The following is a 56,146-nucleotide window of genomic DNA, read 5'->3' on the forward strand; positions in this document are numbered from 1 at the left end:
AACGTCGTCTTCCCATGATCCACATGCCCTATTGTCCCTACATTCACATGTGGCTTCCCAAATGCTTCTACTATTTGTGCTGTAGCTTCCACTGCTGTTGTCATAATCGTTACCTTTAATTATACTTTAACTCATTAACCACATACTGCGGTACTTGTTCATAACAAGAAAAATGCATGCTATATTGAGCTCTTCCTTGAGATATAGAACGCAAAACATTTATATAACCAAACATATTTGCAAGAGGCACTAAAGCAAGGATTATAGCACTATTATTATGCATTTCCACACTTGAAACTTGCCCTCTTCTACTATTTATATCACCCATAATATCACCCATATACTCTTCAGGCGTAATAATTTCAACTTTCATTATAGGTTCTAACATCTTCGGGCCAGCTTTATTTGCCATTTCCTTAAAAGCACTTTTGGCAGCCAGCTCAAAAGCTAAAGGACTTGAATCAACTTCATGAAAGGCACCATCAACAAGAGTAGCCTTAAAATCAATAACTGGAAAACCAGAAATCACACCCCCTTCCTTTATTAACTCTAAACCATTTTGTACACCAGGAATATATTCTTTTGGAATTGCACCACCTACAATTTTACTTTCAAATTGAAACCCAGAACCAGGCTCAAGAGGTTCAAACAAGATCTTTACTCTAGCAAATTGACCAGCACCACCTGATTGTTTTTTGTGAGTATAATCAATTTCAACAGATTTAGTAATAGTCTCACGATATGCAACCTGAGGCGCACCAACATTGACATCAACATTAAACTCACGCCTTATCCTATCTGTAATAATTTCAAGATGTAATTCACCCATGCCTTTCAATATAGTCTGACCACTTTCCGTATTCACCGACATTCTTAAAGAAGGATCCTCCGCAACTAATCTATTTAAAGCAATGCCTAACTTTTCCTGATCTGAAGTAATCTTAGGTTCCACAGCAATTTCAATAACAGGCTCAGGAAATTCCATACGCTCTAATAATATAGGAAAATCATATGAACACAAAGTATCACCAGTAATTGTTTTTTTCAAACCAACTAAAGCAACTATATCACCAACTTTAGCTTCGTTAATATCTTCTCTATTGTTTGCATGCATAAGCAGCATCCTGCCAACTCCTTCAGTTTCATTTCTTGCCGCATTCAGCACAGCAGATTTAGACTTCAACTTCCCAGAATAAATACGAATAAATGTTAAGCTACCAACGAATTTATCTGTCATTACTTTAAATGCAAGAGCAACAAACCTTTCTTGCTCTGAAGGTTTAACCGCTATTTTTTTTTCTGAATCTTTAGGATCAGTTCCAATAATTTCATCAACATCAATAGGAGAAGGTAGAAAATTTACTATACTATCTAAAAGTGGCTGTACTCCTTTATTTTTAAAAGCTGATCCACATAATATAGGAACGAATGCTCTTTTAATAGTTCCTCTTCTTACGCATTTTTTCAGTAAATCTACTGGCAGGTCATTAGATTCAAAGTAAATATCCATTGCTTCATCATACATCCCAGCCGCAGCGTCTAATAAAAGACTTCTATACTCTTGAGCACGATCAAGTAAGTCAACAGGAATATCTTCATAGAAAAATTTAGCACCTAACGTCTCTTCCTTCCATATAATAGCTCTCATAGAGATAAGATCTACTATGCCCTTAAAATCTTTTTCACTCCCTATTGGTAGCTGAATGACTAAAGGCATTGCTCCAAGCTTACTTTTAATCATATCAACACATCGATAAAAGTTTGCCCCCATTCTATCCATTTTGTTGATAAAACAGATGCGAGGAACATTATATTTATCAGCTTGACGCCAAACAGTCTCAGATTGGGGCTCAACTCCTGCAACTCCATCAAATACAGCAACTGCACCATCTAAAACCCTTAAAGATCTCTCAACTTCAATAGTAAAGTCAACATGCCCAGGAGTGTCTATTATATTAACTCTATGACCATTCCAAAAACAAGTAGTCGCAGCAGATGTGATTGTAATACCACGCTCCTTTTCCTGCTCCATCCAATCCATAGAAGCTGCACCATCATGGACTTCACCAATTCTATTCTGTTTACCAGTATAAAATAAAACACGCTCTGTTGTGGTAGTCTTACCAGCATCTATGTGAGCCATTATACCTATATTCCTGTATTTAGATATATCAAATTCCATACCACCATTAATTAGCCAACATCAAAAACGAAGATGAGAAAAGGCCTTATTAGCTTCAGCCATTTTATATTTTTCTTCATACATCTTAAATGCACCACCGCGTTTATTATAAGCATCTATTATTTCAGATTGCAGACAATCAGCAGAAGTTTTTCCACCCTTCTTTCGAGCAGCAGAAGCAGCCTTAGCAATCCACCTTAATGCTAAAGAAGTCGCTCTATCTTTTCTAACTTCAACAGGTACTTGATAAGTTGCACCACCAATACGACGAGAACGCACTTCTATTGAAGGTGTAACATTTTCTACTGCTGCTTCAAAAATTGATACCCCGCTTTCGTCCATTTTCTTTTCAGCCGAAGATAAAGCATCATAGACAATTTTTTCTGCAATAGATTTTTTACCACATTTCATGATTACATTAATGAAACGCATCAATAAAACACTACCATAACGCGAATCAGGGTTTATTTCCCTCTTCCTTGCTTTATTTCGACGAGCCATAAACTTTAACCAGATTTCTTTACACCATATTTTGAACGAGCTTTCTTTCGATTTTGTACACCACGCAGATCAAGGGCACCTCTTATTATGTGATAACGTACACCAGGCAAATCTTTAACTCGTCCACCACGTATCAAAATAACAGAGTGCTCTTGTAAATTATGGCCTTCACCAGGTATATAAGCCGTCACTTCACCATACCCACTAATTCTCACCCTAGCCACCTTACGTAGTGCTGAATTAGGCTTTCTAGGAGTTGTAGTATACACTTTAGTACAAACACCTCTCCTCTGAGGGTTGCCTCTTCCCAAAGCTGGCACCTTTTTCTTACAGGGCAATTTTGATCTACCCTTACGCACTAACTGATTTATTGTAGGCACGTGTTAAAAATTCAAACTCACAAAATAACTTAAGCTCCAGTTATAAAATAATAAACCTCAATAGTCAATATAAAAATAAACATTATTATTCTAATAATTTTAGCTCAACTCTTACGATTATTGTCCAATAAAAGACTCAAATTTTGTGAAATCTTTTAAAACCTAGATTGCATTTGCTTGGTGGAAGTACAAGAAGATCTCAGTTTCATAATCTAAGCAACCCTTGATAGCATTACCATTTTCCTGAGCTTGGAAACACAATTTTTTGCTGCAACGATTTTACCACCATATAATATTATACGATTAATATAATTAATTGCTCTAAATGAGATGGAAGGACGAAGGTATCATTATAGCTACCAAAAAGTACGGTGATAAAAACCTAATTCTTTCTCTGTTTACGAAAAATCATGGAAAGCGCAGGGGATTAACCAGGTTAACAAACGATAGCAATTATAAGTTTCAAACAAGTAACCTATTACATGCAGAGTGGAGTGCTAAGTTCCCTGAAAGTCTGGGGTTTTTTAAGTGTGAATTGATCAAATCCCCATCACATCATTTCTTCCAGGAAAGATTAAAAAGCATCACTATTGTTTCTTTTTCTTCTATTTTAGAAAAAGTGCTTCCAGAGAGTGAGCCTTGTGTTGTACTATATGATAATTTTCTATACTTCATCGACGTAATTAAGCACAACAATCAATCCTGGCAAGGCCATTACCTCAACTTAGAGCTTCTACTTCTTACACAACTCGGGTTTAAGTTAGACCTATCCAAATGCGCCGTAACAGGTGCTAAGGAAAACTTACAATTTATTTCTCCAAAAACCGGCAGAGCGGTATCAAAAAAAGCAGGAGACCGTTACGCAGATAAACTACTACCTTTCCCACAAATGCTGCACGATGTATATAATAATAACCTACAAAACAGCTACTCATATCAAGAATTTCAATCAGGACTGAAAGTCACAGGGTATTTTTTAAATAAGTATCTATTTTCGCAATTAAACACAAGATTTCCAGAGTCAAGAAACCTCATGTTATCGCTTTAATCTTAGTTATCATTTCTTTGAGGAATACAACATATCCTTTAATCAATAAAAACCTAAAACTACTTGATAAACCTTACCGGTCACCTCATCATGGTATTGAAGCTATTATTTAACTCCCCAATCTGAGCAGATTAAAAAAACAAGAAAACTTGTATTTGGCGTACTATTGTTTAATTTTTTGCACTATGTGCGTCGTATGTCTTTATAAAATTCTAGGTTTTTACCTACATAAGCTGAAACGCGCTTATAAAGCGTTCAAGACATCGCTCAACGTCAAATTCTAAAATAAAGAAGAGTAGAATAACCAGTTACCACGGGGTTTTTTGTCTTTTTTTCTGCCTGGTAAATTTCACAAGCATTAAAGCTAAGGTTAGTTGCAGTTTAAAAACAATTAGATTGCAGTTTTAAGACTTAAAAAACGTCAACACTGAAAATAGATATTAACTGGGGTTTCTTTTGCTTTTTTTTCGATTTAGTAAATTTCTTAAGTATTTATAGCTAAAAACCCTAAACCCAGGTGATCTCTGACAGTCGTTTTCTTCTTTAATATACCCAAAGTTAAAAAAAATAAGATTTATTATATACAATTAAAAAGATTAAATATTTTTACAGAACAGTGTACAATTGTTAATGTCTCCTAATAATATCAATATGGCTCTTTCAAAGAGCCTCGACCCCAAAAATGATATATCGTTCCAGCGTATCTTTGGTACTGAGAAAAATAAAGATATTCTCATTCATTTCCTCAATGATATCCTAGGCTTCTCTGGCAAAAGAGCAATAAAGGATATAGAGTTTTTAAATACTATTCAAGGCCATGATATTGCAACTAAAAAGCAAAGTATTGTTGATGTTCTTTGTAAAGATGAGAATGGAGTGCAGGTGATAGTCGCAATGCAGGTCGCTAAAACTAAAGGCTTTGAAAAACGCGCTCAGTACTATGCTGCCAAAGCTTATTCAAGACAAGCTGATAAGGGTGATCAATACTACGACCTTAAAGAGATTATCTTTATTGATATAGCAGATTGTGCCCTATTCCCCAGTAAGTCTGAGTATAAATGATGAACATACTAATGAACATGATTTAAAAGATTTTTATTTCATCTTTATTGAATTGCCAAAATTTCGAAGACTAAGGAAGACCAGCTGGAAAATATAGTTGAAAAGTGGGTTTATTTCTTTAGGTATGCAGATGAGGCTTAGTGAAGAGGAGCTGGAAAAAATAATAGGTAGTGATGTAATAATTAAAAAGGCATATAAAGAGCTAAATAGATTTAACTATTCAGAGAAAGAATTTATAGCCCACAATCAAGAGATAAAGCGTATTCTTGATGAACAGGCTACCTTCGTTCAAAAACTTGATGATGCTAATGAAAAAGGTAGACAAATTGGTCATCAAAAAGGCAAACAAGAAGGCATCCAAATCGGCGAAGAAAAAGGTGAAATGAAAGCTAAAATCACTGTGGCTAAAAATTCACTTAAAGCCGGCGTCTCTATAGATGTTATTGCTGAAGTCACCGTCCTCTCAGAAGATGAAATAAAACAACTACAAAAAGAAATTGTTCAATGCCCTAGCAATCTATTCAGATGCTCGCCCATGATTACGCCACTCAAATGAGATTCAGGTCCACCAAATTCTTGTTTCTGACCGACTAACTCTAGTAAGAGCAACAGTAGTAAGTACGTGATTAATCACTCCTTTAGCCAACTCTGATAAAGATTGTTTTAGTCTGCGTATTTTCTCTGCTTCTTCAATTTCATGTCTTGAGCTTATAAAAGGAATTACTTTGGTTGCTTGTACTACTTCCTTCATATTCTGACCATCCTTTAAACTATCAAGATAACCCCTAACTGTCATACCCACTTCTTTTCTATCTAGGCGCTCTTGAAATTTTTTACTACTTAAATTCTTATCAGCATTGACAAGTAATAGTACACCGCCTCCTATGTTAATCTTAGTGCCAAAGTCATATAACTGTACTCTGGATATCTCTTGACCATTAATCTTAATAAGGCCAAATTTCTTACCTTGCTCTGCTAGAAGTTGACGTTCTGTTTTTATTTCTTTTGCTAAAATTTGCTCATCTTCATTGTATAACTGACTGTCAACTTTAGCAATGTCAAAGTGTTCAACAAGAAAATCTTTTTCTTCCATATTATGGCTAGCAGACTTTACTCCCTATTTCTACAGCTTCTATAAGCTGGTCAACATTTATCTCAGAAACAAACGCTGCATTGCTATCAAAACAAGCATAGCTGTCACCAGCTATATAAATTGCAACAACATGATTATTTATTACTCAATGAATAGCAAAGTCACCTTTAATTCCGGCTATATAACTCGAAAGCTCACTAAATGACTTATAACCTGAGTATGAATTAAGCTTGAAAGTAGACTGTTCGTAGCAGAATCTTGTTGTCTTTCAAAATTATTATGTAACTTAATAAAAGCTAAAGCTCCTCTTTCTCCTCTTTTAGATACCTACTTACCTTGTGCTATGCACTCATAAATTTTAGCTGAAGTTGCCAAATTACTTAGAAAAGATTTCTTACTATATAAGAACAAGGCCTGAGATACCCCACAGCAACAGCAACACACTCACCATCAATTTTAAAATTGCTTGCTTCAAAAGAAGACAAATCGTGACTTGTTTCACTGACTCAATTGATGCGTTTTGTATATTACGCGATACAAATTGTGATAAATGTAAATACGCTTCCTGCTGTTTTTGATAGAACTATATTATACAGCCATTGTTGTTTCTATTTCTTTTTTTGCACACTCTAGGTCCGTACACAAGTACGTACTTCCATATCATATCCCTTTGCATCTCTCATTCTTCAGTAATCTGCCTTCCTCTTTCAAGAGCATCGTCTATAAATTGGTTTGTCCCTCCTAGCACATTTCCCACAAATTGGAAAAGTCGGTCTACACCGTCTGGTTCTCTTTCACGTTCTTTTTGTCTTTCCCGTTCCCTGCTTTGTGATTACTTTTTCTCTACCTCTTCCATTCTTTTAAGGAGTAATTTCTCAATACTTGAATGAAAACTCCTATAGGCAGTCTCAACTAGCCTTTCACCACTCTTAGCTCTAGCATGAAATTAGCCTCTCTATCAATTAGAAACTCCACAACCTCTAACTTACCCCAATAAGCAGCGTAGTGTAGTGTCCAACCACCCATATATTCCTCTGTCAATCAATATTAGCATCTCTATCCACTAGAAATTTACAATCTCCAAGTAACCACCCATGCAGCATAATATAGTGGTGTACAATTGCTTCAATCAGTATCGTTCACACTTACACCTCTGCTTAGGAAAAACTCTACAACATTTTTATGAACAGAGTGAGCAGTAACATGTATAGGCTTTATATTAAGAACAGTATATTCAGCGTGAATATTAGCCCCTCAATCAATACATCTTTTAACCCTACTAAGATTACCTTGCTTTACAGCATAAAATAATTCCTGATCAATTTTTCTCATAAACCCTCTAAATAATACTAGTCTCTACTTTACTCTATAAAGTTGTTACTAAATTATGTAAATTCATTACTTGTGCCACGAATATTTTTGATTGCAACAAGTTTTTTTGGAATCGTTATATCAACCACTAACGCAAATTCTGGATTAAAATAGGAATAGAAAAGGCAGAAAAGATAACAGAAAAAAATTTATTTAGTTAGCTTAAACTAGTTTGTACCCCTTTCTCTTTTGAAGAAAAGCATTCACTAACTTTTTCAACTATTGATCAATAACGTAACCTGTTGTAGAAACTCCCCTATAATAAATGCTAAGACTCCTATCATTGCACCTGTTAAAGGTGTAGGCCCAGCTCCAATCATTGCAACAAGAAAAATAGCAGTTGTAGCTGCAGCAAGACCAATTCCGATTGCAACATTCGCAAGTGCTATAGTAGCAACACAAATAGGTTTAAGATTTTCTTCTTTTTCACTAAGATCTTTTCCGCAAATAAGATAAACTGCAAGCAGTGCTGGAGCTATAGAGCCAAAATTCCTCCTATTACTTCAAGTGATAAAGCTTAAAACTCAACCCTAAACCTGTAAGTGCTCCTATTACTGACGCTATACCATAAAATGGTAAAAGTGCTTTAGTGTTTTCATCCATACAACCTACTGAAATTTAATTTCAACTTTTTTGAAGATAGGAATTTCTTCTATTGTTATAGAATACAAATTAATAGATAATCAAGTTAGGCATATGATTCCAGAGTGTGATGATGAAAGCTATGTCTAAAAAATATTCTAAGCTTCCTTTCTACTATCTTTAGTAAGTTTACACTCTGGATTAGCCAGTAATCACTCTATTTCTACCACTGTTTTTTGCTTTGTATAGGTATCTGTCAGCACGTACTATAAATTTTTTAATATTATCAAGGTCAGATTTTTGCATCTCTGCAATTCCAATGCTCACAGTTACATTATGAGTTGTGTTCTTGTCTGAGAGTATCAAAGGTTCTGTAGCAATAATTTCACGTATCCTCTCTGCAACAGCGTATGCATCTGACATATTAGTATCAGGCATTACAACAACAAACTCCTCACCACCAAACCTAGCCAATAAATCTGTCACTCTGATATTTTCAGAAATTCTCTTCTGTACTTGTTTTAAAAGTTCATCTCCAGCACTATGTCCAAAATCATCATTCACCACTTTAAAGTAGTCTATATCAAGTATCATAAGAGATAATCTCCTATCCTTCTCTACAGAATCCTTAACAATATTTTTCAAGTGTGCATCAAAATATCTTCTGTTATAACAGTTAGTGAGTGGATCCTTGATAGACATTTCCGCATTATTGAACAAGTTCATTCTTAAGGCATCTTGATACCTCTTGCGTTTCACTTGTAAATTAACCCTCGCTATTAACTCACTCTCATCCAATGGCACTGTTAAGTAATCGTTAGCACCCACGTTAAGTGCTTTTACTAAATTGTTTTTATCATAATCTTCAGAAAGAATCAGAATTGGTGTATAACGTGTTTCTACTTTACTACGAAATTCAGAACACAAGCGCAGGCCGTCGGTTTTTGAAAATTGCATGTCAGAAATAATCAGGTCATAATTATCCTCAATACCAACCCTCAATGCCTCGGTTGGATCATTTAGTATTTTAATCGACTTAAAGCGTTGCTTTAGTACATTATATATCTGCTCTGCTTGAAAGACATCCTCATCTACAACAAGTATGCTAGCACCAAAAATCTGGTTGGAATAATCCATAATACTGCTTCCCGTTACCCCACCAATCTCAGCATTAGTTTCTCCTCTTAAACGCAATTCATCTATTACCATCTTTAAGCGTGTAAGAGACTTAATTCTCGCAGACAAAGCAGTTTCGTCTATTGGTTTAGTTAGAAAGTCATCTGCACCAGCATTAATGCCTTGCACTCTATCGTGAGTATCATGCAACGCAGTCACCATAATTATTGGAATATGGGTTGTTAAGGGATCACTCTTGAGGTTCTTACAAACTTCAAAACCATTTATTTTTGGCATCATGATATCGAGTAATATGATATCAGGCTGTTGCCTTGCCACTAAATCTATAGCCTCTTTACCATCATGAGCCACGATAACCGTATAGTACTCCGCTTTCAGTCGAGCCTCTAAAAGCTTAACATTAGATAGTACATCATCTACTACCAGAATCTTTGCCGTCATTACCTTCAGATGCACTATCTACATTGTAACTAGGATAAAACTTACCATCTTCACCAACTATATAATTTACTTTTTCGGTGTCGCACTCTTTATATAAGCCATCAACACTAGCATCTTTCAATAAATTCCTAGTTTCCGATCTCACAATCATAAAATACCTATACACACTCTTAATAAGATTAATAAATACAGGCACATCATTTTTATCAAGAACCATTATACTCACTAGAGCCACAACTAAAATTTCTGAAAGACCTATACCAAACACTTTTTCTATGAAGCAAGTACTTTAATTCTTTTGATTATAAATATTAATTTGCTTAAATCAAGCTTAGAAGCAACCATCTCATCTAAAAAACTATTGTAACGTTCTATGTAATCCTTACCATTACAAGCCCAGGTTTGAACTTTATCTTTGTGTTTATCAGTGGCTTTTATAACTTTAACAGCTAGCTTATAATGACAATTGCTTAAATTATCCAATAAATCATTAATTAAGCTGCGGTCCCAATAAGAAGAACGACCTTTCATCTTGATGGCAATTGTTCTAATCAGATCGAATCTTAGTAGCGATTTTAACTCAAAGTATATTTTACCAGCGTCAAGAATAGGTAAAGACGTTTGCTCAGCAATGGATATAACGTCAAGTGCATAGGCCAAAATGCATAGGTCAGCAACTCTCTTTGCTAGATCTTTACTTATATTAAGTGCCACTAAAGAAGCAGAGCAATGGTGATAGACCTTTAATAGGTGTTCATCCAAAACATCAGTTAAGTTTTGGCCTAAAGTTTCAATTGCATCCTTAACCCTTGTAACATCATCCAGCTTTACAAAGCTAAGTTTATCAAGGTTTCTTACTAACCAAAATGATACTCTGCCAATAAATTTTTGCACATTTCTCACTATCTGCAAGTATGAGTTAACATCAATCTTTCCATCCAATTCATCAATTTTCTGCCATAGGTTATTTAAACTATATAGGTGTTTAACAACAATATACACATTCACTGCTTCGTACACTTTAATTCCAGTACTCTCAACTAGATTATTGATAAATATACATCCCATCCTATTCACTACATCATTTGCAATGCAAGTAGAGACAATTTCTCTGCGCAGTTGGTGTTTCAATATGGAATCCTCGAATTCTTTCACCATCTTTTGTGGAAAGTAATTTAGTAAGTAATCATGACACAAAAAATCTTTTTCAGGCAGCTCAGAATGTACAATTTCATTTTTTATTGCTGTCCTAGCATAAGATATTAAAACAGCAAGCTGAGGAGAACTAAAGCCCTCTGCCCCTGTCAACATTCTCGCTATTTCCTCGTCAGCTGGAAGAAATTCTACACTTCGATTTAACAGTCCAGATTTCTCCAAACTGAGTAATAACCTGTGGTGCTGCTCCAATCTTTCTTTAGCTTGTAAGCATTCAAGGAGTAATGCTTTTGTTTCAATTTTATTATGCTCTTCAAGAACCTTAGACGCAACTTCATCTACCATGCTAGCCAGTATTTTATTCCTTTTTTCTAAAGAAATACCACCTCCTTTCATAACTGAAACAAATGCAATCTTGATGTTAACTTCAAGGTCAGAACATATTACTCCTGCCGAATTATCAATAAAATCTGCATTGATATATCCATCTTTTTCAGCATATTCTATTCTTCCAAGTTGCGTGCAGCCAAGATTACCACCCTCTATGAACATAGAAGCTCTAATATCCTTACCATTCACTCTTAACTCATCGTTTGCTTTGTCACCGACCATGCTATGACTTTCACTCTTTGCCTTAACAAACGTGCCGATTCCTCCATTCCATATAAAATCCACTTTTGCTTTCAACAGATATCGAATCAAGTCATTTGAAGATAATATATCCTCTGTTATATCAAAGCATTTTTTCATTTCTTGAGAAATATTTATTTGCTTGCTGTTACGCTCAAATACTCCGCCACCTTGAGAAATCAAATCTTTGTCATAATCCATCCAAGTCGAAAATGGTAACTTAAAAAGGCGCTTACGCTCCGTAAAACTTTTTTCTGCATCAGGATTTGGATCGACAAAAATATGCATATGGTTAAATGCGCCGATTAAACGCAAATTTCTTGAAAGCAGCATACCGTTTCCAAACAAATCACCAGCCATATCTCCAATCCCAACTACAGTCACATCTTGGTAAATATCTTTATTTATTTTCCAAAAATGCCTTTGTGCTGCAATCCACGCCCCCCTGGCTGTGATACCCATCTTTTTGTGGTCATAACCTGCCGATCCACCAGATGCAAATGCATCACTAAGCCAAAAATTATACTCAGAGGCTATTTTATTAGCATAATCAGAGAATGAAGCAGTGCCTTTATCTGCTGCAACTACCAAGTATGGGTCATCTTCGTCATACCTAATTACGTTCTTTGGTGGAACTATTTTACCATCAACTACATTATCAGTAATATCAAGCATTCCTCTGATAAAATCCTTATAGCACTCAACACTCTTCTCTCTTAAGATATTCTTGTCTCTATAAATTTTCTTTATTATAAATCCACCCTTCGCACCAACAGGAACGATAACAGCGTTTTTCGTCATTTGAGCTTTCATGAGTCCCAAAACTTCAGTGCGAAAATCTTCTGTCCTATCCGACCATCTTAAACCGCCACGCGCTAATTTTCCTCCTCTTAAATGTATTCCCTCAAAAAGGGTTGAATAAACATACAATTCACGATATGGGCGCGGGTTAGGCAAATCATTGATTTTACTTGAGTCAAATTTTATAGATAAGTAGGGTTTGTCATCCTGATAATAACTGGTTCTCAAAATGGCCATTATCAAGTTAAATATCGAACGTAAAACGTAATCATGTGAAACATTACTCACTTCCTTCAGGAGTTCCTCAATTTTTTCTCTGAAAATGTCAGTAGTTTCTGCTCTATCAATACCTATTTTAGGATCAAATCTTACATGAAATAGCTGTATCAAATACTTTACTATCTTTGGATACTCTGAGATCACTTTTTGGATATATTCTGGGTTATATTTAAATGATGTTTGCTTTAAGTAAGCACTTAGCGCTCTCATTAGAAGCACTTCTTTCCACTCTAGCCCAGCAATAATGATCAAACTGTTGAAATAGTCATTTTTAATTTCCTTGCTGAACACTTTTGCAAGCGTTATCTCAAACTGCTCTTTTAGAGTAATGTTGTTTATTAATTCATCGACCCTTGACAACACAAAATGGTGTATCCATATTCCACCGTTGATTTCTATGTAATAACCATTATGAGATAGAATCCTCGCTCCCAAATTTTTAGTAATTTTCAATATTTTCGATAATTCAAGCCCCCCATTGCTTGGAGTGTAAACCTTTAATTGATAATTAAGATTGTCACGAGTAAGCCTTAAATCAACCTCGCTAATTCCTTTCTTCCTCACTATCTCCAATTTTTTCATATCGTAATATGCATCGTGAGGTTCAAAGCTCTCCTGATAGCTTATTGGAAATGCTTTACAATAACGGATGAACACATCTTCAACAGTACTGAAAGTATTATACAGGTTATCTATAAAACGATCTTCCCACCTTTCTGTAATGTTTCTTAATTTGTCTTCGATACGCAAAACTTTATTATCAGAAACGCTAGCGTTTTTAGTCTTTAGCACCACATGCAATTTCATTAAGTCATATTCATTGATAATGTGGTGGTTATAAATATCTGAACTTTCTGCATTCATTTCATCCTTCAATACATCGCGTATCTTGAACATTAGCCTAGAGCTAGCATAACGCATCGGTATCAGCACTATACAACTAGTAAACGCTCCCACATTTCTCAAACACAACTTGACTCTTGGCCTTATTGCAAGAGACATGATAGAGGTACAAATTTGAAATAATTCTTCCTCATTATACTGGAATAACTCATCACATGAGAATGTTTGTAAAATATAAATTAGAGCTTTGTTATTGTGGCCACCAAGCACAAATCCTGCTCTTTTCTCTATTGTTTTAACTTTATCCTTTATTACTGGAATAGTGCGAATACTTTGGACTTCCGCCACAGAAGTAAATAACCCAAAAAAATGTCGCTCCCTTACCACATTACCCTGACCATTAAACTCTTTCACTCCTATACAATTCATGTATGTACGCCGATGAACTATTGAGAGCAGATCTGACCTCAATATGTATAAATGATTAAGGTCCACATAAGGAATCAATACATTTTGATACTCTTCACTTGCTCTGATCAACCCAAGACTTTCCTTGCTAACAGCAACGAATTTTCCATCCTGGTTTGCAGTGCATTCTTGATAACCTAAAAATACAAAATTATTATTTTGCAACCAATTTAGAAAATCTATAACTTGATCAGCAGCGTGTGACACTGGACCAACGTCTGCTGCCTGGATAACAGAACAAAGTTCATTTTTCGCTTCATCCAGCTTCTTAAGCATTAAGTGCCAATCTTTCACAACGCAATTAACTGCTTTCAGCGTTTTTTGTAGGGATTCTTTTAACCTATTAACAAAACTGTCACTTATACCTTTGATAATTACATATATAACTGACTCTTTGATTCCATTACTTTCTTCCAAAGGGTAAATCTCATCTATTAGGCTGTCTTTTCTTTGGATATTAATTATGCTATTGCTGTAATAGCATATGGTTAAGTCATGAGATTTAATAGTTGCAATAACAGAATCAACCAAAAATGGCATATCGTCATTTGTTATCTTAATCGTGGTAAAATAGCCTTCTATTCCTGGTATATCATCTACATTGCTTACCACTAACTTACTTTCACCTTTCCCTCTTTGAGAAACAAAATTATAAGCATCGTTTACAATATATAGCAAAAACTTATCATTGACCTTCAGGTCGCTTTTATAAACAAAACTATAAAAATACTTAATAAATTCTTTAATTTTTTCCTTTTCTTTCCGATCTTCTTGATTAACTAGCTCAAATAAAGACTCAACGTTAACATTATGATCTACACACATTTCTTTTACGAAAATACACAGTGAATTTAAACCTTTTTAACTAAGATTTCATTATTAAGAGCGTACACTATTAGCTCATCGCCTTCTACTACTTCCCCTGATAAAATCAATTTAGCTAGATTATTTTGAACACATTCTTGTATTACCCTTTTTAGAGGTCTTGCCCCATATTCATGGTCATAACCAACTTGTGCTATCAGCCCTTTAGCTTCCTGTGACAAATTTATACTCAGTTTACGCTTAGCAAGTGTTTTTTGTAAATAAGAAAATTGAACATCTATAATTTTGTAAATATCGTCCTTGGTTAAACTATGAAATATAATAATTTCATCCAGTCTATTTAAAAATTCTGGACGAAATGCCGATTTAACTATCTGCATCACTTCGCTCTTTACAAAATCAGTAATTCCCTTTAGCATTACCTCAGCACCAAGATTAGAAGTTAAAATTAGTATGGTGTTGCAAAAATTAATCAATTTGCTATGGCTATCAGTAAGCCTGCCTTCATCCAAAATCTGCAGCAATAAATTAAATATATCGGGATTTGCCTTTTCTATTTCATCAAACAAAATTACCTGATATGGTCTTCTTCTCACCGCTTCGGTTAATCTTCCATCCTGTTCATAGCCAACATATCCTGGAGGCGCACCAATTAGCTTTGAAACGGAGTGTTTTTCCATATACTCTGACATATCAAAACGCAGAAGTGCTGACTGGTCATCAAACAAGAATTCAGCGAGGGCTTTCGCAAGTTCGGTTTTTCCAACTCCAGTTGGGCCCAAGAATAAAAACGAACCAAAAGGTCGATTAGTATCTTGAACACCAGAACGAGAGCGCCTAACTGCATTACTTATCGCTTCTACCGCATCCTTCTGTCCTATCACTCTCTTCCCTATTTCATTTTCCATATTAAGGAGTTTTTCTTTTTCACTGTGCATCATACTATCAACCGGAATGCCTGTCCACTTCGCAACAATATTTGCAATGTCATTCTCAGTCACTTCTTTCTTTAGAAAACTGTCAGCAACCTTCTCCTGATTTTTCAACTCACTTTCAAGCTGAGGAATCACGCCATACATTAATTCCCCTGCCCTTCCTAAATTTCCACTGCGCTGAGCTAACTCCAGCTCTTTTCTAGCGTTATCTAATTTCTCAGCAATTTCTTGTATTCTAGCTATTTTATTCTTCTCCATCTGCCACTTGCTGTTTAGGTCAGCAAATTTACTGTTTAGGTTTTCGATCTCTTCACTTATCTTTTTTAAACGCTGCTTAGAATTTTCATCACGTTCTTTTTTTAGAGCTTCTGACTCAATTTTTAGCTGTATTATTTTTCTCTCAAGTTCATCAATCACTTCAGGTTTGCTATCCATTTCAATCCTCACTCTACTTGCTGCCTCATCAATTAAGTCAACCGCTTTATCAGGTAGAAACCTGTCTGTTATATACCTATTGGATAGCGTTGCAGCAGCAATTATTGCACCATCTGTAATTCTTATTCCATGATGCACTTCATATCTTTCTTTCAAACCCCTCAATATTGAAATGGTATCAGTTTCAGTCGGTTGGGAGATAAACACAGGCTGGAAACGCCTTGCAAGTGCAAGATCTTTTTCTATATGCTCATGATATTCATCTAACGTTGTGGCTCCTATACAGCGAATTTCTCCACGTGCAAGAGCAGGCTTCAACAGATTTGAAGCATCCATTGCACCACTTGTTGCTCCTGCTCCAACTAATGTATGAAGCTCATCTATAAACAAGATAACTTTTCCTTCTGCTTTCAAAAGCTCATTAATAACTGCTTTTAGCCTCTCCTCAAACTCTCCTCTAAATTTCGTTCCAGCAATTAATGCACCAAGATCCAAAGCTAAAACTTTTGCATTGCGTAAACCAAGTGGCACGTCATTTGTAACAATTCTATTTGCAAGCCCCTCAACTATTGCAGTTTTTCCAACACCAGGTTCACCTATCAGCACTGGATTGTTCTTTGTTCTCCTCAGAGATACCTGCATAGTTCTTCTGATCTCTTCATCACGACCAATTACAGGATCAAGCTTTCCTTGCATCGCAAGCTCTGTAACATCCTTCGTATATTTCTTCGCAGCGTTCAATTTTTCCTCACTATTTGGTGAGTCTGCACTGCTGCCTTTTCTCATTTCTGTAATAACTGAGTTCAACTTTTGCGGTGTAATACTGTTCTCTGCCAGAATTTTACCTATAGCATCATCCTTCTGTGCAGCTAGGCCCTGCAGCAAACGCTCAACGGCAACAAACGAATCCTTATTCCTCCTAGCAATACCAACTGAATCTTCAAAAACTTTTGCTACTTCTCTCGAAAGTTGAAGGCCACCACTTCCTGGACCTTCAACTACTGGAAACTTTTTTAGTGCATTATCTACAGCATCAGAAATATTTTGTATATTTCCGCCACAAGCACTTATTAAATCCTGAATTAAACCTGACTCATCCTCAAGCATTACCTTTAGTAAATGCTCCGGCATGAAAACCTGATGCCCAGCTCCCAATGCTTTCATTTGAGCACTTTGAATTAGGTTTTTTGCCTTCTCGGTAAATTTACTTAAGTCCATAACATAAGTTTAAATCATACTTGTTGGTATATATAGCAACTCCTTTCTCAATTTTAAACCTAAAGTCATTCATCACCAGGTAGAATTACAGTAGGTACCCTTAAATGTATGAATTGACGCTTAACATCTGCTTGTACTACTACCATTTATCACTACCAAGCCCCTAAAAGTTACGCAAACTTAAGGTCAACTCTATATACTATAACCATGGCCCGTCAAGTGTTTTTTATACTGAAAAACGACAAGCCTTGAGCTTGTTAAAATCTTCTTCAGCGTGATATGATGACCTAGTCAGCGGACTTGATGCAACTACCAAGAAACCTTTAGAGTAAGCAACGTATTTATAATGCTCAAATTCTTCTGGGGTAACATACCTATCGATTTTCGCATGCTTTGGAGTTGGTTGTAGATACTGACCGATCGTTATAAAATCAACCTCGGCACTGCGTAAATCATCCATAACTTGGAGCACTTCCTCTTTTGTTTCTCCAAGGCCAACCATAAGCCCTGACTTGGTGAAAAGTCTAGGATTAATCTGCTTCACTACTTTCAACAAATATAATGAATGAAAATAACGAGCTCGTGGCCTTATTTTTGCATATAATCTTGGCACTGTTTCGATGTTGTGATTATAAACATCAGGCGATGCAACAGCAATCGCTTCAAATGCCCCTTTCTTATTTAAAAAATCGGGAGTTAGAATCTCTATTGTTATTTCTGGAGTTATCTTTCTAACTTCCTCTATACACTTTATAAACTGACTAGCACCACCATCTGGCAAATCATCACGGTCAACAGAGGTAATAACAACATGTTTTAAGTTTAACTTTTTTATTGCTTTTGCTAAATTTTCCGGCTCGTTAGGGTCTAATTTATCAGGAATACCAGTTGCAACGTTGCAAAATGCACAAGCACGGGTGCAAATATAACCAAGAATCATCACAGCAGCATGACGTTTGTTCCAACACTCGCCAATATTTGGACATGCAGCTTCCTCACATACCGTATGTAGATTATGCAGCTTAACAGTACTTAAGGTCTCATTGAATACTTCACCAGTTGGAGCCTTTGCCCTGAGCCATGGAGGCTTACTATGCATCTGAAACGGCTAATTCTACCTCTTGTTTCGCTAAAACTTTTCTTAACCTTCTTTTTATTTTCTGCGCCTTTTCACTCAGTTTAACTGTTCTTGTGTTGAGCAAAAAATCGTCAAGACTGCCTTTGTAATCTATGGCCCTTAAAGTTCTCGCTGCTATGCGAAATTTAAACTTCCTATTCAATATATCACTCATCAACGTAACATTATGTAAATTTAAGAGAAAGGTACGCTTTGTTTTACAGTTCGAATGCGATACCTTATTACCAAAAGACTTCTTTCTATTTGTCAATTCGCAAACTCTACTCACTTTGATATACAAGTTATTCTACGTACTTAGATTACCTTATACAGTAAAATAGTCAATACTCTCTTGCTTAATTTTTATATCATATACTGCTTTGTAGCCAAAAAATAACGTGATTTTCTCTATTATAAGAGAGATCATGTGCTGAATTTCCAGCGCTTTACTGCCATTTGTTACTATCAGATACAAAACACCCGAATTTACATTTTGCGCATATAAGATTTTTTTTGGCTTTGCACACCCCGCTATTTCCTCTCCCACTATGCCTTTCCAGTTTAAAATAAGACGTATCTCATTTTTGCTCATCTTATTCTTCATACATTTTAATGCATAACTTTCTACTATGAGCTTTAATCTCTTTGGGCCGCTACGCTTGAGCATCCTTTCACCAATTTTCTAATTAACTATAGTATATCTCAGTGTATGATAATCTAAAAATTTCCTTTCGGTACTAAAAAGTAGCTATTTCTTAGCTACTAAGATCTTTCCTCAATCCAAGCTGCTTGTATAGCTTCGAGTATTTTTTCATTACAACGCTCATCATCATCATCAAATTGCTCTAAACCCAAGACCTTCTTTTTAAGCTCAGTAAACCTGATATTAATTATATCCTCATCTGGAAATTTTTCTTCTAAAGCTTCTACAATGTTTTCTATATCAAGCCATTTCATATTTTTTGCATCTCCTGATAAACTAAATGGTGCCCACGGGGAGACTTGAACTCCCAAGGTTGCAAAACCCACGGATTTTAAGTCCGCTGCGTCTACCGATTCCGCCACACGGGCTCTTTTTATTTATCTAGAGTAGAACTCTACTACTAAATTAACTTCCATGTCCGCTGAGTAAGGAACTTCAGAATACTGAGGCACTCTTAAATATTTCACTGAATGCTTTTTACTGTCTGTTTCTAAATAATCCGGAACCTTGCGCTCTTGTTTTTCTGCAGCTTCTACTATTACAGGAATTTTTGCTGCCCTTTCTCTTATTTTTATCACATCACCAGGTTTTACCCGATAACTTGATATATTAACCACTCTATCATTAACTGTAACATGCTTATGAGATATAAGCTGCTTTGCTGAATAAATTGTTGGTACAAGGCCAGAGTGATATAAAACAGAACTCAACCTCGATTCCAAGATACCAATAAAATTATCAGCTGTGTAGCCCTTTCTGTTATAAGCATCTAAAAACACACGCCTGAGCTGCTTACTTGAAATTGCATAATAAAACTTAAATTTCTTATGTGCAGCGAACTGCTTACCAAAATCAGATAACCTTTTGAACCCAAGAATACCGTGTTGGCCTGGAGGATACTTCCTTTTGTTTACTGGATCTTTTGCTCTACCCCACAAATTTATACCAAGCCTACGGCTGATCCTATACTTTCTATTGATAACAGTTGTCATATAAAAACTCTCACAATCTAACTTTAAACTATTAAGGATTTCAGCATTAAGTGTCAACTTGTTTTTACTAAAGTAATATATTACACTTCACTTAATTTTTTCTATTAACATATGAATCATCTACCTTTGGAATCTATGGCAAATGCTGTCCGCTTTTTATCAATTGATGCAGCACAAAAAGCAAACTCTGGGCATCCAGGTATGCCGCTTGGCATGGCAGATGTTGCAACTGTTTTGTTTGCTAAGTATCTAAATCATAACCCCGATGATTGTAAATGGTTTAATAGAGACCGTTTCGTTCTATCAAACGGCCATGGCTCAATGTTGCTATACTCCATATTATATCTGACAGGTTATATTAATATAGATGAGTTAAAGAACTTTAGGCAACTGGGATCCAAGACTCCAGGTCATCCAGAATCTGGTCTGACTCCCGGGGTGGAAGCAACTACAGGTCCTTTAGGACAAGGATTCGCCGCTTCAGTTGGCATGGCACTTGCCGAATCGATACTTAAAGAACAGTTTGGAGATAACTCCATCAATCACTACACTTATGTAATGTTAGGAGACGGCTGTCTTATGGAAGGAATAAGCCACGAAGCAGCATCACTTGCTGGACATCTTAAACTGAATAAGTTGATAGCCCTTTTCGATGATAATGGCATTTCTATAGATGGCACTACTAACCTTTCTTGCTCCGATAACGTGGAAAAGCGTTTTTCAGCTTATGGGTGGAATGTTAACAAGATTGACGGCCACAATTTCAACTCCATATCGCTTGCAATCGAGCAAGCGCAAAAATCTGAAAAACCATCGCTTATCTGCTGTAAAACCATCATTGGGAAGTTTTCAAGCCGTGCTGGCACATCTTCTGCTCATAGTGGTACTTTTACAGAGAAAGATATAAAACAGATGAGAGAAAAATTGAATTGGAACTATGAGCCATTTCATGTGCCAGAAGATGTGAAAAACGCCTGGATGGAGACAGCTGAGAGAGCAAAGCAAAACCGTAATTCAGTGTCATTCCAGTGTCAAGCACTGGAATCCAGTGAGAGTAAAGAACTACAAAGAAGACTCGATAAACGTTTGCCAGACAATATCGACAATGATTTAGCTAACCTGAAGAAACAAATACATGAAACAATGCCAAACGAAGCTACACGATCTTCTTTTGGCAGGATAATGGAACTTTTAACACAATCTATGCCGGAATTAATTGGTGGGTCTGCTGATCTTACTGGGTCAAATTACACTAAATATAAGCATATGAAGGCAATAAATAGTGACAATTACAGTGGTTCTTATGTCCACTATGGAGTGAGAGAGCACGCTATGGCAACTTGTATGAATGGTATGGCTCTTCATGGTGGAATTCTCCCTTATGGCGGCACTTTTTTGGTGTTTTCCGACTATTGCCGCCCTGCTATACGCCTTTCAGCTTTAATGAAACAGCAAGTTATATACGTAATGACTCACGACTCAATTGGAGTAGGAGAAGATGGCCCAACTCATCAGCCAATAGAGCATTTAGCTTCCCTTCGGGCTATACCAAATCTATATGTTTTTAGGACAGCCGATGCAGTTGAAACTCTAGAGTGCATTAGCATCGCATTGGAAAAAAAAGAGTCACCTGCACTGTTTGCGCTCTCAAGGCAAAACGTGAATTACATGCGTAAATTTCACTCCGATGTCGATCAATCCGCCAACCTATCAAAGTTTGGTGCATATATTTTATGTGAATGTCCAGAGAAATTAGAAGTGACGATATTTGCTACTGGATCTGAAGTTGAAATTGCAGTTGAAGCAAGGAAAAAATTACATGAAAAAGGCATAGGCACAAGAGTTGTTTCTATACCGTCCTGGAGGCTCTTTGACGAGCAAAGTGGCGAGTACAAAAAGGCAATACTAAATAATGACAGCATTAAAGTTGCAATTGAAGCTGGGAGTGAAATGGGTTGGCACAAATATATAGGCTCAAATGGTATATTTATTGGCATGAAAAGCTTTGGAGAATCAGCACCTTATAAAACACTTTATGAGCATTTTAATATCAGTGCCGATCACGTAGTAAAATGTGTCTGTGAGAAATTGGCTTACATTCATTGTAGTTAAACAGCAAACCTTTTACACAACAGTTGTTTGAATGTAAAAGCAAAAAAGAAGCAGTTTGCTGTTACAACAAACCTTGTGGGTGTTTTTCTGTGTACTTGAGTAAGCTGTATATAAGAACTGCAATTGTAGAGCATACTATTGTTAATAGTAAATTTGGTAAAATACCGTAGGAAAAGAATTTTCCTACTATATATATTCCAATAGCGCCGAACATCATATTGCAGAATGAGAGAACTGCACTACCAAGCCCTATAACTTTAATTGTTTCTAACGCAGAGGTTACATTATTGCTTATTATTAATGCAAACCCAATATTATTTGGAACCCAGCATATCACCAAGGTGGATATATTCAATGCATTCGTAAAGTAAAGATATACCAGCAAACAGTCAGATATTATTGGTAATATCAAACCTATCATTAACATCCTGCTAACTCCTACTTTTGGTACACACCTTCTATTAATCAAAGTTCCAATTATGTAAAACATGACTATAATTGATATGAGATAACCAAAATATTGCACTTCAACACCCATAAATTCAAATATGAAAGGATAGTTAGCAATGTATGCCCAAAGCCACATGAAAGTTAACCCATGAATAGCTGAAAACCCGAGGAAACGATAGTTTCTAAATATCAATATATATTGCTTTATAATACTAATAATCACACTAGTTATGCTGGTTTCATTTTTATTTACAGTAAGCGTTTCTTGTAACTTAAAGTAAACAAAAATGAGCATAATAATTGCTGCTAATGATATGATAAAGAACAAAAATTTCCAATTATAGCCGTGTGAAATTATATAACTGCTTACCACTGGAGCTATTCCAGGCGAAAGTGCTACTACCATATTTAATTTTGAAATTACTCTCGAATATTCACTACCTGAGTACATATCCCTGATTGCTGCATATCCAACAACGCCTGCAACACCAGCACCCATTCCTTGTATAAAGCGAATTAGCATTAAAAGCATAATATTGTCGGCTATGTAACATACAATACTTGCCAAAGTAAAAATTGCTATACCAATTAGCATTGTTGGGCGTCTACCATAATGGTCAGATAATGGACCATAAATTAATCCAGATACCGCAAGTCCAACTAAATTTAAGCTAATTGTAAGCTGTACTACACTGCCTTCTACTTTAAAATGATTAGCAATACTTGGCAGTGCAATTGAGTATAGGTCAGTTGCCATATCAACAACTGCTATAGAAAATATCACAATAAGGGAAGTAATACTTTGTATTGTCACTGAATGATTCACTGAGCTACAGGAGCTTAATTATAATACATTTCCTTTAATTAATACATTAATTTAACTACCTAATTTAAAAGTTTCTCTACTGTCACACAAGTAACTTGACACTGATTCCTTTTTCCTAGATTCCAGCGCGTAACGCTGGAATGACATCATTTGAGAATTTCATAAAATTGCCATATAGTGTAGTGATTGATATAATAGATAGTATGGATAAATCACAATTAGTTAAAGGGGTATTTGATTCCGTAGTAAATCGCTACGATATCATGAATGACATAATGAGCCTAGGAATACACAGGTTATGGAAGGATAAGATGGTAAATAGTGTGCATTTTACACAAAACTCTAAGGTTTTGGATATTGCTGGGGGAACCGGAGATATAGCAATTAGAATAGTAAGAAGAGAACCAAGTGCTCAAGTCACAGTATGTGATATAAATCAAAATATGCTAAGCAGAGGACGTGATAAAGCTATAAATTCAAATCAGCTCAATTTCAATTGGGTGTGTGCAAATGCAGAAAGCTTACCCTTTGAAGACTCCGAATTTGATTACTGCACAATAGCTTTTGGTATTCGGAACGTTTCCGATCGCAAGAAGGCTTTAAGTGAAGCATATAGGGTATTGAAACCGAATGGACAATTTATCTGCTTGGAGTTTGCTCCTATGCATTATCAAAATAAGACACTTACCAAATTTTATGATTTATATTCATTTAAAGTAATCCCTAAAATTGGCAGCATAGTTGCTAAAGACAAGAGTTCTTATGAATATCTAGTGAGGAGCATTAGAGAGTTTCCAACTCAAGCTGATTTTAAAATGGAGGTCGAAGAAGTAGGCTTTAAGAATGTTGAGTTTCACAATATGAGCTATGGAATAGTAGCATTACACATTGGAGCAAAATGAATATTAAACTCTGGTATAGAACACTAGATTACTATCTCATCCTTCCAGTAGTTTTTTTGTTAACTATAAGCTTCATTCTCGTTCATTCAGCAAGTCCTACAATTGCGCAGCGCCTTTCCTTACCACAAGATTATTTTATACGGCGTCACACAGTTTATATAGTTCTGTCGCTGATTACCTTAGTAACATTTTCTTTTCTCAATACAAAAACTACACTTAACCTTTCGTTTAAAGGGTTCACTCTATTCATTATTCTAATGGCAGTTGTGATAATACTTGGCGTAGAGGCAAAAGGGGCGAAAAGATGGTTACACATTGTCAAAATTTCAGTCCAACCATCTGAGTTCATAAGGCCATTTTTTTCTATTGTTATAGCTAGTATCTTGGCCAGCAGAATGAAGTTTAGAATACATATATCAATTATAATATTCATGTTAGTTTTTGTGTTGTTGCTTTTGCAACCTGATTTTAGTATGTCTATGCTTTTAGCATATTCTTTTATTGGCCAAATGTTTATTGCATATATACCACTTTTATACTTTTTATGTATAGTGGGAATAGTCACAACTGGAATTACAACGGCTTATTTATGTTTTCCACATATAAAGCAAAGGATTCACAATTTTCTCTTTTTTGCGCAGCGTGATAACTTTCAAGTTATAAAATCATTAGAAGCATTTAAAAAAGGCCAATTAACTGGAGTTGGGCCTGGTGAAGGTAGCGTAAAAACCTTTCTGCCTGATTGTCATACGGATTTTGTATTTTCTGTTTTAGCAGAAGAATTTGGTTTGATTATGTGTTTAGCCACATTGATGTTATTTGGTATCATCTCGGCTCGTTTGCTTTATCTTGCATATAATGAAAGTGAATTATTCAATCTGCTGGTAATTCTCGGTACCTCAATTCAATTTATCACACAATTCATAATAAACATAGGAGTAACATTAAATGTTTTCCCTACCACCGGCATAACTCTCCCATTACTTAGCTATGGCGGCTCTTCCCTTTTATCTTCGAGCATTGCGCTTGGCATAATGCTGTCTTTTAGCAGAAATCAGGCTATTGCATTAAATCTCCATGAGCGTATTGCTCCTTAGGGGTATTCTGTAGACTAGTTCCTTCATACTACACCTTTCCCCTTTCTCCTGCAATAAAAATCCATATACTTAGCTTTAGAAACTTTGAAATAAGATGCAATCCAATATTAGGCAATTATTTTACTACATAAAACCCAACCTACATTATTTCATTATAGCTTTTATTGCAGTTTTATTTTCAGCTTTAACGATTCTCCTCTTCGGCAGAGGTTTAAGCAACATAATTGATTCCGGTGCAGAGCACAATTTCACTACCAAACTATTAGTTACAATATTTACAGTTTTAGCCATTTCTCTCACTGCATTTATTAGATTGTATTTCATTGGAATTGGTAGCGAGAAAGTTATCGCAAGAATAAGATATGATTTATATAGCAGCATTACTGACTTGCAACTAAGTTTCTTTGAGAACACAGGCGTACAAGATGTTATCTCAGCGTTAATTACTGATACCTCTATGTTGCAATCAATAATAAATAGTAGCCTACTCACAATATTACGAAATTTTGTAACTCTGGTCGGTAGCGTCGCCATGTTATTATATACGAGTCTACACTTAACCACATACGCAGCTGCAATAATACCCATACTACTCATTATCATGACTTCACTTGGGAAAAAGGTGCGAAATTATGCGCGCTTTGCCCAGAATAAGCTGAGCGAGCTTGCATCATTTAGTGAGGAAAATTTCAGATCTATAGTAACTATCAAGTCGTTTGTGTTGGAAGAAAATGAAAAAATCCGTTTTAAGGAACACTTAAACTCAGTATCAAAATCATATGTAAGATTAGTGCTCTTGCGCGCTATTTTGGTAACTTTGGTTATCTCGTGTGTGATAGGTTCATTAGTCGTTTTGCTCTTCTTTGGCATTAAAGAAGTCTTAAGCGACAATATGACCATTGGGGAGCTCTCTTCATTTGTGTTTTATTCAGTGCTTGCAGCAGGAGCTGTGAATAACTTGAGTGATAATATCAATGATTTACAACGAGGTCTCGGAATAGTAGAGCGTTTATTTGAATTTAAAAATATGAAAAGCTCTATAATAGACACCAGTAATCCTATAAAAATTCAGAGCGTTCAAAAAGGAATTTCATTTAACGACGTGACGTTTTTTTATGAATCTCGCCCTGACAAGCCAGCGTTAAACAACGTATCATTTTCTATAGAGGCAGGTCAGGCAGTATCAATCGTTGGACCATCCGGTAGTGGTAAGAGCACCATTTTAAAGCTTCTGCTCCGTTTTCATGATCCAAGCAAAGGCAGCATTACTATCGACGGGCATAACATTAAGTCAATCGCGCTAAACAATTTAAGATCACTGTTTGGTTTAGTGCCACAAGACTACATGATATTTTCTTGTTCAATAATGGAAAATATACTATATGGCAAACCAGGTGCTGAGTATGAGGAAGTGAGGCAAGCAGCCATCAGTGCTTATGCGATGGAATTTATTGACAAGCTACCTGATAAGTTTAACACATTTGTAGGAAAAAGAGGATTGAAACTTTCCGAAGGGCAAAAACAACGCACTATAATAGCAAGAGCCATACTCAAAGACCCTCAGATTTTAATACTGGATGAGGCAACCTCTGCTCTTGATTACAAGAGTGAGACCCTCGTGCAAAAGGCACTTAGCAAATTAATGCACAACAAAACAACGATTATGATCACACACAGATTGTCAACCGCACTTAAAACTGACAAGATTATAGTAATTAATCACGGAAAAGTAGAAGAAGTAGGAACTCACGACTCTCTGATAAACAAAGATGGACTGTATGCAAAATTAGCGAAGGTACATGAGGCATGATCTATTGAAATACTATATAAATTAAGAGAAGATTTAGGCAATGTCGTTGTTAATTTAATGAATATACTAAACTTAGAACCAAAATTATCAATTTTTTAATCCTTTCATTTTATAATAGCTCCATAGTTATCTGGAAGTTTTGTGATCTGTGATTTCTTCCATAGTATTGTTCACATTATATTCATAACTTGCTCTACCTTAATATAATTTCAGCTTTGACTATATAGGAGGTCCCTGTGTTAAAGCACGATCATAGCAGTAAAATCAATAACAACTATGCATATACCAATAAATCTTTTTATGGCAATGAGAGTATAAGTGAGGATCAGATACAACTGAAGATAAAACCACAAACGAAGATCAAGCCACAAGTAAGAATCAGATCATTCGGGAGATCAAGTAACAACCGAAGATGAGACCACAACTGAGGATTAAGTCACAGATCTGAGAAATCGGATTGAAAAAGCAAAAGAGGAGGCTGAGAAGGCAATAATAGAAGCTAAACAGACAAAAGGAGGAAAAGACACTACAAGTAAGGCAAAAGAAGAAGCTGAACAAGCAAAATTAGAAGCTGAAAGAGCAAAAACGGAAGCTAAGCTGGCAAAAGAAGAAGTTGTGCAATGTAAAATTGAAAGGGCAAAAGAAGAGGCTGTACGGTATAAAAAAGAAGTTGAAGAATGTAAAAAAGAGAGAGACTCCGTTACAAGCAAACCTTGTAAAGATAGAGCCGGAGATGGAGCTGGTACAAGCAAACCTGGTACAGACAAAGACGTTAAGAACAAAGATAGCAAAGATAATAAAGGCAAAGATGGAGAAAGTATTGAAGGTATACCTATAACTGAAAAACATCTTGATGATAAGGATAATTGCGCTGGACATGCAGGTCAGCAATACAATAAGTATTATAAGTCAAAATATGGTACTGGTACTAACCACGTTGGTAAGCCTGCTTGGTTTACAAAAGACCTTTTGGAGCAATTTCTCCCTGACTTAATGAGTAAGAAAGAAATTATGGATTATGTATATAAGAATAATGCACAACAGTACCATGCGGAAAATTTTGCTATAACTTCCAAGTATGAGAAAGATATCAAGTGTGGAAGCAAAATAAACTTCACGTGGGGTGCACCTAGTAACATGTGGTGTAATAAAGAAGGAGAAATAAGAAATTCTTCAATGATGTGTCCAAAGAATTTTTTAAATTACAAGACAAGTTTCTGTTGTCCATCCGCTTCATCTTATTATGATTACACATACAGTAAAAATTTCTTTGTGAATAATAAATGTCCTAATTTTATATTAGACCTTAATAAAGAAGAATTAAAGGAATGTGCAGGCAAAGCTATAATTGCAAAATTAGAATCGCCATTGGTAACTCTTGATTCTTCTAATAGAAGAATAGGTAAAGATGGTAACAATACTAGAATTAGTATACCACTTGAAGTCCTACCTAAATCCTAATGGTACAATGAAAGACTATAGAAGCAATGTAAAATGTCAGTGATACGCTAAAATGATGGATAAAACTCTATGGACTTCTGGCAAGGAAGTAAAATTAAAAATTCCTGATAATCTTGGGGAAAAAAGTTCTTATTCCCGTAGTATTGGTAACAACCAAGATGAGATTTTCTCTTACCACGATTACTACAATAACTTAATGTAACATTTTTTCTGGATCTTCTGATCCAGAAAAGATAGCCTTACCAAAAAAGCAAAGAGAAAGCTAAGAGGTTTTTGTTACGAGGACGACAAAAAGTTACTAAAGGTACTTGCCCACAGTGAGAGATATTTAGGAAAAGCTCAGTCAAACTCTAATACGTTTGAGTACTAAATATAATATTGCAAAATATTATATGAACCAAAAAAAATTCGAATCACACTGTTATTAATTGGATTGATATACTAAATTTAGTATAAGATTATTAAACCCTTAACCATCTTAACTTATAATAATTCAATAGTATTTTTTCAAGGATTATTACGATTTATACTAATAATTTCTTATCACAACAATATATGACTTCCCATTTATCAGCACCAGTTTTACCAGCTCATACGCCCTGCATGTCTGCATATGTACCTTATGCTATTAATCCATGTCATAACCATTTTAACTCATGTCATAAATACTATGACACATATCACAATCCTTGTGACGTATTAGGCTTCTCTATTAGAAGAGAGTTTTAAACAACTTACATATGCACGTAGTGTCACTTTAGCATACGCATTTTATGTCCTTCTAAGAGCACGTGGGCAGTATTTAAATACTGCCCACGTGTATAACACCTTACTTAATAAAGAAATTCCATAAGCAAGAGCTCATTTGTTACCCATAGCAGTTTCATTATAATTCATTTGAGCAATACAACCAATCTGACTATATTTACACTCTCCTTTTTAAATTTTATCATTACTCTGTTCGCAGTTGAACTTCTGAACTCTAACACTGCTACATCAAAAGTTGTATTTTGAAATGTATTATAGATTGAGGATCTTGAACATACTAATTTTAATCTCAAGATTATTAAATAATTAATCACTTTATTCTATAATAATCTAATAGTTATTTTTTAAAGGATTTTTATTACTTGCTATTCAATTTCACAACCGTACAACGCTTATTCCTATAATAAAAATGAACGTTATTTCCCAGGTTATAAACCAGTACATACATCTGATAAATCCAATAATAAGTTTTGCTTTGATAAGGACTGCGTAACCATACACAAACTTTGCCTTAAAGGTGATCATTATATCCCTAATTTGTATACATCCCTCAAGCAGCATTATATCCCATTCCAAGGTAATCATAATCTACATTTAAAGCATTATCATAATCCATGTTACAATAGTCACCACGATGCAGCATGGTATCAAGCTCACAACTCTAGTAAAACAGTAGTGCTAAATATACCACCATACTGAAGCAGAAGCGGAAGAGTAAAAACTAGAGTAACAGAAGTTGCAGGATTGAAGGGGCAGTTGAAGATCTTTCAGAACCTATCGCAGCAGCTGATACTGCTACAAATATAATCTAAGGGCAGTAAATTTCCGTAGGTAATTGTAGCGAAAGTAACAAAAGACGTGAAAAGTGTGTAGAGGCACTATATATCAAAAGTGAGTAATGTCATATTACGATATGCATAATAGCATTGACTTAATATGATAAATAAAGTATAAAAAAAAGGGATATGTACTGCTCCTCTATCTATTGATTATAACTTTATTATAGCCCATTTGATATATGGTCTTTCTTGCCTTCCCTACTAATACTACTAATTTGAGGTAAAGTTTTAATTATATAGAAGATTTCTATACTAGGTAGTAATGATAAGAACACACATGCTGATGAATTAGCCAATGAAGCTATTCAGGGTACAAGTAGCGTGAACCAAATTGAACAAAGTGGAGTAGAATCTACTGTAGAGACTATAGTAGACAATGGAAGCGGAGGAAAGCCTCTTGAAAACTTACTACAGTAAATATAGAAAAACCTACTATAAAGCCTACAGTAGATGGAGGAATAAAATGAAACCTCCTGTAGACGAGCACCCATGCTTCAATCACCATAACCTATGCTTCAAGCATTTTCATGAGCCATATCACAATAATCATCATGCTGCATGGCACCACACACGATTCTGGCAATACAGTAATAATACCTTATTGTTGGAAAGGTGAACTACCTGTAGTAAAAGCTGGAGGGCACGTAGAATTCCCTGATTTAAATAAGACTGTGCTAATACTTGATGTAGGTTACAATGCTTTTGATTGCTGTTAACTGCAAAAAAGTTTTTTATATTGATAAAATATGGAACGAAGATAAAAAGTGGTTAATTTTGTAAGCGTGCCTATACTTTATGTGTTTTACAAGTTGCAATTAACTCCTGTGTTGTTGTTTGAGTAAACACAGCATTGGTAGGCCTTTTTTTTCTGTAGTAATTTCTATATAATTCACACAAGATAACCCTTCAACTAACCTCATTTATCCTCTATACTGCTGCAGGTTTTTATAGTTTCCTAGTTGATGAACATTTTTAAGCGGATCTCCTCTCTAATCCTTAGTAAATTAAATGAGTTGAAGCAAAAGAATATCATAAATACAAGTGCAGCAAATTTTATTGTAGGTCCTCCAAGCAATAGAGCACATGGTGATATTTATACAAATGTTGCTATGGTGCTTGCAAAGCATGAAAAGCAGAATCCCTCTAAGATCGCAGAGGTTTTAGCAAAAGAATTTGAACTTTTTGATGAAATCGCAAAAGTAGAAATAGCGGGCCCTGGCTTTATTAATATGTACTTAAAAATAGAAGTATGGCACGAAGTTCTAAAACAAATAAATAAACTAAAAACAGAATTTGGCACTCTAAACATTGGAAACAATCAAGCCATCAATGTTGAATTTGTATCTGCAAACCCAACTGGCCCCCTGCATATCGGCCATGCAAGAGGGGCAGTATTTGGAGACGTTTTAGCAAACTTATTGAAAAAAGTTGGTTATAAAGTCACTAAGGAGTATTACATTAATGACGCTGGAGCACAAGTAGATACGCTAGTTCGGTCAGTGTATTTGCGATATAAGGAAGCCCTGGGAGAAAAAGTCAGTATAGAAGAAGGATTATACCCTGGTGAATATTTAAAATCGATAGGAGAAGGGCTAGCCAAAAAATATGGCAAGGAGCTTCTAGAAAAGCAAGATAACCAAGTAATTAGAGAGTATACTCTAAGCTCTATCTTAGAACTCATAAAGAAACACATGAACTTGCTTGGAGTAAATCACGATGTTTTTACTTCAGAGTATGAACTACAGAAAAGTGGCAAAATTGAAGAGAGCATAAAGCTGTTGTCTGACAAGGGTCTAGTATATGAAGGATATCTAGGAAAACCAAAAGGCAAAGAGAGTAAAAATTGGACTTACAGGAAGGAGATGCTATTTCGCTCCACAGAGTTCGGTGATGATGTTGACCGTGCACTGAAAAAAGAGGATGGCAGTTGGACTTATTTTGCCTCGGATATCGCCTATCATTTTGATAAGATATCACGTGGTTTTTACAATATGATAGTAGAGCTTGGTAGTGACCATGGCGGTTATGTAAAAAGGCTTAAAGCAGTTGTTTCCGCGCTGAGTGATAATCAAGCAAAGATAGAGGTAAAACTGCATAATATTGTGAACTTTTTCGAAAATGGAAAACCAGTTAAGATGTCCAAAAGATCAGGAAATTTCCTCACAGTAAGAGATGTAGTGGAAGAAGTTGGAAGGGATATCACTCGTTTTATAATGCTAACACGCAAGAATGACATGGTTCTCGATTTTGATTTTGTCAAAGTTAAAAAACAGTCAAAAGACAATCCTATTTTTTACGTGCAATATGCGCACGCTCGCGCCCACTCACTGATGCGCAACGCTCCAAAAGAACTTCCAAGTGCAGATCCTTCACTTTTAAAAACCGGCGGAGAGTTATTCCTCATAAAAACCATAGCAAAGTGGCCAGACGTGGTAGAAATTGCCGTAAAACTCTGTGAACCACACAGAATTACTTTTTACCTACTTGAGGTTGCAGAAGCGTTTCATGCTCTGTGGGGATATGGCAAAAGCGACTTAAACATGCGATTCATACTCAAAGATAACCCAGATCTCACTGCCGCAAGAATGTTTCTTGTGCAAGCCTTAGCACACGTTATCGCTTCGGGACTTTCTGTCTTTAATATAGAGCCTTTAGAAGAAATGAGTTGATTTTTTTGCTATACGCCCGACAGTTAAAGTATTATTGAACTTGTAGGTAGAGCTATGGCAATGAAACATGAGCAGTGGAAAGAAATATTAAGCGCAGTTAATGAGGAAAAGATTTAAGTAGGATCATGTAATTGAAAAAATAAAAAATAAATTAGAAGCAGAAGATAAAGGTGAGTATTATGAAAAGTGGAAAGGGGCTGGTTTTGGTGCAAATTACCTGTTTTACGCTGTTGACGAACACAGTCTTCCATTCTCATTACGCCGGGGATCATTTGTACATTACTACACTTAGTTGCTCACAATAAACTAGGAAATGTGGTAGATGCCTTACCAAAAGCAGAAGAGACGATATCAATGCAGTAAATGGGTCAGCTAGATGGACTCCTTTACATGTTGCTGCTGAATTTAATAGTGGAAAGGTAATATATGTTTTGTTAAGAGGAGAAATAAATGTCAATGCAAGAAGCCATAATGAGTATACTCCTTTGCACACAACTGCTTACTATGGCAGTGAGAAAGCAATAGATGCTCTGTTAAAGGCAAAAGTCATTGATGTTAATGCAGTAAATTAAGATTGTGAAACACCTTTGCACTGCGCTACTCGGTTTTGCAATGAAGGAGCAATAAGTGCTCTACTGAGAGTAAAAGGCATTGACGTTAATGCAATAAATAAAGGACAGCAAAACTCCTTTATTTTTAGCTGCCTAAGTTGGAATAATAAAGAAGCCTTTAATATTCTAATAGAAAGAGGAGCTAATGTTGAAGTGGTAGATAAAGATGGGAATACTCCTTTGCATTTAGTCGCTTCACGTTATGACGATAAAGAAGTTGTAAAAGCTCTAATAGAAAATGGAGCAAGTGTTAAAGTGGTAAATAAAAATAGAAGTACCACTTTACATTTGGCTGCTACTAGTAACGAACGGATAGTAATGATTCTCATAGAAAATGGAGAGATCCTTTATCAAAAGAAAATGAGGGTCAAACTCTAAGAGACCTAGCTAAAGGTGATTATATAAAGAAGCTTTTGAAAGTAGCAGAAGAAAAACAACTTAAAAAACTAAACGAAAAAAAGAACAATTTACTGCAAAATGGCACTGACAAGGATGACAATAAACATCTTTTAAGAAAAAAAGAATCTACATCAGAAGTTACAAAAATCGCCAGCTCTTCAGCTCAACCCACATCAGCGATTACGAAAGGAGTTTTTGCCGGTAGTACAACCGCATTATTAGGCATTGCTGCAACGGTAGCACTTTTTCAACCGGAACAGTTGCAGTTGAATTGATGCCTGCAGTAATAGCGGTAGCTGCAGTCGGAACAGCGGCGCTAGAGGTTGGTGGTGTTACAATATGCTATTAGAGCCTAGTGTTGAAAAAGTTACTGGGAATGAACGGAAAGTATAGCGTCAGATCTATAACAAGGTGCATTGAAAGCCCGCCAGTGTATTAAGTTGTAGCTGTGTAACGTTTCTCTTTTTTACTGTCGATAATTATTTCACCTATTGTAACTGCTGCTAAAATAAAGCATTAATATACTTGTGTTAATAAAGAAATAGGTAATACAGAGGCTATGCTACCTGCCAGCAGTAGTTGAGAATCATAATGCAAGATACCTTTTGTAATGCAGGCAAAGATATCTAACAAATATGCACTACGGTACGATGCAACATCATGTTTTTGCGCTAGCCTTTTTGCAATACCATTTAATAAAATAGCAATGATATTATTGGCAACCAAAATAGTAACCATAGACGCTATTCCTGCTATTACAAGTTCAGTTTTAGTTTTTGTTATACTACTTTCATCGATGAGTTTATGTAATGCCTTTCGACCTTGTTTGCACATTATATGGCTTAACCTGCCGATAAATAGAGAAAATATCACTATTCCACTTGCTTTTAAAACCATTATATATGTCATTAGAGTATTGAATTACAGCATAATCAAAAAAAGTTATTCCCAGTATACCAGCAATAATTATGTTTATAGTTATCGTTACCAAGGTGGTAATCTCAAATAGGCCCATGATTATTAGAGAAAATAAGGAATAATTTTTACCACTGACAAATAATCTAAATTTGATACATGGACATTTTTTGTACTACATGCGGTAACTACTAGGCAAGTCAGTATTATAATGCTGGCAACAAACGCTACTTTAAAGTTCTCTTTAAGTTTATCTTTGATTGTAGCTCCCTGTGAAGAAACAGATACAATAGTGGTGTCAGATATAATTGAGAGGTCATCGCCAAATACAGCACCACCTACCACAGTTGCAGTTTCTATCTCAAGACCAAAAGCCCCATTTTTTGTTAGATTAACAGCTATAGGTACCATCAGTGCAACAACTCCCATAGATGTGCCAATTGCAGTTGAAATAAAAGCAGAAGCCAAAATACTCCAGGTAGTAGTAATCGTGCTGGAAGAAAGTCGAGAATTAAATTAGCAACAGTATCTGCGCTACCAATTGATTGAGTAACAGCAGAAAATGCTCCGGAAAATAGAAAAACTAAGCACATAGTAAGGGTGTTTTTATCACCCATGCCATCAATAACAGTATAAATGTTACGTTGAATTTTATCTGTGTTGCGCGAGACAGCAAAAAATAGTGCTGTGGTAATAAGCAAATTACTGGTGAACCCTAACGGGGTGGATTGTCAGTTCCAATAAAGGAGAAATAAGTACCACTTCCAAGATATAAGATTAAAAAGATGACTAGAGGAATAAAAGCAATCATTTTACTATATTTAGACCACGAAACTATAACTAACTAAGTGGCTTTAAGCAAGCACTAATATTTGTTTCACTAGTTCTACAGGAAGTTAACAGCAGAGTCTTAAACTCTAATGTCATACCCATAGAAAAAGCGCATTGACTTTTGTGCCATAATACATGATAATTAAAATATTATTGAAGTAGGGATAAAGTTATGACAATGAACTATGAGCAGTAGAAAAGAATATTAAGTGCAGTTAATGAGGAAGAAGATTTAAATAAAGATAACATAATTGAAAAAATAAGAGAGAAATTAAAAGCAGAGAACGAAGGTGGATATAAACAGTGGGGTGAAGCCGGTTTTGGTGTAAATCGCCAGTTCGAAAATATAAAGAATACCCCGTGGAATGGATTATTAAACAGGAATGAGGCTAATTCTGGATCTTTCTTGTACATTATTAGGTTTAGCTGCTAATGGCTACAAAAAGGTGGTTGACGTTTTAGCAGAAGCAGATGTTAATAAAGTATTAGGTAAAGGAAACACACCTTTACATTTGGCTGCTTATTACGGCCATACAGAAATAGTTGATATTCTGATAGAAGCAGGAGCAAATCTTAATGCAGTGAATAATAGAAAAGACGCGCTCTTAAGTAAAGCTGCTCAACATAATAATAAAGAAATGGTTAATATTCTAACAAAGGCAGGAACAAGCTTTTTATTGTTTGACAAAAATGGACATATAATACAGTTCTTAGAGAAGAAGGCAAAAAAGAATGGGTTATATGTCGGTGGTGTAACCGCATTATCAGACACTGTTGCAGCGATAGCACTTTCTACAACCGGAACAGTTGCAGTTGAGTTAATACCCATAGTAATAGCGGTAGCCAAAGTTGCAATAGTAACATTGGCAGTTGGTAGCGCTACACATATGCCGTTAAAGGCAGTACTAAAATAGACGAAGCAGAAAAACAAGGCTTGGAGGAGGCACGAAGAATATAGTTGTAACAAGGCATCCTATTGTCTGACAATAAGATCTATATTATCTAGATTTCATCGTCAAGCGCTAGAATGACTCTAATAATTGATATTTTTTCTAGATATTATTATATATAATGAAATGCTACAAAACATCAAAACTATATCAGTAGAAGATAACAACATTAGGCTCGATAGGTACATCAGAAGAATTTTTCCAGATCTGAGGCAGTCCGTCATTGAAAAATCTTTAAGGAAAGGATTAATCAAAGTTGATGATTGCAAAGCTAAGTCCAGTGATAGAGTAAATCCTGGGCAAACTATAACGATAAAATACTTAGACTATATTAAAAATACCAATTCTGACCGCAAATATAATGAAAAGTTAGTGAATCTACTAAGAGACAGCATATTATATAAAGATGAATATATACTAGCTATAAACAAACCTAGAGGAGTAATCGTTCAAGGTGGTGAAAAGGTAAAGATTAGCATTAGTGATTTGCTTGACCAAATAAGAGAGGGAGAAACATTTAAGATCGTTCATAGGCTGGATAGAGATACCAGTGGAGTGATAATATTCGCACGCAATGCTAATGTTGCAAGATATTTAATTGAAGAATTTAAAGAACGGAGAGTAAAAAAAACTTATTTAGCACTAACTTCTGGCACACCGAGCAAGGATAGTGGAACAATAGACTATCCATTGGTAAAAAAATATGCTTCAGGTCAAGAAAAGGTGGTCGTTGATGAAAATTCTCCTGAGGATGCCACTACGCATTTTTCGATTATAGCAACACTAAAGCACAATGTTGCTTATCTAAAATTACAACCAATTACCGGCAGGACTCATCAATTAAGGGCACATTTAGCCCATATAAACTGTCCCATTCTTGGAGACGGTAAATATGGTGGCAGAAAAGCTTTTGTTGATGGAATAGCAAATAAAATTCATCTTCATTCACATTCTTTGTCTTTTAAACTGCCAAATAATAAAGAAATTATTATCACTGCTCCTCTGTCCGAGCACATTGAAAAATCTATCAAGACACTACAAAACTCGCTCTGAGCGGCAAATGCTAGACCGCAAAGCGGCTACCCCTAAAAAGGCAAAAGCAACCCCCATCATTATCTACTTTAAGTATTGGTGTTTTTTAACGTTTTAACTGCAACTAACCTTAGCTTTAATATTTAAGAAATTTACCAAGCAAAAAAAAGGCAAAGAAACCCCAGATAGCGAATTGTGATCCTCTAATACTTTAAATTGGCGCTGTAATAATGTGCTGACGCTTAGTTTAAGCGCGGTTTTGGCTGAATGTGAAAAAATTTATAAAGATATGCAGCCCCAATAATTTGATGTAACTAGCCAAAAAATACCTTCAGTTTTTTACTGAATTTTGTTATTGAACCTGTGCAAACCAAAAACAAGTTTTGAATAAGAAATACCCTTGGCCCCATAATAGGGGGACTAGCAGAATTTGTCAAGTAATTTTTAACAGCCGACAGATTTGTAAACGTCAGTATATAGCTCATCAACGCTTAGTTCTTGACTATTCTTGGCAAAATCCTCCGACTTTTTCACTAAATCACGTACTTCCTTGTCAATTGCTTCACATTCATCCTCTGAAGCAATTTTATCATCTATCATGTACTTCTTTAAAGCGCTTATAGGATCGTAATTTTGCTTCATATCTTCAACTTCCTCTTTCGAACGATAAGTAGCAGGATCCGACATCGAATGACCACGATATCGATATGTCTTCACTTCAAGCAAAATAGGCCCTTTCCCGCTACGCACGTGCTCAGCTGCTTCACTTGCAGCTTCATAAATAAGAAAGAAATCCATTCCATTAACTTGCTTTCCAGGAATGCCAAAACCCTCCCCCCTTTTATATAACTCAGTTATCGAAGTGGATCTTTCTACAGAAGTCCCCATTGCATACTCGTTATTCTCTATAATATAAATCACAGGTAACTTCCATAAAGCTGCCATATTAAACGATTCATATGTTTGCCCTTGATTTACAGCACCATCGCCAAAATATGTAAATACCACGTTATCTTTTTTCCTATATTTATTAGCAAATGCTACTCCCGTACCAATTGGAACTTGTGCACCCACTATTCCATGCCCGCCAAAGAATTTTTTCTCAACATTAAATATATGCATTGAACCACCTTTACCTTTCGAGTATCCTGTCTTTTTACCGGTCAGTTCTGCCATCATAACATTCGGATCAGAATCACATGCAAGCATCAAACCATGACCTCTATAACTTGTGATAAAAGCATCACCAGGTTTTGATGCAGCGTGAGTTCCAACTGCAACTGCTTCCTGCCCTATCGACAAGTGACAAAATCCACCTATTAATTCCATTCCATACAATTGTCCTACTTTCTCTTCAAATCTGCGTATGAGTAGCATTTTCCTGTAGAACCCCCTCACCTGTTCTTTAGTGAAACTTTCCGCTTTCATATCAATTTCTTTTCCATTAAACTAATATAATATCAGAAATTTCTAACATTTTGTAACAAATCTCAATGGATTATTATCACTGGCTTGAAGCTCTTCACGTTATCTTCGTCATCATGTGGATGGCAGGTATGCTCTATTTGCCCAGGCTTTACGTCTATCACGCAACTGTAAAATTAGGATCGGGAAATGATAGCTTACTTCAAACAATGGAGAGAAGGCTACTTAGATATATCACAAACCCTGCAATGCTCTTTTCGCTCGGTTTTGGAATCACATTAATGGTTATAAGAGAGGCATATCGTGAAGGGTGGTTCCATGTAAAAGCACTAGCATTATTCTTTATGTTTGCTATTCATGGACTACTCGCAAAACACAGAAAAAATTTTGCAATGGGTTTAAATAAAAAAACTCACGTTTATTTCCGCATTTTAAATGAAGTTGTTACAGTATTAATAATAATCATAGTTATTATGGTTATTGTGAAACCTTTCCGCTAGTCTTATCAATATATCTAAAGGCAGCCTTTAACTTTATGATGTCAATTGTCTAGATAGCGCCTAGAAGCGTATCGTTTTCAGAAAATGGTATTCAAGCACCTTATTGATATTTTTTGACATTTGTGGTAAAATATAGTATTCAAGGTTAAGGATAAAAGTTTATGAGTGAACCACAAGGTCCAAACATTGCAGAATGGCAAGCTCAACAACAACACCAAGAGCAGCAAGGAGAAAAAAGTGGTTTTGGTCTTGGTCATAGTGACTCCGTCGCAACAATTGTAGATGGAATGAAATGGTTGTTCAACTTTCATGAAGGAGCAATTGCTGCTTATAATAACGTGCTTGAAGGTTTAGTAAGTGGCGGTAATTTAGTAACGTTGTTTGGAAAATCAGGCAATATGTTTGGCATAAAAATTCTTGAAGGCCTTGCAGAGCATTTTTCAGGTAGTGGTGGAGATGAAATGCCATCAGAAGAAATGGACGCAGCTCATGGTGATGGAGTACCTCATCCAGATGATTATCCCTATGTCAGCAACGAAATGGCTCATAGTGCAGATGGTTTAGATGGTATGCATGATGCAGGTGATTACCATGGTCAGTCTTTTTCGCCTAGCCCTTCACCATCTGTGGGCGAGGATCATGGGCATGAGCTCGGTGGTTAAACACTTAGACAGTGTCAAACAATTGATAAACAGTTGAGAGTGGAGCCCTTCTTAACTTATTATAATTAACGCGAGTCTGTTTTAGTGAAAAAGGTTTCAGTTTTAGGATCGACAGGAAATATCGGAAAAAAGGCTGTAGATTTACTATTAAAGAGAAAAAGAGAATACCAGGTAGAAGCACTTAGTGCCCATTCAAATTTTGCTCTACTGGCACACCAAGCAAAACTGCTGAATGTGAAACATGCTGCTATCTACGATGAAAGGTTCTACAAAGATTTGAAAGAAAATTTAATCGGTACAGACGTCAAAGTAGAAATTGGTGCTGAAGGTTTAGCAAATGTTGCTTCTTTACCTGTTGATCTCTCAGTTGTTGCAATAGTTGGCATTGCAGGCCTTGAGCCGGTTATGCATGTCATAGAAAGCGGCACTAAAGTTATCGCACTAGCAAACAAAGAAAGTATTGTTTGCGGCGGGAAATTGTTAATTAAGAAAGCCAAAGGAAAAGACGTACAGATAATTCCTATTGACTCTGAACACAACGCAATTTTTCAAGTTTTGCAAAATGATGATAAATGCGTAGAAAAGATTACACTAACTGCTTCTGGCGGACCATTCTTAAATTATAGCCTTGAGCAATTAAGGAATGTTATGGTAGATCAGGCACTAAGTCACCCTACTTGGAACATGGGAAAGAAAATCTCGATTGATAGTGCAACTATGATGAATAAGACACTAGAGATAATAGAAGCACATAACTTGTTCAACATCAGTCCAAATAAAATTGAAGTAGTAGTGCACCCTGAATCGATAATACATGGAGTTTTAGCTTACAAGGATGGCTTCAATTTAGCTGTGCTTGCAGAGACCGACATGGCAATCCCCATCTCATATGCTCTGTCTTGGCCAAAAAGGTCAGCTTCGAGTTATAAATTGGATTTAACAGAGCAAAAAAAATTGACCTTTCAAGAGCCAGACCACAGGCGTTTTCCTGCACTAAAGCTTAGTATGGAAGTGCTCAATTCTTCCTCTCCACACATAAACAGTATTGTGCTCAACGCTGCAAACGAGGTAGCTGTTAATGAATTTTTGAAGTCACGAATCGAATTTTTAGAGATAGTAAAAGTGGTAAAGTCAACAGTAGAAAATTTTGACAGTTACACTGATGTTAATTCACTATCTGATATAATAAATATTGATCGTGGAAGTCGTGTTATTGCTAACGAAATTATTGAAAGTAAAGCTCTTGTGTATAGCTAGAGATTTACCAAAGTGCATTTGCAATTAGACTGGTTTAAGTTGTCATTCCAGCACGCGACGCTGTAATCTATGTTTTTCTGTAACCAAGCAGTCAAGCTACTTTGATGACAGAAACGGTAAATCTTAATGATCCAAAATATACTCCTTTGTCAAGGAAGAGTTGGCATTTTCAAATATTTCTTGAACGCTTCCGGATTCAACAATCTTGCCGTTACAAAAGAAAATTACACTATCAGACAACTTTTTAGCTTGTTTCATTGAATGAGTTACCATAATTATGGTAAATCTTAATTTCAGCTCTTGTATAAGATTTTCGATTGCATTGGTTGCCATTGGATCAAGAGCGGAGCACGGTTCATCCATTAATAAAATAGTTGGCTTAACTGCAATTGCACGAGCAATACATAATCTCTGTTGTTGGCCACCAGATAAATCTAATGCACTATCTTGTAATCTATCTTTCAACTCTTCCCACAAACCAACCTTGGTTAAACTATTCTCCACTATTTCGTCTAATTTTTCCCTATTCTTTACCACGCTATGCAACTTGGGCCCATAAGCAACATTATCATATATTGACTTTGGAAAAGGATTTGGCTTTTGAAATACCATACCAACCTTTGCTCTAAGTAGTACAACATCAATATCGCGTGAATATATATCACCTAGTCCATCGATAACTAGCTCACCAACAGCCTTGCATCCTGGTACATAATCATTCATGCGATTAAAACAACGTAAGAATGTTGATTTACCGCATCCAGATGGCCCGATAAAAGTAGTAACTCTTCTTTTATGAATATCCAGATTTATATCGAATAAAATTTGCTTAGAGCCATACCAAAGATTTAAATTTTTAACAGAGGCACGTGTACCGCTCATATCACATCCTGCATTGAATAGAGCCCTGGAGTTTCTCTTTTGTTTTTGTATAGCCATATTGCTGCTTGAATAGCTCCTTTAGCGAACGTTGTGCGATCAATTGTTTTGTGATTTAATTCTATCCGTTCATCAGAATTGATAAACATTACACTATGATCTCCTATCACCCCACCTCCACGAGATACTGCAAAACCTACTCCCCCCTTTTTTCTTATGCTCGAACTATTGTGTAAATATTGATTGAGCTTGAAATCCACTTTTGAAGCTTTAGCAATTGCTTTGCCAAGCTCTATAGCTGTTCCAGACGGCGAATCCTTCTTTAAATTATGATGCATTTCCCAAATTTCAGCATCATATTCATTACCTAAAAGCTCAGCGGCTTTTTTTACCAATTTCAGCAACACATTAACCCCAACACTCATGTTTGCTGACCATAGTATCGGAACCCTAACAGCATACTTTTTTAAGTCGACAGCCTCTATTCCAGTTGTACCACTAACTAGTGGCTTTTTAAATTTCACAGCCGCTTTAAGGCAGTCTAACATACATTCTTTAGTTGTAAAATCTATTACAACATCGGATGACTCAAATACACCACTAATAGAATTAGTAACTCTGATTCCTAAATTGGAACTGTGACCTATAATTGGCCCAATATCTAAGCCTACGCTATTACCTAAGCGGGTGGCAGCACCTGCTATTTCTACTTTTGTGTTTGTGGTCAATTCACTGAGTATTTTTTTGCCCATTCTGCCTAAGCAGCCTATTACTCCAATTCTGATCTTCATAAAGTTTTTTATTTTATATTAGGCTTTTTTGAAACTTTGTCACCCTTATAAGCTATAACATAACTGTACTAACATTGTGATTTGAAAGCAATCCCAGCCGGGAGGCAAAATCTAAGCAGCTAACCGGCATTCAAAATTTTTCGCCATAGAAACGGGGATAAAAACCCCTTGACAGCCTACGTCAATCCTCTTATAATGAAAAAAAGCTAATTATTTAGCTTCTCTGTACAGATTAAATGACAAAAAAACTTAGTATATCTTGAGTATCATGTTTAATTTTTCGTACTATGTGCACCTCATGTCTTTTACATTGTTGTCTACGTTACCAGCTAGTTTGTAAATCGCGCTGGTTTAGACGCTTAAGGGCTTAAAAAATGCCAACTGATAAAATCATATTAATAATTAGCTAACACGGGGTTTCTTTTGTCTTTTTTTCTGCCTGGTAAGTTTCTTAAGTATTTATAGCTAAGGTTAGCTGTAGTTTAAAAGTCTAAGAGGGAAGTCATGCAAGTAGCTGACACTGGTATCTAATTTTTCCATAATCATAAAAACGTTGTACTTTAACATAAAACAGCTACTTTTATACTCACCAACTTAATAAAATCCATGGATCCCAGTGTCAACTACTTGCATGCCCCCCTCCTGGCAGGCTCTAATCACAATGTCCGTATAGTTGTATATCAGCTACTTGAATGACACCTTTCCCGTAAGATTAAGATATTTTAGCTTCAATGTCTCATGTAGTGAAAGATACAAGCTGTGCAAGCTGTAGCTTATATCTCTACCTACAATTCAAGTCAAGCATATCCGTATTCTTATACAACTATATTCAATTATATCCGGAAATATCCTATTAGTAAAACACAAGCACAGAAAAGCACACTGAAGTTGATATGCACAAAAAGCTATTTTGTGTTAAAATATAATGTTTTAATGAAATTAAAAGAAAAACTAGGGTCCAGTGTCAGCCATTTGCAGTGCATGTTGAAAAATCATTCTATGATCTAAATCAGTCTTTTTACAGGTTACTTCTAAGTTTATCAATATTTCTAAGATCTGCTTGAGTTCTGAAAGTTGAAAATTTTTCAAATGGGATTTGAAGCTTTGCAACTGTTTGAAAAACAATGGAGGATTTAGCTGATTAATTGCAGCCTGTTCGCTCATTCCATTTTTCATTAAAAGCAAAACGTTTTCAAGCCGTAGGAAATAATTTGATATAATACGAATTAGCGCTATCGGTGAAAAATTCTCTTGCAATATCAATGTATCGGAAATTTTGATAAAGCGTGCCATGTCTTTACTTGCTATAGCAGAGCACAGACTATCAAGTGTGACATAATCGTTGCTAGAAGTTGAAAGGCACAGCTCTATATCAGCAGGTTTAAAATCTTTTCTCTTTCCTAGATACAAAACTAATTTCTCAAGTTCTGAATGTATAGGTAGCTTGCTATGATTAAAGTAAGATTGCAAACGGTACACTATTTCATTTGTGTATTTTATATCATTTTGTTTTAAGTAATTTAATATAACGTCATAAAGGTTAATACGGCTGTCCTTATAGCAAGCAATTACACCAAAAATTTTTGAGCTTTCCATATAACTTTTAGTTGTAGAATTATACGGAAGATCACTTGCTATCATCATCACATAATGACCACCTTTACTATAATCCAATACGTTTTTTAATTCTTTAGATATACTCCCACTTACATTTATCAATTTAATTAATTTTTTACCAGTAAACATCGAAATGTTTGCCAACTCAGAAAGCAATAAATCAGGTGACTTATTCACTATTGCAAAATCCATCACCTGAACTGAATACTTACCCAAATTGGCAATTACTTCTTGCACAAAAAAATCAACTCTACTACTATCGCTCCCATAAATTAACACACCTCTTAAAGTATCAGGCTTCTCAAGGAATTTTTTGATCTTAGGTGGCGTAACCTGCATGCCTTCTATATAATATCATTTTCATTTGATTGTATATGAGCGGCTAAAGACCCTGAATTTTCTTGTACAGCATTATATGCATCATTTGCCGTATTTTGTGTACCATCTGACCAATCTGTCTTTCTAAGAATATACTTATGGTAAAATCTTTTCACAGGTTAAGATATACATTTAAAAAAAATCCTTCTTCGGTCATATTATTTACTCCATAAATTAATAACCTATAATTAGCATATAAACAATAATATAGCAAAAGCTATTTTATTCTAAATTAGTTATATAATATAATGAATACGTTATTAGACCATTAACACTCTAGAGTGGAATTAAGCTAATCTATTTAATATCAATCTTATAAAATAAGCAATTATTAAATATGCAGCTGCGATGAGTATAATTGCAGGTCCTGTTAATAAATCGAACCCCGCAGATAATATAAGACCTGACATTCCAGAGATCACAGAAAAAACTGTTGCAACAATAACCATTTGCATTGGAGTTTTTGAGATGAGCCTTGCAGATGCAGCTGGTATCAACAAAAACGCAGCAATGAGTAATATTCCCATTAATTGAGCAGAAACTGCTATAAATATGGCAAGAGTAATTAAGAATTCTAGCCTGACCAAATTTACGTTAACTTTTTCAACTATTGCCAAATCTCGGTTGATTGAAATTATTAGCCAGTAGCGCCATCTAAAAGCTAATATCAGAGCAACTACTATTGAGGTTAGAAAAATTAACACTATGTCACCTTGTTCCAGTGTTAATACGTCACCAAACAGCGAACTAATAATGCTACTATTTCTCGATGGAAGAAATGACATCAGTACTAAACTTGATGATAAAACTACGTTGGTAACGATGTTTAACATCGTATCAACAGAATATAATCTATTAAAATTAAGGGAAAGTAGTATAGCAAACGCAATTGCTATAAACATTATGCTGATTGAGGGACTAATCTTAAAGATTAAAGCCAGTGCAATGCCAAGCAATGAAGAATGAGACAAACTATCACCCAGATACGATAATCTTTGCCATATCATAAATGATCCTAACACACCTGTTATTAGGCTAACTACAACTATTGCAATCAGGCTGTTGATAAAAAAGTCTTGTGTAAATATTTCAAACATGCTACATGACCTTTAGGTAAGTGACAACAAATCTGTCCTCAAATATCAGAACATTATGGGTTCTACATGCTGCATCAGTTTTCATAAATTTAAAATTTAAACCTTTTTGTTCCATAAGGTATGGGCCTCACTGAAAGACTTGGTATATTACGTGTTTTACCAGTACCTATTAACAAAATTTCTATTTCCTCTGTTAAAAAAGATTTAAAATGTTCCTTGCTATATCTATAGCACTTTCTTTTAATTCAATCACCTTTTCAGGAAAAGTTATAACTCAGCCACAATATTCTTGATTATTCACTAAAAATTTTCCTTTTCCCTAACTAGCTATAAAGTTTTTACCCTTAGGAGACTAAAGGAATTATATCCAAAATTAAACTATTAATTGAGTATCACATACCCACCACTCTGGCTGTTTTTCTCTAATATTCAATGCGGCAGCTTTTGCATTTTCTTCACTATCAAATATTCCAAAGCACGCTACGCCACTACCTGACATACGGGAAAGTATAGAGCCTTTTTGTGACTCTAGTGCTAATATCACATCCTTAATTTCAGGCACAAGATTTACCGCTATTTCTTGAAGATCGTTTTTCGTGTCTTTAAGAAGCTTTAACAAATCCTTTTCATTGTTATCGCTCCATTCAATTGGCTTGGAAAAATTTCCTTCATACTTAGAAAATACCTCGGGTGTACTTAAAAACTTTCTTTTCGGCTTCACAAGCACCACATTTGTGGGTAAAGAAAATTTTTTAATGTAGCATAATTTTTCACCAATACCTTTAACCAAAACTGGCTTACTGTCTATGCTTGCAGGAACATCAGCACCAACGTTTAAAGCTATTTCATTTAAGACTGACCTTTCAATTTTCCATAACTTTCCTAGCGTACGTATCACAGCTCCAGCATCTGAGGAGCCGCTACCCAAACCTGCAGCAATTGGTATGTTTTTCACAACCTTTACAATGACTTTAGTGCGTGCAGGAGCGTACTTAAGCAATAAATTAACCGCTTTCATTACGGTGTTGTACTTGTTGCTTATTCTGAGTTCAGAATTTATAAATTCAACCATAGAGTTGTCGTATTTGAAATCCTTCTCACCTACTCTTATTTCCAAGAAATTAGCAAGATTAGCAAAAACAAACAAGCCTTCAATTAAGTGATAACCTACTTCTTTTTTTTCCACAACATGCAAAAGAAGGTTAATCTTTGCAGGAGCCTTTACACAAAAACTTTTCATTTGTATATCTTCACTAATACCACCTTTATATTATACTTGTAATGCTATTTCAGTCAAATTTTATACGATTTTTACCTTCTGATGAGATCAAATGCCATAAATCCCAATTTCTCTGTATGGGTAAATGCATCTGCTGGTACAGGCAAAACAAAAATCTTAATAGACAGAGTATTAAGACTTTTATTAGAAAACAAGAGAAATATTCTCTGCTTAACATTTACCAATGCTGCAGCAAATGAGATGGAAAATCGCATTCATAATACGCTGAGCAAGTGGGCAATATGTTCGGATAGCGAGTTAATTACCTCTCTAAAACAATTAGGCCTCTTACAGAACGGGAAAAAAGAAATCCGGATCCCAGTGTCAACCACTTGGATGACGGTGGGTGACGCTGGATCTAGAAAAAATGAAGTACTTGATCGTTATTTAACCCAAGCAAGAAGGCTCTTTTCTGAACTGGAAAACCTTGGTCTAACCATCCAAACCATACACGCTTTTTGTTACAAATTAATCTCCAGCTTTCCCATAGAAGCCGGTATTGCTCCAAATTGTACGCTGAGCGAATGTAAAGAATTACATTCCATCGTATTTGGCAAAACGCTTCATAACGAAACTGTGCAGGACAATATCAACCTTATTGCAGCTGAAATTGATGAAAATAAACTATGCGATCTGCTTTATACTTTATGCGTAAAAAGACCGTTGTCAGCAAATAATTTGGAATATATCAAGGATAAACTCAAAGTTCTAGATAAAACACATGATTTACAGAGTAAAATGACTGAGCACATAAAAAGATTAGCTGAAATATTAAGTAGGGGCAGCAAAAGAGATCAAAGTTACAGTGTAATGCTTTCTGATTGGTGCAACAGCACCAACAAGGAGAACATAGAAAACCTAGCCAAGGTATTTCTAAAATCAGAATCGCATGAGAAAAAAAGCATATCATCTATCATAACAAAGAGTACTTTGGAAAAATTTAGAGATGCGGAACAGACAATAGAAAATATTCAGAATGTAGTACTTACCCATATAAGAGATATGCACTCTTATCAAATATTCAAAAGAACCAGTAGCTTACTCGCTATATTTAAAGTATATGTTGACCTATACAATAGTGAAAAATCAAAGAATGCATTGCTTGATTACAACGATATAATTGATTTAGCAACAAATCTTCTTAGCAATCCAGACTATAAAGATTGGGTATTGTTTAATTTAGATCAAAAAATAGATCACATCCTTGTTGATGAAGCACAAGACAATAGCATCAATCAATGGAAAATTATCACAAATCTCTGTGATGAATTTTTTACCGGTGGTGATGAAAAACGAACCTTATTTGTCGTTGGTGATGTAAAACAATCCATTTACAGATTTCAAGGAGCAACCCCCCATTTGTTCAGCCACATGCAGCAATACTTTCACACAAAAACTGGTGGCAAAGATTGGGTATCATGCCAACTAGACAAGTCATTCCGCTCTACTCCGGAAATTTTAACATTTGTAGACAGAATATTTAACAATTTTCGTGAAGAGATATCTTTTGTTAATAGCGAAATAAAACACATTCCACATAGGGAAAACGATCAAGGATATATTGAAATTTGGCCGCTACTACCAAGGTGCAAAGAGGAAAAGCAACAAGCCTTACAAATTCATTTAACACAGAGAAAAGATTATATAATAACAGATCGATTACTTGCTCAGGCAATATCCCACAAAATTCACAACTGGTTAAATGAAGGGCGAATTTTAGTCGCTAAAGATCGCCATATAGAACCAAGAGATATTATGATTCTAGTACGGCAGCGAAATGTGTTAGTTGATTACATAATAAGCGAGCTTAAAAAAGCAAACGTGCCGGTTATAGGACGGGACTATTTTAGGATTATGGACTACATAGCTGTGCAGGACTTAATAGCTTTGGCCGAATTTTTGCTTCTTCCGGCAAATGATTTAGCTCTCGCAAATGCTTTAAAATCTCCGCTATTTAATTTCACCGACGATGATTTATTCAATATCGCATATAATCGTAAGGAACAGTCGTTATGGGAAAAACTTCAAGATTATTCTGGGGTTATCTATAGTGAATTAAACTATCTCATTAACTTATCTAACACAGAATCACCTCTCACATTATTTACACATATACTGCACACGGGCAAGAAGAAATTTGCCGCAAGGCTAGGTCTTGAGTGCTTCGAGATTCTGGATGAATTTATAAACCTTGTATTGCAATTTGAAAACCCATCTCTTCAAGCATTTATTCAGTGGATCAAAGAGAATAATCCGGAAATTAAAAATGATATGCAATCAGAACGCAATGTTGTGCGAATAATGACAATTCATAAATCAAAAGGTCTGCAAGCTCCCATAGTATTTTTGGTTGATACAAATACGGTACCAAGAAACAGTGAAAGCATTGTCTTTGATACAATGGAAATACCATTTTTGTGTGGAAAGAACACCAATGCTTATTGCGATCAAGTAAAAAGAGAAAAGAGACTAGAGGATTATAACGAATATTTGCGTTTGCTATACGTGGCGCTCACGCGTGCTGAAGATGAGTTATACATTTTAGGTAAAGAACCAGTGCAAAAAGGTTCTTGGTATAATCTGATCACTAAGTATGGAGAGTTATATGAAAGGAAACAATCATACTTACAGCCAATACTTAAAGAAAAAGTTGAAGTGCTATGCGTGAATGCAAACTATCCTTACATTTATAAAAAACGTGATTATTCTGACGTTCCCATGATTTCAATTCCACCAAACTTATCAATGTCATTCCAGCACTCTCTCTCGTCATTCCAGCATCCTCCCCTGTCATCCCAGTGCGTAATACTGGGACCCAAGAAAAAAAAAGGAGAATCAGCATCAGCTACTCACTCTTTAGTGTCATTCCAAGACTTGATGCTGGAATCCAGTGAAAAAACAGAATGGATCCCGGTTTCGGAACACAGGGATGACAAAAAAAGGAGCTCTGGAATGACAGATGGAGATACTGAAATGACAAAAAGTAGTACTGAAATGAAAGATGCCTATGCAAGAGGCCTAATAATCCACAGTATATTGCAATACATACCTCGAATAGAGAAAGACAGGAGAAAGAACTGGGTTAGGAAATACCTTGATAAAGTAAACACCAGTAAAGATAAGGATGAAATTTACAGTAAAATATTAGCCTTTAATGAAAAATATAATTACCTATTCGACTTAGAAGGTAAATCGGAAATTACACTGAGCGGAACAATTAATGGCGAACCAGTATTAGCACGACTGGACAGGCTATGTATAACTCAAGATAAAGCAATTATAGTTGATTACAAATCACACCGTAACGTTTCTGTTTCTTCATTAAATGAAATGAAAAAGCAGATGCTGACTTACAAAAACTTAGTACAAGAAATATATCCAAACAAGCAGGTAGAGTGCGTGGTTATTTGGGTGGAAGATTTAACTATTCAATCTGACTTTTGATGAAACTTGATTGCAAGAGTTGCTTTAACATAGATTCCACTAACGTGTAGTGGAATGACGGTTTTTCAGATTGTCAGAAAATTTAATCGCAAATGAGATGAATAAAGACTGGTCATGCGCTACCATTTATTGTAGAATAAATGTCCGTTCATTAACTTTTAGTCATAAGAAATTTACTAAATAAAAAAAAGGCAAAAGGGCTATATGAACTTTGGTTTGATAATAAATCACAAAGTAATTTATTACCTAAAGGCGAAAAAACAGAGTAAGAGTATCTTAATGGTATTATTAATGTAAGTTATAAGATAAACGAGTTGTGTAGAATATTGCATACAGTGGTAATTTAAGCTACTTATAATTCTCTTCGGCAACATGGTAAAAGCAGCAAACAAAAAAAGTAACCAACAACAAAGCAATTCTAATTCTAGTAAGAACAAAGCTAAAGAAAAGTAGATAGTTCATAACAGCTCGGTGTGCAAATGTAATGTTGGAGCATGTCTTCAAACTCAAAAATGAGCTAATTTGTCAAGCATAATAGTAATCATATTAAAGAAGATATTGTTTTGTGAAGTAAGAGGAGAGTGCTCATAACCTTTACTCATGCGCCTAAAATTGGATAGCCAATCAAATGCTCTTGCAACAATCCAACGTTTAGGAATAACCTGAAATCCTGTATCAACCACTTTCTTGGTGATCATTAACAAACATTCCGTTTCCAACAAACAGCGGTTTTGTAATTTACCTGTGTATTCCTGATCAGCAAAAAACTTACGTAGAGTTGGAGCTTTGCATCTAGCTTGAGCAAAAAGATTTAGAGCACCATCATGATCTTGAATGCTTTTGTGCACTTCAGCAGTAATTACAAGACCTACCGTATCTACAATGATGTGGCGTTTTCCACCCTTTATTCCTTTGCCAGAATCATATCCTCTGGATCCCCTTCTTGAGTTGTTTTCACTGATTGACTATCAATTATTCCTACTGAAGGTGTTTTATTTTTGCTAACCATTTTTCTTACTTCTTTTACTAGTGTATCATGTATTTTTTCCAATCTGCTATTGTTACGCCACTTAAGAAAATAGCCATATACCGTCTTCCACAGGAGAAATCCTTTGGTAGCATTTTCCACTGACAACTACCTCTCATTATATACCTTGTCGCATTAATAATTGCTCTAATATCACGCTTCCTTGGCCACCCTATCAATTCTTGTGCAACATGTGACTCCAAAATTTTCCATTCTTTATCACTTATATCACTTGGATACAATTTACCTCCCTATTTTTTTTGCTTACCTCATCTTACCCTCTTCGCTCCTTCACACTTCGATTGCCTAACAGCAGGAAGGCAGCATAAAAATTAACAAGCTCTAATAATATATCTATACTAGCATGACACTATATTAATAAATAATTTATATAATGTTATTTATTATGATAGCTAAAATCTAAATTACTTTCTCCATAAAGAGTAGTATCGTCTCTATAAAAACACATATATATTAAACATTGTTTTTGCTCTTTTTTTGTGCTCAACTGTATTCTGATGAAGAAGCTGCAAAATTTGATTTGCTTATTGGTAAGGCAAATGAAGCAAATCTTACTCTCGAAGGCGCAATAAAGATTTCAATAAAACCAGGTTGGCACATATATTATAAAGATCCTGGAGATTTTGGCCTTCCCACTTCTTTTGAATGCGAGGGTAGCACATCAAATATAAATATTTATTGGCCTATTCCAAAAGAACATAAAGATAAAGTAGAGAGAGTGACATTTATGAGTAACGTATATGAGGATACGGTGTTATTTCCCTTCAAGATGAATGTGTTTTCAAATCAAGGGTACATTGATCTTAACTTTCATATAAATTATGCGATATGTAAAGATAGGTGCATCCCTAAAAAGGCTGAAATAAAAACCAGGCAACCTCCAAAGAATTTTATAAATTCTGATGTCAGTAAACTCATAAATGAGTGGTATGAAAAGTAGAATTCTGAAGATGTAGTTGTCATTTCAGCGTACGAGACTGGTATATAGCTTATAGTCAAGCCATAGGATAACAAAAACAAGCTTCGTTAGTCATATGAACTCTCATAGATAATAGGTTAGGTATTTTCAACTTTTGTGTGTATACTTAGGTCAAAATGCTTACCTTCAGCACGTAAATGGATATAGTAAAGTTTGCTTTATTACTGCCAACAACATTACTCATACTAGTCGCTGGTGGTTACCTATCAGTTAAACTAAAGTGGCTACAAATATTTAGATTGCCGTACGCCTTTTCACTTATTGGAGTCAAGAGAGGAGAAAACAAACTTTCTTCTATAGCTGCCTTGTTTACAATCTTAGGGGGAAATTTAGGAGTAGGAAATATTTCAGGAACTGCTGTTGCTCTAAAAACCGGAGTACCGGGCTCTATTTTATGGATGGCAATAATTATTGTTATCACTTCCATAATAAAATATGTCACTTGTTACCTGAGCATAAGAAACAGAAAGGAAAAGAATGGAAGGTTTATAGGTGGTCCTATAGCCTACATGGCCAATGCATTTAACTCCAGAAAAGCCACAATTGTATTCCTAGTCATTATGATGATGAGCTCAATAACCGTTGGTAACCTTGTACAGGTAAATTCTCTGTCAATACCACTTGACATGATAGATGTACCTGTAGTTGTTGGTGGAATTATAATGGCCACAATATTTTTTGCTGTTGCAGCTCTCAGCTTAAAAAAGATTAAAATTTTTATATCGGCTATAATACCGATAATGACGATAAGTTACCTTATACTTTGTAGTATTATATTACTTAAGTTTAGTAAAAATATTCTTCCTTCTCTCAAACTGATAACAAGCAGTTTTTTTACAACTAGTAGCTTTAACTCTGGCTTATCTTTAGGTCTAATTCTAGAAATGTTAACCATTATTCAAGTAGGAACTTTGCGAGGTATTTTTGCAACAGACATAGGGCTTGGCCTCGAAGGAATTGTACACTCTTCAATTATTCCTAAGAATAATAATAATAAATTTATCATTGAGCAGAGCTTAATCACAATAATATCACCTTTTATAGTTGCATTTATAGTGTTTATTACGATGATGGTACTGCTTGTTACAGATTCTTGGGTCACTGACTTAGAGAGTACTAACATGTGCATATTTGCTTTTAGGAAAGCCATGAGTTGGCCTTATATTGACTATTTAATTATGGCCATAATGTTTTGTTTCGCTTTTACTACTCTTTTCACCTGGTTTTTTTGCACGAAACAAACAATAAGATATGTGTCTATGAACGATAAGTACACTAAAATCTGGATTGTAATTTTTACCGTGACCATTCCGCTTGGTGCAATAGGTAAAGTCCGATTGCTATGGGATATAGCTGATATTTCAATCGCTGCTTTATTGTTTATCAACATACTCGCTATACTTAAGCTAATTTCTCAAGACTCAGAAGTGTTTACTATGAGCAGCAGATATTTGAAGTTGTAAAAACAGAACTACAGCCAAAGCAATTTAGGCTGACCGAAATATGTTTATAGTTAGACTGGTCATTATAAGCAATACCTTAAGTTGTCATTCCAACGCATGACGCTGGAATCCAGATTTTTTAGACTGGATCCTATAGTTAAGCTATAAGATAAAAGAAGCGGAGCTATAGCTCGTGCTACTACGTTAACAGTATAACCTTCTTTATAAAAATTTTACCAATTCCCGTAATAATTATACTAGCTAAAACTAAAAGGCAGAAGGTTATTAGTGAGGGATATATGCACATTAACAATAAACAACAAGAACACAGTTACCATGAGTTCATTCAAAATTTCTCGTTCTTATTCAAAAAGATAAAAGAAAAAGATGAATCGATTCACACTACTTTGGCTAGCTTTAACACAGTAAAGTTTTTAATAGAGCGTGGTTGGATTGAGGATAAAGATGAAGATGAAGCATGTAAGGTTATTCTTCAAGAATACAACAAGATAATGAAAGCTAAACAAACTCCTGAAGCTACACAAAAGCTTGAAATCGACGTTAAAGAAAGGTTGAAAGAGTATATTGATGGTATTGTTGAAGGAGTTTCAATATACGGTAATCACGCAAGCATTACGCTGGAAGGCAATAAAAAAGAGTTTAAAATAAGCGAATTTTTGAACGATCCCTTTTATAAGAACAATGGAATTTCTGGATTTTCAATATTGTATAGTAAATATACAAGTGATAATACGAAGCTTGAGTGTGGAATGCACGGTTTTGTTTATGATAACATAAGACACTATGTAGTGACCGATGGTTCATATGAAATGAATCTGAGCTGGTATGATACAGGTGGAAACAAGTGTTCTATCAAAATCAATATTGATAAAGAGGGTGTAGAATTTATTGAAGGTAATATTACTGAAGGACAGTTAAAAACAGATCCGTTAAAAGTGAATAAGGATGTAAAAATAGGCGGTTTATTCTTGCATCAAATACAATTCAGGAAAAAAGGAAAAGAACAAGAAAATGCAGTGCAAAAAGACAGTCAATCATGTGAAACTATAACAAGAAAAGCTACTCACACAAATCGAGGGGTTGGATCTCAGACTACACATTCTGATAGTGGGAACGACTCAGATCACAAAAGTCAAGAGGGAAATGCTAAGAACAAAAGAACCCCTCCTCCACCACCACTTAAAACCAGTTCCCTTCGACCTAGAAAAGGTGCTTCTGATGGAAACCAAAAACTGGATAGAAATGAGCAAGAAAACTCAACGCCTAATAAAACATCGAAAAATATAAAAGAATTTCAAGCAAATCCTAACAGTCACACAAGCAGCAGAAACGACTCTGGCTTTTCGTCTCCGACTACTGATCATAATCAATCTCAAGTAGATTCGAAACACCTAACCAGGAAGCTTGAGGAAGAGAAGTTAAATCACCAAAAAGAAGATGAAACATTAGAAGAACAT

Annotated in this window: 45 protein-coding genes, 1 tRNA gene and 4 pseudogenes; 23 read left to right on the plus strand and 27 right to left on the minus strand. The window is 35.4% G+C overall.

Features of this window, described 5'->3' with window-relative positions:
• Positions 1-115 precede the first annotated feature (115 nt).
• Genes fusA through rpsL form a run of 3 tightly spaced genes read right to left on the minus strand, consistent with a single transcriptional unit; the run spans position 116 to position 3,063 of the window.
• Positions 116-2,182, minus strand: coding sequence for an elongation factor G (gene fusA, locus QUS22_RS05085; protein WP_289513912.1), 2,067 nt, complete (start codon positions 2,180-2,182; stop codon positions 116-118).
• A gap of 21 nt (positions 2,183-2,203) precedes the next feature.
• A complete protein-coding gene (gene rpsG / locus QUS22_RS05090; RefSeq protein ID WP_289513913.1) occupies positions 2,204-2,683 on the minus strand; it encodes a 30S ribosomal protein S7 in 480 nt (159 codons plus the stop codon).
• A gap of 5 nt (positions 2,684-2,688) precedes the next feature.
• On the minus strand, positions 2,689-3,063 hold the full coding sequence (gene rpsL / locus QUS22_RS05095; protein ID WP_289513914.1) for a 30S ribosomal protein S12: 375 nt from the start codon (positions 3,061-3,063) through the stop codon (positions 2,689-2,691).
• 325 nt (positions 3,064-3,388) lie between these two features.
• On the opposite strand from rpsL, the gene recO reads away from it, so the two are divergent.
• Together recO and QUS22_RS05105 are read left to right on the plus strand one after the other, a co-directional pair.
• Entirely contained in the window at positions 3,389-4,111 is a 723-nt protein-coding gene (recO, locus tag QUS22_RS05100) for a DNA repair protein RecO (protein ID WP_289513915.1), read from the plus strand.
• A gap of 651 nt (positions 4,112-4,762) precedes the next feature.
• Positions 4,763-5,729: pseudogene (locus QUS22_RS05105) on the plus strand (Rpn family recombination-promoting nuclease/putative transposase).
• Between the two features lie 3 nt (positions 5,730-5,732).
• On the opposite strand, the gene QUS22_RS05110 reads toward QUS22_RS05105, so the two are convergent.
• Both QUS22_RS05110 and QUS22_RS05115 read right to left on the minus strand, forming a co-directional pair.
• Complete coding sequence (locus QUS22_RS05110; protein WP_289513916.1) at positions 5,733-6,266, minus strand: hypothetical protein; 534 nt, start codon at positions 6,264-6,266, stop codon at positions 5,733-5,735.
• A gap of 912 nt (positions 6,267-7,178) precedes the next feature.
• Positions 7,179-7,307 carry a hypothetical protein gene (locus tag QUS22_RS05115; RefSeq protein ID WP_289513917.1) on the minus strand — a complete coding sequence of 43 codons (129 nt, stop codon included), beginning with the start codon at positions 7,305-7,307 and terminating at the stop codon, positions 7,179-7,181.
• 552 nt (positions 7,308-7,859) lie between these two features.
• Between QUS22_RS05115 and QUS22_RS05120 the strand changes: the two genes are divergently transcribed.
• Entirely contained in the window at positions 7,860-8,093 is a 234-nt protein-coding gene (locus QUS22_RS05120) for a hypothetical protein (RefSeq protein WP_289513918.1), read from the plus strand.
• 327 nt (positions 8,094-8,420) lie between these two features.
• Here QUS22_RS05120 and QUS22_RS05125 read toward each other — a convergent pair whose 3' ends face one another.
• The 10 genes from QUS22_RS05125 to rpsD form a co-directional block, all read right to left on the minus strand.
• Complete coding sequence (locus QUS22_RS05125; RefSeq protein ID WP_289513919.1) at positions 8,421-9,797, minus strand: PleD family two-component system response regulator; 1,377 nt, start codon at positions 9,795-9,797, stop codon at positions 8,421-8,423.
• Positions 9,769-10,065: a Sec-independent protein translocase subunit TatB gene (gene tatB / locus QUS22_RS05130; protein ID WP_289513920.1), complete on the minus strand. Its 297-nt coding sequence runs from the start codon at positions 10,063-10,065 to the stop codon at positions 9,769-9,771. Before tatB ends, QUS22_RS05125 begins: the two co-directional genes overlap by 29 nt.
• Positions 10,066-10,070: 5 nt before the next feature.
• Positions 10,071-14,798 (minus strand): NAD-glutamate dehydrogenase, encoded by a 4,728-nt coding sequence (locus QUS22_RS05135; protein ID WP_289513921.1) that lies wholly within the window; start codon positions 14,796-14,798, stop codon positions 10,071-10,073.
• 26 nt (positions 14,799-14,824) lie between these two features.
• Positions 14,825-17,386, minus strand: a complete 2,562-nt coding sequence (clpB, locus tag QUS22_RS05140; protein WP_289513922.1) for an ATP-dependent chaperone ClpB — start codon at positions 17,384-17,386, stop codon at positions 14,825-14,827.
• Between the two features lie 226 nt (positions 17,387-17,612).
• A complete protein-coding gene (gene lipA, locus QUS22_RS05145; protein ID WP_289513923.1) occupies positions 17,613-18,485 on the minus strand; it encodes a lipoyl synthase in 873 nt (290 codons plus the stop codon).
• Positions 18,478-18,792, minus strand: a complete 315-nt coding sequence (rpmB, locus tag QUS22_RS05150) for a 50S ribosomal protein L28 (protein ID WP_289513924.1) — start codon at positions 18,790-18,792, stop codon at positions 18,478-18,480. The genes lipA and rpmB overlap by 8 nt, the downstream gene beginning before the upstream one ends.
• Positions 18,793-18,828: 36 nt before the next feature.
• Positions 18,829-19,170, minus strand: coding sequence for a DUF721 domain-containing protein (locus QUS22_RS05155; RefSeq protein ID WP_289513925.1), 342 nt, complete (start codon positions 19,168-19,170; stop codon positions 18,829-18,831).
• Positions 19,171-19,265: 95 nt separating this feature from the next.
• Positions 19,266-19,460 carry a Fe-S cluster assembly protein IscX gene (gene iscX, locus QUS22_RS05160; RefSeq protein ID WP_289513926.1) on the minus strand — a complete coding sequence of 65 codons (195 nt, stop codon included), beginning with the start codon at positions 19,458-19,460 and terminating at the stop codon, positions 19,266-19,268.
• A gap of 27 nt (positions 19,461-19,487) precedes the next feature.
• Positions 19,488-19,574 (minus strand) — tRNA-Leu (locus QUS22_RS05165).
• 9 nt (positions 19,575-19,583) lie between these two features.
• Positions 19,584-20,198, minus strand: a complete 615-nt coding sequence (gene rpsD, locus QUS22_RS05170; protein ID WP_289513927.1) for a 30S ribosomal protein S4 — start codon at positions 20,196-20,198, stop codon at positions 19,584-19,586.
• A 111-nt stretch (positions 20,199-20,309) separates the two neighbouring features.
• Between rpsD and tkt the strand changes: the two genes are divergently transcribed.
• The gene (tkt, locus tag QUS22_RS05175) at positions 20,310-22,310 is read left to right on the plus strand and encodes a transketolase (RefSeq protein ID WP_289513928.1); all 2,001 of its coding nucleotides are present in this window, start codon (positions 20,310-20,312) and stop codon (positions 22,308-22,310) included.
• A 61-nt stretch (positions 22,311-22,371) separates the two neighbouring features.
• On the opposite strand, the gene QUS22_RS05180 is transcribed toward tkt, so the two are convergent.
• A complete protein-coding gene (locus QUS22_RS05180; RefSeq protein ID WP_289513929.1) occupies positions 22,372-23,574 on the minus strand; it encodes a multidrug effflux MFS transporter in 1,203 nt (400 codons plus the stop codon).
• 215 nt (positions 23,575-23,789) lie between these two features.
• On the opposite strand from QUS22_RS05180, the gene ubiE reads away from it, so the two are divergent.
• The 10 genes from ubiE to QUS22_RS05230 all read left to right on the plus strand — a co-directional run bounded on the left by ubiE (position 23,790) and on the right by QUS22_RS05230 (position 34,417).
• Positions 23,790-24,488 (plus strand): bifunctional demethylmenaquinone methyltransferase/2-methoxy-6-polyprenyl-1,4-benzoquinol methylase UbiE, encoded by a 699-nt coding sequence (gene ubiE / locus QUS22_RS05185; RefSeq protein WP_289513952.1) that lies wholly within the window; start codon positions 23,790-23,792, stop codon positions 24,486-24,488.
• On the plus strand, positions 24,485-25,585 hold the full coding sequence (locus tag QUS22_RS05190) for an FtsW/RodA/SpoVE family cell cycle protein (protein WP_289513930.1): 1,101 nt from the start codon (positions 24,485-24,487) through the stop codon (positions 25,583-25,585). Before ubiE ends, QUS22_RS05190 begins: the two co-directional genes overlap by 4 nt.
• A 94-nt stretch (positions 25,586-25,679) precedes the next feature.
• The gene (locus QUS22_RS05195) at positions 25,680-27,395 is read left to right on the plus strand and encodes an ABC transporter ATP-binding protein (RefSeq protein ID WP_289513931.1); all 1,716 of its coding nucleotides are present in this window, start codon (positions 25,680-25,682) and stop codon (positions 27,393-27,395) included.
• A gap of 615 nt (positions 27,396-28,010) precedes the next feature.
• Entirely contained in the window at positions 28,011-28,856 is an 846-nt protein-coding gene (locus QUS22_RS05200; protein ID WP_289513932.1) for a hypothetical protein, read from the plus strand.
• 52 nt (positions 28,857-28,908) lie between these two features.
• The gene (locus tag QUS22_RS05205) at positions 28,909-29,058 is read left to right on the plus strand and encodes a hypothetical protein (RefSeq protein WP_289513933.1); all 150 of its coding nucleotides are present in this window, start codon (positions 28,909-28,911) and stop codon (positions 29,056-29,058) included.
• A gap of 1,932 nt (positions 29,059-30,990) precedes the next feature.
• Positions 30,991-31,179, plus strand: coding sequence for a hypothetical protein (locus QUS22_RS05210; protein WP_289513934.1), 189 nt, complete (start codon positions 30,991-30,993; stop codon positions 31,177-31,179).
• A 246-nt stretch (positions 31,180-31,425) separates the two neighbouring features.
• The gene (argS, locus tag QUS22_RS05215) at positions 31,426-33,132 is read left to right on the plus strand and encodes an arginine--tRNA ligase (RefSeq protein ID WP_289513953.1); all 1,707 of its coding nucleotides are present in this window, start codon (positions 31,426-31,428) and stop codon (positions 33,130-33,132) included.
• Between the two features lie 350 nt (positions 33,133-33,482).
• Positions 33,483-33,704, plus strand: a complete 222-nt coding sequence (locus tag QUS22_RS05220; RefSeq protein ID WP_289513954.1) for an ankyrin repeat domain-containing protein — start codon at positions 33,483-33,485, stop codon at positions 33,702-33,704.
• Between the two features lie 15 nt (positions 33,705-33,719).
• Positions 33,720-34,121, plus strand: coding sequence for an ankyrin repeat domain-containing protein (locus tag QUS22_RS05225; RefSeq protein WP_289513935.1), 402 nt, complete (start codon positions 33,720-33,722; stop codon positions 34,119-34,121).
• Positions 34,122-34,156: 35 nt separating this feature from the next.
• Entirely contained in the window at positions 34,157-34,417 is a 261-nt protein-coding gene (locus tag QUS22_RS05230) for a hypothetical protein (RefSeq protein ID WP_289513936.1), read from the plus strand.
• Positions 34,418-34,577: 160 nt separating this feature from the next.
• Here QUS22_RS05230 and QUS22_RS05235 read toward each other — a convergent pair.
• Positions 34,578-35,868 (minus strand): annotated as a pseudogene (locus QUS22_RS05235) (Na+/H+ antiporter NhaC family protein).
• A gap of 403 nt (positions 35,869-36,271) precedes the next feature.
• On the opposite strand from QUS22_RS05235, the gene QUS22_RS05240 reads away from it, so the two are divergent.
• On the plus strand, positions 36,272-36,802 hold the full coding sequence (locus QUS22_RS05240) for an ankyrin repeat domain-containing protein (protein WP_289513937.1): 531 nt from the start codon (positions 36,272-36,274) through the stop codon (positions 36,800-36,802).
• Positions 36,803-36,964: 162 nt separating this feature from the next.
• A complete protein-coding gene (locus tag QUS22_RS05245) occupies positions 36,965-37,891 on the plus strand; it encodes an RluA family pseudouridine synthase (protein WP_289513938.1) in 927 nt (308 codons plus the stop codon).
• A gap of 423 nt (positions 37,892-38,314) precedes the next feature.
• On the opposite strand, the gene pdhA is transcribed toward QUS22_RS05245, so the two are convergent.
• Positions 38,315-39,298 (minus strand): pyruvate dehydrogenase (acetyl-transferring) E1 component subunit alpha, encoded by a 984-nt coding sequence (gene pdhA / locus QUS22_RS05250; protein WP_289513939.1) that lies wholly within the window; start codon positions 39,296-39,298, stop codon positions 38,315-38,317.
• 65 nt (positions 39,299-39,363) lie between these two features.
• On the opposite strand from pdhA, the gene hemJ reads away from it, so the two are divergent.
• The 3 genes from hemJ (at position 39,364) to dxr (ending at position 41,714) form a co-directional block, all read left to right on the plus strand.
• On the plus strand, positions 39,364-39,795 hold the full coding sequence (gene hemJ, locus QUS22_RS05255; protein WP_289513940.1) for a protoporphyrinogen oxidase HemJ: 432 nt from the start codon (positions 39,364-39,366) through the stop codon (positions 39,793-39,795).
• A 161-nt stretch (positions 39,796-39,956) separates the two neighbouring features.
• Complete coding sequence (locus QUS22_RS05260; protein ID WP_289513941.1) at positions 39,957-40,457, plus strand: hypothetical protein; 501 nt, start codon at positions 39,957-39,959, stop codon at positions 40,455-40,457.
• An 84-nt stretch (positions 40,458-40,541) separates the two neighbouring features.
• Positions 40,542-41,714, plus strand: coding sequence for a 1-deoxy-D-xylulose-5-phosphate reductoisomerase (gene dxr, locus QUS22_RS05265; RefSeq protein WP_289513942.1), 1,173 nt, complete (start codon positions 40,542-40,544; stop codon positions 41,712-41,714).
• Positions 41,715-41,837: 123 nt separating this feature from the next.
• On the opposite strand, the gene pstB is transcribed toward dxr, so the two are convergent.
• The 6 genes and pseudogenes from pstB to QUS22_RS05295 all read right to left on the minus strand — a co-directional run bounded on the left by pstB (position 41,838) and on the right by QUS22_RS05295 (position 47,716).
• Entirely contained in the window at positions 41,838-42,596 is a 759-nt protein-coding gene (gene pstB, locus QUS22_RS05270) for a phosphate ABC transporter ATP-binding protein PstB (RefSeq protein ID WP_289513955.1), read from the minus strand.
• Entirely contained in the window at positions 42,593-43,384 is a 792-nt protein-coding gene (dapB, locus tag QUS22_RS05275; RefSeq protein ID WP_289513943.1) for a 4-hydroxy-tetrahydrodipicolinate reductase, read from the minus strand. The genes pstB and dapB overlap by 4 nt, the downstream gene beginning before the upstream one ends.
• 951 nt (positions 43,385-44,335) lie before the next feature.
• Positions 44,336-45,340 carry a DNA polymerase III subunit delta gene (gene holA / locus QUS22_RS05280; protein WP_289513944.1) on the minus strand — a complete coding sequence of 335 codons (1,005 nt, stop codon included), beginning with the start codon at positions 45,338-45,340 and terminating at the stop codon, positions 44,336-44,338.
• Between the two features lie 326 nt (positions 45,341-45,666).
• Positions 45,667-46,476, minus strand: a complete 810-nt coding sequence (locus QUS22_RS05285; protein WP_289513945.1) for a metal ABC transporter permease — start codon at positions 46,474-46,476, stop codon at positions 45,667-45,669.
• Between the two features lies 1 nt (position 46,477).
• Positions 46,478-46,838, minus strand: a pseudogene (locus tag QUS22_RS05290) (Mth938-like domain-containing protein).
• Between the two features lie 11 nt (positions 46,839-46,849).
• On the minus strand, positions 46,850-47,716 hold the full coding sequence (locus QUS22_RS05295) for a 4-(cytidine 5'-diphospho)-2-C-methyl-D-erythritol kinase (protein WP_289513946.1): 867 nt from the start codon (positions 47,714-47,716) through the stop codon (positions 46,850-46,852).
• A gap of 81 nt (positions 47,717-47,797) precedes the next feature.
• Between QUS22_RS05295 and QUS22_RS05300 the strand changes: the two genes are divergently transcribed.
• On the plus strand, positions 47,798-51,199 hold the full coding sequence (locus QUS22_RS05300; RefSeq protein WP_289513947.1) for a UvrD-helicase domain-containing protein: 3,402 nt from the start codon (positions 47,798-47,800) through the stop codon (positions 51,197-51,199).
• A gap of 506 nt (positions 51,200-51,705) precedes the next feature.
• Here QUS22_RS05300 and QUS22_RS05305 read toward each other — a convergent pair.
• The 3 genes from QUS22_RS05305 to QUS22_RS05595 are packed head-to-tail and all read right to left on the minus strand — an operon-like array spanning position 51,706 to position 52,468.
• Complete coding sequence (locus QUS22_RS05305) at positions 51,706-52,161, minus strand: transposase (RefSeq protein WP_353477749.1); 456 nt, start codon at positions 52,159-52,161, stop codon at positions 51,706-51,708.
• On the minus strand, positions 52,104-52,328 hold the full coding sequence (locus tag QUS22_RS05310; protein WP_289513949.1) for a hypothetical protein: 225 nt from the start codon (positions 52,326-52,328) through the stop codon (positions 52,104-52,106). The genes QUS22_RS05305 and QUS22_RS05310 overlap by 58 nt, the downstream gene beginning before the upstream one ends.
• On the minus strand, positions 52,226-52,468 hold the full coding sequence (locus QUS22_RS05595) for a transposase (RefSeq protein WP_353477748.1): 243 nt from the start codon (positions 52,466-52,468) through the stop codon (positions 52,226-52,228). Before QUS22_RS05595 ends, QUS22_RS05310 begins: the two co-directional genes overlap by 103 nt.
• Before the next feature lie 245 nt (positions 52,469-52,713).
• On the opposite strand from QUS22_RS05595, the gene QUS22_RS05315 reads away from it, so the two are divergent.
• From QUS22_RS05315 to QUS22_RS05325, 3 genes and pseudogenes are all read left to right on the plus strand, one after another.
• The gene (locus QUS22_RS05315) at positions 52,714-53,187 is read left to right on the plus strand and encodes a protein-disulfide reductase DsbD domain-containing protein (RefSeq protein WP_289513950.1); all 474 of its coding nucleotides are present in this window, start codon (positions 52,714-52,716) and stop codon (positions 53,185-53,187) included.
• 176 nt (positions 53,188-53,363) lie between these two features.
• Entirely contained in the window at positions 53,364-54,689 is a 1,326-nt protein-coding gene (locus QUS22_RS05320; protein ID WP_289513951.1) for an alanine:cation symporter family protein, read from the plus strand.
• 278 nt (positions 54,690-54,967) lie between these two features.
• Positions 54,968-56,146, plus strand: a pseudogene (locus QUS22_RS05325) (hypothetical protein); the annotation flags it as partial.

Origin of the sequence: Wolbachia pipientis (assembly GCF_030373985.1) — a bacterium.
Lineage (GTDB): Bacteria > Pseudomonadota > Alphaproteobacteria > Rickettsiales > Anaplasmataceae > Wolbachia > Wolbachia pipientis_D.

Coding starts and splice junctions, on each gene's coding strand:
- clpB (WP_289513922.1), bottom strand. CDS start 17,386: ATGGACTTAAGTAAATTTACCGAGAAGGCAAAAAACCTAATTCAAAGT.
- QUS22_RS05195 (WP_289513931.1), top strand. CDS start 25,680: ATGCAATCCAATATTAGGCAATTATTTTACTACATAAAACCCAACCTA.
- fusA (WP_289513912.1), bottom strand. CDS start 2,182: ATGGAATTTGATATATCTAAATACAGGAATATAGGTATAATGGCTCAC.
- lipA (WP_289513923.1), bottom strand. CDS start 18,485: ATGCATAGTAAGCCTCCATGGCTCAGGGCAAAGGCTCCAACTGGTGAA.
- QUS22_RS05210 (WP_289513934.1), top strand. CDS start 30,991: ATGAGCCATATCACAATAATCATCATGCTGCATGGCACCACACACGAT.
- QUS22_RS05285 (WP_289513945.1), bottom strand. CDS start 46,476: ATGTTTGAAATATTTACACAAGACTTTTTTATCAACAGCCTGATTGCA.
- QUS22_RS05300 (WP_289513947.1), top strand. CDS start 47,798: ATGAGATCAAATGCCATAAATCCCAATTTCTCTGTATGGGTAAATGCA.
- QUS22_RS05110 (WP_289513916.1), bottom strand. CDS start 6,266: ATGGAAGAAAAAGATTTTCTTGTTGAACACTTTGACATTGCTAAAGTT.
- hemJ (WP_289513940.1), top strand. CDS start 39,364: ATGGATTATTATCACTGGCTTGAAGCTCTTCACGTTATCTTCGTCATC.
- QUS22_RS05245 (WP_289513938.1), top strand. CDS start 36,965: ATGCTACAAAACATCAAAACTATATCAGTAGAAGATAACAACATTAGG.
- QUS22_RS05295 (WP_289513946.1), bottom strand. CDS start 47,716: ATGAAAAGTTTTTGTGTAAAGGCTCCTGCAAAGATTAACCTTCTTTTG.
- dapB (WP_289513943.1), bottom strand. CDS start 43,384: ATGAAGATCAGAATTGGAGTAATAGGCTGCTTAGGCAGAATGGGCAAA.
- QUS22_RS05320 (WP_289513951.1), top strand. CDS start 53,364: ATGGATATAGTAAAGTTTGCTTTATTACTGCCAACAACATTACTCATA.
- pstB (WP_289513955.1), bottom strand. CDS start 42,596: ATGAGCGGTACACGTGCCTCTGTTAAAAATTTAAATCTTTGGTATGGC.
- QUS22_RS05125 (WP_289513919.1), bottom strand. CDS start 9,797: ATGACGGCAAAGATTCTGGTAGTAGATGATGTACTATCTAATGTTAAG.
- QUS22_RS05155 (WP_289513925.1), bottom strand. CDS start 19,170: ATGCTCAAGCGTAGCGGCCCAAAGAGATTAAAGCTCATAGTAGAAAGT.
- rpsG (WP_289513913.1), bottom strand. CDS start 2,683: ATGGCTCGTCGAAATAAAGCAAGGAAGAGGGAAATAAACCCTGATTCG.
- iscX (WP_289513926.1), bottom strand. CDS start 19,460: ATGAAATGGCTTGATATAGAAAACATTGTAGAAGCTTTAGAAGAAAAA.
- pdhA (WP_289513939.1), bottom strand. CDS start 39,298: ATGAAAGCGGAAAGTTTCACTAAAGAACAGGTGAGGGGGTTCTACAGG.
- recO (WP_289513915.1), top strand. CDS start 3,389: ATGAGATGGAAGGACGAAGGTATCATTATAGCTACCAAAAAGTACGGT.
- argS (WP_289513953.1), top strand. CDS start 31,426: ATGAACATTTTTAAGCGGATCTCCTCTCTAATCCTTAGTAAATTAAAT.
- QUS22_RS05205 (WP_289513933.1), top strand. CDS start 28,909: ATGATGGATAAAACTCTATGGACTTCTGGCAAGGAAGTAAAATTAAAA.
- QUS22_RS05260 (WP_289513941.1), top strand. CDS start 39,957: ATGAGTGAACCACAAGGTCCAAACATTGCAGAATGGCAAGCTCAACAA.
- rpsD (WP_289513927.1), bottom strand. CDS start 20,198: ATGACAACTGTTATCAATAGAAAGTATAGGATCAGCCGTAGGCTTGGT.
- QUS22_RS05240 (WP_289513937.1), top strand. CDS start 36,272: ATGAGGCTAATTCTGGATCTTTCTTGTACATTATTAGGTTTAGCTGCT.
- QUS22_RS05190 (WP_289513930.1), top strand. CDS start 24,485: ATGAATATTAAACTCTGGTATAGAACACTAGATTACTATCTCATCCTT.
- tkt (WP_289513928.1), top strand. CDS start 20,310: ATGAATCATCTACCTTTGGAATCTATGGCAAATGCTGTCCGCTTTTTA.
- holA (WP_289513944.1), bottom strand. CDS start 45,340: ATGCAGGTTACGCCACCTAAGATCAAAAAATTCCTTGAGAAGCCTGAT.
- ubiE (WP_289513952.1), top strand. CDS start 23,790: ATGGATAAATCACAATTAGTTAAAGGGGTATTTGATTCCGTAGTAAAT.
- QUS22_RS05135 (WP_289513921.1), bottom strand. CDS start 14,798: ATGTGTGTAGATCATAATGTTAACGTTGAGTCTTTATTTGAGCTAGTT.